The sequence below is a fragment of the Ruminococcus sp. CAG:57 genome, from assembly GCF_000435935.1.
GTDB classification, from domain to species: Bacteria; Bacillota; Clostridia; order Oscillospirales; family Ruminococcaceae; genus Hominimerdicola; species Hominimerdicola aceti.
The window spans coordinates 1-57671 of sequence record NZ_FR890683.1 but is presented as its reverse complement, the minus strand read 5'-3'; the positions used below and the strand labels follow the sequence as shown (position 1 = coordinate 57671).

Sequence of the window (57671 nt, the reverse complement as noted above, 5' to 3'; positions counted from 1 at the left end):
ATTGCCGTCAGAGGAGTAAAGTATTCCTCCGTCGCTGAGCTTGTCAGCTTCTATACCATAAAGCTTTTCGGTATTCTTTGTGAAGCTGTCCTCACCGTAAAAAGTCGAAGCGTCCATGTGGTCGCCCTCTATTGCCGAAAGGATATCCTTTGCAGTTTTACCGCTGTCTGCCGTAGATGTAACAGCACTTTCGGAGGCCTCAGACGAAATGGTGTTGTCTGCTCCGCATGATGTCATTGAAAGCGTGGTAAGAACTGTAAGTGCAGATGTTATCACGCAAAGTACTCTAAGAAACATATCTTTCCCCTTTCTCTGTCAGCCTTTCCTGACGACTTAAATTATAACACTTTTGCAAGCTGTTTTCAATGAATTTAAGAAATTCATAAGAAAAAATACCATAAAAATATCCGTCCTGTAAAAAGACGGATATTTTACTATGTTATTACCAAGGCTTAACAGTGCCAACTATCTCAGAGATGTTGTTAATGCCGTTGTCTTCGCAGAATTTCTGCATACCCTCGGCTATCTTCACAGGTACATAAGGGTCAGCAAATATTGCCGCACCTACCTGAACAGCACCTGCGCCTGCCATCATCATTTCAATGGCGTCTTCCCATGTGGCGATACCGCCCATGCCCATAACAGGTATTTTAACAGCGTTTGCCACCTGCCATACCATTCTTACGGCAACAGGGAATACCGCAGGACCAGAAAGTCCGCCCACGTTGTTTTTCAGTATCGGACGGCGTGTCTTTATGTCGATACGCATACCAAGAAGTGTGTTTATCAGCGAAACAGCGTCAGCGCCGTTTGCTTCAACAGACTTTGCAATGTCCACAATGCTTGTAACGTTCGGTGAAAGCTTTACCATAAGAGGCTTTTCCGTAACGTCCTTAACAGCCTTTGTGACCGCACCTGCAACGTTGCAGTCAGTGCCGAAAGCCGCTCCGCCCTGTTTTACGTTCGGGCAGGATATGTTAAGCTCTATCATGTCAACAGCGGTGCCGTTGAGCTTTTCTGCAAGCTCTGCACATTCTTCGATAGTTGAACCTGCTATGTTGGCTATTATCCTTGTGTCCTTTGTTACAAGGTTTGGAAGCTCGTAGTTTATGAACTTGTCAACGCCGCCGTTTTGAAGTCCAACAGAATTGAGCATACCGCTTGGAGTTTCCGCAACTCTCGGACTGGGGTTGCCCTCACGGCGGTGAAGCGTAGTGCCTTTTACGGATATTCCGCCCAGCTTTGAAAGGGGATAGAACTGCTCGTATTCTCTGCCGTAGCCGAATGTTCCGCTTGCAGGGATAACAGGGTTTTTGAACTCAACTCCGCAGAAATTCACATTTATCCTATTCATCAAACACTACCTCCTCGCTGTCGAATACAGGACCGTCCTTGCAAACGTGAGAATTGAACTCCTGCCCGTCCTTGACAGTGCGGCATACGCATACAAGACACGCACCCACGCCGCAAGCCATTCTCTGCTCAAGAGATACCTGACAGTAAATGCCGTTTTCCTCACATATCTTTGTGATATTTTTCAGCATTATCATTGGACCGCAGGCATAAACGATATCAGGCTTTTCGCTTTTAAGCACATCAAGAAGTGCGTCAGTAACAAAGCCCTTTCTTCCTGCAGAGCCGTCGTCAGTGCAAAGCTTGACGTCACAACCCATAGCCTTGAAGTCCTCCTGCAAAATGACCGCCGCAGCGTTTCTGAAACCGCTTATAACAGTGGCGTTCTCGCCGTATTGCTTTGCAATGCCTACCATTGGAGGCGTGCCTATGCCGCCGCCGATACAGACAGCTTTTTTGCCCTTTTCAAGCACCTTGAAGCCGTTACCCAGCGGTGCGATAATGTCAACAAGGTCGCCCTTGTTAAGCTCGCTTATCTTGTCAGTGCCGTGACCTCTTACCTCAAAAACAAGGCGGATAGTACCCTTGTCCTTGTTGATATCGCAAATAGAGATAGGTCTGCGGAGGAAAAAGCCCTCTGCCTGCACCTGTGCAAACTGTCCTGCCTTTGCCGCCTTTGCAATGTGCGGACAGTATATCTCAATGTCAAAAATTCCTTTTGCAAGGGTCTTTTTTGAAACTATTGGGTATTTACCCTGCTTGTACATTAAAAATCCTCCCTGTACTTAGTTCTTTACCTCATTCGGAGCGTTCACCGCATCAAAAACGAGAGTGACCGAGTTATCATTATCAGTATAAGTAAGCTTTAACGTGTAAGCGTCAGCAAAATAGCCTATCTCCTGCCTTTTGGACATATTCTCCCAACCGGCAGGCGGTGCAAAATCCACTCCGCTGTCATCAACAAAGATAAGATCAAGATCGTCGCTGTCCATTTCGATAGTGCCTTTTAAGCAGGGATTGCCTGCTTCTGCGTCATACATGAGATAATTGCCGTCTGAACGGATAATAAGGCTGAGATAGCCCGAATAAAGCTCGCTGTTGTCAAGGGGCGTTTCACGGCATTTCCACTCGCCTACGATACATCTTGGAAAATCGCTTTGCTCCTGCTGACTTTCCGTCAAAGAGCTTGTATCCTCGTTCTTTGCGCAGGAGCATAAAAGCAATGCTCCCACCGCCGCTGTAAACAATATAACGCCCTTTGCTGTCATACTCAGTCACTCCTTTAGTGTTTATTCAAGTGTGATCTTTGGCAGATATGAGATTATATCCTCTTTCATTCTGATAACTTCACGTCTTGCAGCCTTTGCAAAATCGTGCTCGTCACAGTTATCCTCTTTCTTGTAAGCACACATTACGCCACGGGATGAGTTTACGATAGCACCAAGTCCGTGATCGTCAAATGCCTTTGATACTCCTTCAGCACCGCCGCCCTGTGCACCGTAGCCCGGTACAAGGAAGAATGTGTGCGGCAGAGCCTTTCTCATCTCAGCAAGCTGCTCAGGATAAGTCGCACCCACAACTGCGCCAACACCGCTGTAGCCATACTTGCCCATAACGTCCTTGCCCCACAGCTCGCACATTGAGCCCATTGTGGCATAAACTGTCTTGTTGCCTATCATAAGATCCTGAAGCTCACCGCTTGACTTGTTTGAAGTCTTTACAAGAACGAAAATGCCCTTGTCATATTTTCTGCACTGGTCAAGAAGCGGGTTGATTCCGTCTGAGCCGAGATAGCCGTTTACAGTGAGAGCGTCTGCACCGAAAGCTTCCACAAGCTCACCGCCAACGTCAGTGAGACCAAGATGTGCGGTTGCGTAAGCTTCCATAGTTGCGCCGATATCGTTTCTCTTTCCGTCTGTCATGACGAACATACCTTTTTCCTTTGCATACTGTATAGTCTTGTAAAGGGTCTTTACACCCTCGTAGCCATACATTTCATAGTATGCAGCCTGTGGCTTGATAGCAGGGCAGATATCGTGTATCTCGTCGATTATAGTCTTGTTGAACTCCCATATAGCCTTAGCCGCACCCTTGAGCGTCTTGCCGTATTTCTTGAACTTCTTTTCCTTGATGTATTCAGGAACATAGTCAAGCTTTGGGTCAAGTCCCACTACTGACGGGTTCTGTGTCTTTACGATATTTTCAATAAGTCTGTCAAATGCCATTTTTATCTTCCTTTCGGATATTTTTATATTAAAGCTCAAAAACGAGCTTTCCTCTGCATATTGTGTACATTACCTTGCCTTTGAGCCTTGTGCCTTTGAACACGCTGTTTTTGCTCTTTGAATTAAGCTCCGCAGGGATAACTTCCCATTCATAGTCAGGGTCAAAGATACAAAGATCGCATCTTTCGCCCACTGCTATCTTGATAGGCTCAAGTCCCATTATCTTTCTCGGATTTACCGACATTATCTCTGCTATCTTGTCAAGACCGCACTTGCCGCTGTGGTAAAGTTTTGTGAGCGTTGCCGCAAGGGAAGTTTCAAGTCCAACGACGCCGTTTGGGGCTTTCTCAAAGTCAGCCTTTTCCTCTGCGGAGTGTGGAGCGTGGTCGGTGATGATGCAGTCGATAGTGCCGTCAAGAACAGCTTCCTCAACAGCCGCCCTGTCCTCCTCAGTTCTAAGCGGCGGCGACATTCTGAAATCTGCGTCACGGGCTAAAAGCTTTTCGTCTGTGAATGTGAAATAGTGCGGCGCAGTTTCACAGGTGACCTTAACGCCGTTCTTTTTCGCCGCTCTTATGATGTTCACAGAGCCTTTGGTGGAAACGTGGCATATGTGAACTCTCGCATTACAGCTCATTGCAAGGCATATCTCACGGGCTGTGATATAGTCCTCAGAGGCTCTGTCCATGCCCTTTACTCCAAGCTTTTCGGATATCTCGCCCTTGTTGATGATACCACCGTTTATTATCTTCAAGTCCTCGCAGTGAGAAGTCACGATAAGACCGTTCTCGTTAGTCTTTTCGATAGCCTGACGCATAAGCTCAGCGTTCTCAACAGGTCTGCCGTCATCTGAAATGGCGGTAACTCCTGCGGCTTTGAGTGCGTCATAGTCGCAAAGCTCCTGACCTTTCATGCCCTTTGTAACGCAGGCGATAGGGAAAACGTCGATACCTGTTTTCTTTGCCTTTTCAAAAACGTATTTCACGCCCTCAGGGGAGTCGATAGGCGGTTTTGTGTTCGGCATACAAGCGACGCCCGTGAAACCGCCAGCCTTTGCGGCGTTCGCACCTGTGATGATGTCCTCCTTGTAGGTAAGACCTGGGTCACGAAAGTGAACGTGCATATCGAAAAGCCCAGGCAATGCACAAAGTTTGCCCTTTGCGTCGATAACTCTCTGAGCATGCTCGTCAGTTTTTCCAAGGCTGACTATCTTTCCTCCGTCAATGCCTATGTCCGTTATACCGTCAAGCCCTGTCTGCGGGTCGCAGGCACGGATATTTTTGATCAGTAGCTCCATTTTTACTCCTTTTTTTTATCTTAATCAAGTCTTTACTGCACAAAAGCTGCGGCTAAACATATCGTTCAGCCGTAGCCCTTAAAAATTCGTTATTTGCCGTCATAGAACGAGCCTTCGGAGTCTTTTCTCTCGCATGAGTAAACTCCGTCAGAGTTCTGGAAAATGAACTTGCAGGTAGCGACCTTGTCGCTCTCGTCCTCAGACGGTACAGAAAGGTTTTTGTAGGAAATAGTCGAGAAGAACTTCATTCTCAGACCGATATCAACAGTTGTATCTCTGTCAGACGGATTTACAAGAAGCTGTATCTTTCCACTTCCCCCGTCCTCCTGAATTTTAAACCAGCCCTTTGCGATAACTGATTTGTTATTAGTGTGAGTGATAGTGAAATCGCCCTCGTCAGAGAACTCAAAAGTGATGTTTGCGTCCTTATCTGTCCATGTTCCAGAGATAAGCTCTCTTGAATCGCCTGATCTTGACGGCTGATTGAATACATATGTACAGATGAAAACACCTACTACTACAAGAACTACAAAGAGTATTCCAAGCAAGCCTGAAATGAATTTTTTCATATTATTCCGCCTTTCTCCCTTATTATTTTGTGTCGGATATTAGTCCTTTATCTGAAGTATAGCACCTCTGTTTGCAGAAGTTACAAGTGAAGCGTATCTTGCAAGATAGCCTGTTGTTACCTTTGGCTGTCTTGGTTTCCAGTTCTTTCTTCTTTCAGCAAGCTCCTCGTCAGATACTTTAAGTGTGATAGAGCAGTTGTCGATATCTATTGCTATCATATCTCCTTCTTCAACAAGTGCGATAGGACCGCCTACGGCTGCCTCAGGTGAAACGTGACCGATAGAAGCACCTCTTGAAGCACCGCTGAAACGTCCGTCAGTGATAAGTGCAACAGTTGAGCCAAGACCCATGCCTGCGATAGCAGATGTAGGATTGAGCATTTCTCTCATTCCAGGACCGCCCTTTGGACCCTCGTAACGGATAACGACAACGTCGCCCTCAACTATCTTGCCGCCTCTGATAGCAGCGATAGCGTCCTCCTCGCAGTCGAATACTCTTGCAGGACCTTCATGAGCCAGCATTTCAGGCGCAACGGCTGAACGCTTAACAACGCAGGTGTCAGGAGCAAGATTGCCTCTGAGAACTGCGATTCCGCCTGTCTGTGAGTATGGATTGTCTATTGGTCTGATAAGCTCAGGGTTCTTGTTTACAACGCCGCTGATGTTCTCGCCTACTGTCTTGCCTGTGCAAGTCATGCAGTCAGTGTTGATAAGGTTTTTCTTGTTAAGCTCACTGAGAACTGCATAAACTCCGCCTGCCTCGTTGAGGTCTTCCATGTATGTGTGACCGGCAGGAGCAAGGTGACAGAGGTTTGGCGTTCTCTTTGATATCTCGTTTACAAAGTCAAGGTCAAGCTCTACTCCGCACTCGTGAGCGATAGCAGGAAGGTGAAGCATTGAGTTTGTTGAACAGCCAAGCGCCATATCAGCTGTGATAGCGTTGATGAAAGCGTCCTTTGTCATGATATCTCTTGGTCTGATGTTCTTCTTGTAAAGCTCCATTACCTGCATACCTGCGTGCTTTGCAAGCTTGAGTCTTTCAGAATATACAGCAGGGATAGTGCCGTTTCCTCTAAGACCCATGCCAAGAACTTCTGTAAGGCAGTTCATAGAGTTTGCAGTGTACATACCTGAACAGCTTCCGCAAGTCGGACAGGCTTTGTTCTCAAATTCCTCAACGTCGTCAAGAGTGAACTTGCCTGCGTTGTAAGTACCAACAGCCTCGAACATGCTTGAAAGGGAAGTCTTTTTGCCCTTAACGTGACCAGCCAGCATTGGACCGCCTGATACGAAAATAGTAGGAACGTTTACTCTTGCGGCTGCCATGAGCAGACCAGGAACGTTCTTGTCGCAGTTTGGTATCATAACAAGAGCGTCAAAGTGATGAGCCAAAGCCATGCACTCTGTTGAGTCTGCGATAAGGTCACGGGTAACGAGAGAATATTTCATTCCCATGTGACCCATAGCGATACCGTCGCAAACAGCGATAGCAGGAAATACAACAGGTGTTCCGCCTGCCATTGCAACGCCCATTTTAACAGCTTCAACTATCTTGTCAATGTTCATGTGACCAGGAACTATCTCATTATATGAAGATACGATACCAACGAGAGGTCTGTCCATTTCTTCCTTTGTCATGCCAAGAGCATTGAAAAGTGATCTCTGTGGAGCTTTGTCTACTCCGTCACAAAAATAATTACACGCCATTTTTTATTACCTCTTTTGAAAAAATATATCAGTGAGAGCGGTATTATTCTCCGTCCTCATTTTCTTTTGTTTCAGCCTCGTCTGAGCTTTCCTCTGTCTTTGCAGGGTGCAGACGCTTTCTTACACCGTATGCAGAGCAGTATTCGCAAACGATATCCAGCACTGAGAATATGATAAGCATAAAATTCATTGAGAAGATACCTGTTACAAGCACGAACGCCGCAGGGATAATGAAAAGCGGGATCCCAGTGCCGTAAATATCTTCAAAATGATTGCCATTTTTATAATGCCTTATCCAAAGGACCCAATAAAGTGCGATAACGAGCAGTGCAACAACAGCCCATATTAGGAAAAGCAGCTTGCTTGAAAAGCCTACCTCGTAATCTCCGATAGCAAGGCACATATAGCCTATGCAGCCAAATCTGCCCACACACTTTGCAATGAAAACGATAATGTTCTCGTCCTCAAGCTCAGGCTTGTCGGCAGGGGTCTTGAAACAGGCTGCTATCACAGGTATCAGCAAAAGCAAAGTAGGTATAAATCCTATATTGAACTTCATTTTGTTTTGTCCTCCTTAGCGGAATGGTCTGTGCTCCACTTCTAATACTTCTCTCTTCATTGTGCGGACAGCCTCATCAACAGCCGCCATAAGCTTTTTCTCAAGTGGAGTGCCCACAACATTATGAGTGTAGCTTACGGTGAAACAGGTCTTGAAGTCAGGCATATAGTCGTAAAGCGGACAATAATAGAAATATTCAATCTTACCTCTGTTTTCGACTTTTGCCTTGAAGCGTGCTCTTGGACCCATGTCATTGACAGGCAGGAACATCATTGCATTTTCAGGTACGCCGCCCTTATCAAATTTCTCTGCCATGTTATAGATTATTTCGTCATCTACATCTAAAACTCCAAAAAGCGGAGTATTTGAGTCAGAGTAATCTGCATCATAATCATCATCAATGGTCGGAAGATATGACGCCAGATAGTGTACATCTCCGGCCGTTTCAAGAAAATCTCCGCTCAGGTTGAATGTTACCTTCACTCTTATCTCAGCGTTTTCACCGTCAAAAACCTCAAATTCTATTTTCCTTGACGGCTTTGCAGGAATGCTCGCTGTGTCAAGAACTTCCTGCGGTGTGGTATATGTCGGTCTTGTATAAGCACAATTGCTTCTCTTGCTTGAACTTGTGCTTGAAGTGGCAGTGCTTGGTTTGCTTGAAGTTGTGGTGCTTGAAGAGCCGTTTATAGCCTCGTTTTTCTTGTCCATAGCCTGATTGAACAGGTCTTTAAGCCCTGTCGGGCCGTTGCCGCTTTTTGCCGCAGCGTTGTCGATAGCGTCTACAGCACCTTTTAATATCTTGTCGAAAAGTCCCATTTTGAATTCCCCTTTATATCTTTATTACTTTTTGTGTGAAAGTCCAAGGAATGCCGCACCTATAATGCCTGCGTCATTTCCAAGCTTTGCAATAACTATCTCAGTGTTCTTTGCTGAATTCTTTGTGTAAATTTCCTTAGCCACAAGCTCTTTCAGCGGCAAAAGCAGAGGGTCGCCCTCGTTGCATACGCCGCCGCCGATACAGAGAATATCAGGCTGGAAGATGTTTATTGTGTTTGTGATTCCGCAGGCAAGATACTTTATGTATTTGTCAACAACTTCCTTGCCTGCCTTATCGCCTGCTCTCATGGCGTTGAACGCAGTTCTTGCAGATACCTTGCCGTCCTCTTCGTTCATTTTCCACATGATAGAGTCTTTGTCCTCGAACATAGCCTCTTTTGTCATTCTTACAAGACCTGTTGCAGAAGAGAATACCTCAAAGCAGCCGTGTCTGCCGCAAGTACACTGCGGACCATTAGGGTCGATAACAGTGTGACCTATCTCAGCACCGGCAAAGTTGAAGCCTGAATATATCTTTCCGTTAATGATTATTCCTCCGCCAACGCCTGTGCCGAGAGTGATGCAAACAGCGTCGTTCGCACCCTTTGCTGCACCTGCAACATACTCGCCGTATGCCGCAGCGTTAGCGTCATTTTCAACATAGCAAGGCTTGTCGATAAACTTCTTCATAAGGTCAACAACGTGGAAGTTAAGGAAACCAAGGTTGTTTGAATACTCAATAACGCCAGTGTCAGAATTTGCAGTGCCAGGTGTGCCGATACCTACAGACTCTATCTGCTCTATCTCCAGCCCTGCGTTCTTTACAGCTTCCAAAGCGACCTTAGCCATATCCTCGCAGATCTCCTCCGCAGGTCTTGGCAGATTGGTCTTGCAGGTAGCCTTTGCAATTATCTCAAATTCTTCATTTACAACACCTGCTTTGATGTTAGTGCCGCCAAGATCAATACCAATGTAATACTTCATAATAATTTCTCCCTTTTATTTTCTGAGCTTACTGAGCGTTATCGCCCTCAGTGTCATCGTCATATTCGTGAAAGTTTATCTCTTCCTTTTCCTCTTTTGGCTTTTGGGCTTCAGCCTTTTTTGCTATGGCGTCATATACCAGAAGATACACAAGCTCCAGCACTACAAAGCTGATAAGACCTATCCAAAATGAGCTTGCCACAAATCCGATAATAAAAGCAATCACAAGTGCGCCAAGCTCACCTATCTCCTTTTTCAGGTCAAGTTTAAGCATTTATCTCACCTTAGTCTATCTTTGTAAGCACGAATGTGCATTTGCCCTCAACAGTATACTTGCCTGTGCCTGCTGAAATGAATACGCTTTCGCCCTTCTTTGCAGAAACAGTTTCGCCACCGCTGATAACAGGCTCACCCTCGAGAACGAGAATACTGTTGAAGCTGTTTTCGTCAGCGTCAAGCTCAGCCTTTGTTTCAACGTTCACTCTGTATGTTGTGAAGTATTCGCATTTTGAAAGAAGCTTTATGTCATAGCCGTCCTTCTTCTCGACAGGTGTCTCAGGATACTGCTCAGCAGGAGCAAGCTTTGTTACGTCAAGAGCCTTGTTAACGTGAAGCTCTCTAGGCTTGCCGTCATTGCCAACTCTGCCATAGTCATAAATTCTGTATGTAGTGTTTGAGTTCTGCTGTATCTCAGCAATAAGGATACCCTTGCCGATAGCGTGAAGCGTGCCGGACTTGATGAAGAAAACGTCGCCCTTCTTAACAGGTACAGCGTTTGTTACTTCAAGAAGCGTGTTGTCAGCGATCCTTCTTGCAAATTCTTCCTTTGTTATCTCATGCTTGAAACCATAGAGAAGAGTTGCACCCTCGTCACAGTCAACAACATACCACATTTCTGTCTTGCCATATTCGCCTTCAACTCTCATTGCATAATCGTTGTCAGGGTGTACCTGTACAGAAAGATTGTCCTTAGCGTCAATGAGCTTAATAAGGATAGGGAAGTTCTCAAATCTTTCGCAGTTCTTGCCAAGAACGCCCTTGCCTGCCTTTTCGATATACTCATTGAGTGTCAGACCCTTGTATTCACCGTTAGCCACAACGCTTGGACCGTCCTTATGACAAGAAAGCTCCCAGCTCTCTGCGACCTTATCATAATCGCACTTTTTGCCGTACTCATCTCTAAGTCTGGTACCGCCCCAGATGTAGTCCTTAAATGCTGGATCAAGTTTAAATATTGACATTTTATATAGCCTCCAATTATTAAATATACCTCTTAATATAATACCATAACTCCGTCTATAAGTCAATATTTCTGGTATAAAAAAAGCAGGAGAACGAACTGCTCGTCCTCCTGCTGATAGCGTTATTTTTATTTCTTCTCGTCCTCACCATTCTTAGGCTCGTCAAAAAGGTTTTTCTTGTCTACAAACTTGCCGGTGCTTACGTCAAAGGCTTCGCTTGACTTCTTGTTCATGATTATCACAATTACCACAACCGCGATAGCAATTCCTGCGATGACCGCAATAACTATGATAATAGGGTTTGTTCCCTTTGAGTCTTTTTCTTCCTTTTCTGCATAAGTCTTTGTCTTGCAGTTCGTTACCGTTATGCCTGTTACTGTTATCTTCGCTCTGTCAGTCGCACCGATTATGATGTTGTATACCTGACTGAAATCGTCCGTGCCGTATGCAGTTGCGATAGATTCAAAATCATATGTAGCTGATGAATCGTCAAACTTCACAGGTGCTATCTTTGCCCATACCGCACCGTCCTGAGCAACTGATGTAGTGGTGTTGTCCCAGCTCTGGAAAATAAGCTCAGCATTGTATTTGTTTCCTGCCTTTTCGTTTATTTCCTCGCTCTTGAATGTGACGATTATCTCTGAATCCTTTGTAAGTCTTGTTGCGTTGAAAGTTGCCTGATCGACAGTGATAGACTGTTCCCAATTGCTGCAAGTCGCTGCGGAAGAGCAGTCGATAGTAACGTCTTCTGTTTCTGCGTTTTCGGCAAAAGCTGTCAGTGTGCATGAGAATATTGAAGCGCAGGCGATGATAGCAGACATTGCTACTGATAAAAATTTCTTCATTTTTCTTTTTCCTTTCCAATTCTTATATAATATAATTTTGCACAAAACTTAACCCTGACATTTGTGCATACCCTCTGATAATAAAGCATTATAACATAATTAAAAGTAAAAATCAATAACCATAATGCACAAATAATCACAGTATTTAAGGAACTATTTTACTTTTTTAAGCAAATGGTATGCAGAGAGCTCTTCTACATTGCGCTTTTTGCAGTTTAATTCCCAAAATCCTGCTTTAGGACTTGTTTTACAGACAGTGTTATGATATAATGATAAGAAAAGTCTTGATAAAGAGGTGCACAAAATGAAAATAATGGCAATAGATTATGGTGACGCAAGAACAGGCTTCGCAATAAGCGACCGCTCTGAGTTTCTTGCTTCTCCTATCGGCACTGTTCCTGAGAGAAACGCCGAAAGGCTTGCAGATAAGGCGGCTCAGACAGCGGCTGAATACGGTGCAGGTGAGATAATAGTAGGTCTGCCTATAAACATGAACGGCACAGAGGGACCAAGAGCAGAGAAGTGCAGGGCATTTGCCGAGCTTTTGAAAGAGCGTACCGACCTGCCGGTGAGAATGTGGGACGAGCGTTCCACTACCGTCACAGCACACAATATCCTCAACGAAACAAACGTCAGGGGAAAGGCAAGAAAGGCTGTTGTAGATACAGTTGCCGCAACGATAATTTTGGAGGGCTATCTTGAATACAGAAGAAAAAAAGCAAAGCAGGCTGACTAAAAAGCAGAAAAGAAATATCATCATAGTGATAATAGTGCTTGCGGTAATGGTATTAGCCGATTTTGTGTGGTCTAATACCTATATCGAGGTCAAAAAGCTGTCAGCGCATTTTGACAATCTGCCTGAGGGCTTCGAGGGCTGTAAGATAGTTCAGATATCTGACTTCCACAACGAGTGGGGCAAGGGCTACATAGATAGACTGACTGAAAAGGTCAAAGACTGTGAGCCTGACTATATCTTTGTTACAGGGGACAGTGTTGACCAGATCTTCCCCGATGTTGACCGTTCCCTTGAGTTTATGAAAAAGCTTCCTGACATATGTCCTGTCTATCTTGTTATGGGCAACCATGAATATAATCTTTCTCAGGAGGAAAGGGAACAGTTTGTTGCAGGCTGTGAAAGCTATGGTGTAAACGTCCTCTATAACGAGCATACCACACTTACACGAAATGGTGATACTATAAGCCTGTTGGGCTTTGACAATATGGAAAATGACAGCGAGGCTTTTTCTCATGTCACAGAAGATTTTGTCATACTGCTAAATCACTATCCTGAGGATTGCAACTATTTCAGCAAAACGGCTGTTCAGAGTGGTACGCATATAGACATAGACTTCACAGGTCACGCACATGGCGGACTTATAAGGCTACCACTTGTGAATGGTCTTTATGCACCTGGTCAGGGTCTGTTCCCGAAATACACCGACGGCACTTACAGCGTGAACGATACAACCCTTGTGGTGTCAAGGGGAGTAGGCAACAGCGGCTGGACACAGCGTTTTTCAGACCCTTTTGAACTTGTGCTTTTCACTCTTGAAAAATAACTCTTTCAGTCCCATTAGGATAAGGAAAATACCGAAAGCTTTTGAAAGCAGGCTTTGCTCTATCCTGTTTGCAAGCCATGCTGATATAATAACAGCGGCCGTTCCCCACAAAACTGCGGGAACGGCTTTTTTCCATTCCACAAGCTTGTTTTTCGTGTGAAGCACAAGGCTTATTATTGCAATAGGGATAAAAAACACAAGGTTTATCCCCTGCGCCGCTAGTTGCGAAAAGCCTGCAAAGACCGTCAGATAAACTATAAGCACCATTCCGCCCCCAAGACCCATGGAGGCAAAGATACCGGTGAGAAAAGCCACCGCACATATTGTATACCAAGCCGTAATATCACCCTATTTCATAAATATCCTCACGCCTGCAATTATCATAAGTGCGCTGAAAATGCGTTTTAGCAGACTGTTTGAAAGCTTTTTCATGAGCATTGCGCCCACTGCCGCACCTGCTAGACCAAGGGGTATGAATTTCACTGCCTGGGAAAAATCAAGACTTCCGCCCTTGAAATATACAAGTCCGCTTATAATAGACAATGGAAGCGTTATAGCAATGGACGTGGCATGAGCTTTTTTCGCCTCGCTGCCGCCTTTTTCAAGCATAGGCACTGCTATCATTCCACCGCCCGAGCCGAAAAAACCGTTGCATATACCCACGGCTATACCCGTCAGCGCATTGAAGCATTTTTTATTTATACGCAAAAAAATCACCCCATACTATTATCTGTACGGGGTGATGATTTATTCACTGAACTATCAGTCTATCTCTACCATTATTTTCTGATCTACACGGGAAGCACCGGCACGCATTACGACTCTTATAGCCTTTGCGATCCTGCCCTGCTTGCCGATAACTCTGCCCATATCGTCTGGAGCAACGTGAAGATGATAAACCACGATACCCTCTGCGTTAGGCTCGTCAACAACGACCTCAACAGCGTCCTTGTTTTCAACAAGCTCAGAAACTATAGTTTCGAGTAATTCTTTCATAAAAATATCTCCATTCTCCCACGAAAATGCGGCAGGGAAGCGTTTTCCCCGCCGAAAACGGCAAGCGAAGTGGTGGGATAGGTGGCTCGCCGTCTGAATTGTCTTGTCAGCTATTAGATAGTGCCGTTCTTCTTGAGAAGAGCCTTAACTGTATCAGTTGGCTGTGCACCGTTAGCGATCCAAGACTTTGCCTTTTCGTCGTCAACCTTGAGTACAGAAGGTTCCTTAGTTGGGTCATAGTAGCCCAGCTCTTCGATGAAACGTCCGTCTCTTGGATATCTTGAATCAGCAACTACGATTCTGTAGAAAGGAGCCTTCTTAGCACCCATTCTTCTGAGTCTGATCTTTACTGCCATTGTATTTTCACCTCCATAAAAAACTTCATATATCAAATCAATCACTTGATTGCTGATAGCTTATCAACTATTGTGGCATTCCGCCGCCAAGTCCTTTGAGAAGTGCCGCTCTGTTTCTTCTGGATTTCTTTCCGTGAAGATTTCCGCCGATACCGAACTGCTTCATCATTTTCTGCATCTGTTCAAACTGCTTAAGAAGCTGATTTACGTCAGATACCTGCGTACCGCTTCCGGCAGCGATACGTCTTTTTCTCTTAGGGTCAATGATCGCAGGCTTTTCTCTTTCAGCCCTTGTCATTGAATTTATCATAGCCTCAGTCTTTTTCAGCTGAACCTCGCCCTGCTCCACCTGCTCGTCTGTTACCTTGTTTGCGCCTGGAAGCATTCTGATAATGGATTTCATAGAGCCCATTTTCTGTATCTGCTTCATCTGCTCCAGCAAGTCGTTAAGGTCAAAGCCCTTTTCCTGCATTTTTTCTGCAAGCTTTTTGGCGTCCTTTTCGTCAACTGTCTGAGTAGCTTTCTCAATAAGTGTGAGCATATCGCCCATGCCAAGTATTCTTGAAGCCATTCTCTCAGGGTGGAAAGCCTCAAACTCGTCAAGCTTTTCGCCCATACCAACGAACTTGATAGGCTTACCTGTTACAGCAAGCACTGAAAGCGCCGCACCGCCTCTTGTGTCAGAGTCGAGCTTTGTAAGGATAACGCTGTCGATACCAAGAGCCTCGTCAAAGCTTGAAGCTACCTTTACAGCGTCCTGACCGATCATAGCGTCAACAACGAGCATTATCTCGTTCGGCTCAGCGATCTTCTTGATGTCTTTAAGCTCGTTCATAAGCTCCTCATCAATGTGAAGACGTCCTGCCGTATCTATGATAACAAGGTCATTGCCGTAATCCTTGGCGTGCTTGATACCCTCTTTTACTATCTTTCGTGGGTCTATCTGACCCATTTCAAATACTGCGACTTCGGCTCTCTCTCCCACAACCTTTAGCTGTTCAATAGCCGCAGGTCTGTAAACGTCGGCTGCTATAAGCAGAGGACGTTTGCCCTCTTTCTTGAACATCTTCGCAAGCTTTGCAGCGTGCGTTGTTTTACCTGAACCCTGAAGACCGCACATCATTATTATGCAAGGCGGCTTGTTAGGGAAGTTTATCTTCGAGTTAGCCTCGCCCATGAGCTTTATAAGCTCGTCATTAACTATCTTTATGACCTGCTGACCAGGAGTAAGGCTCTTTAGCACTTCCTCGCCAACGCTTCTCTCTGTTACCTTGGCAATAAAATCCTTTACTACCTTGTAGCTAACGTCAGCCTCAAGCAGAGCCATTTTAACTTCACGCATTGCCTCTTTTACATCGGCTTCGCTAAGTTTACCTCTTGATTTAAGACGCTTGAACACGCCGTTTAGTTTTTCTGAAAGTCCTTCAAACGCCATAAGCTGTCCTCCGTATAATTTTTTTATCTATATCTATTCTTCTTCGGTATATTCTGCGTTGTCAAATTCATCAAGCTTAGAATCGAGATTTTCAAGAAGCACTATCACCTTTTCAGCGATATCTCTCGCATAATTCTTTTTTTTACACTCGTTAAAAACGTCCATAGCCTGAGCCTTGAACTCTTTAAGCTCTGCCAGATAAGCCTCCTGCTGTTTTAGCAGACCTAGCTTTTCTTCATAATCAGCCATTGCAGTTTCACATTTTTTTATAGCGTCATGAACGCCCTGTCTTGAGATATCTAGCTGAGCGGCGATCTCTCCCAACGACAGATCGTCATTGTAATAAAGATCCATGATCTCGTTTTGTTTATCAGTGAGCAGGCAGCCATACAAGTCGAGCAAAACGCTGTTTTGCAAATTTTTACTCATACCGCTTACCTCCTAATGGATTTCTGTAAAGTCATAAACCTTTACAATTATATATCAAGTTTACCGACTTGTCAAGGGGTTTTTATGAAAAAATAAAATTTAACAAAATTCTGTGGAAAAAGTCCTTTTTATATGGTATAATAATATATTGCTAGACATAGTGATGATAAATAGTATAGGAAATTGTATGCCAAGGGGGAAGAGTGTATGATAAGCTATGTGTTGAAAAACGACAGATATGAAATGAAAGTCCCTGCCCTGACTTTTGGTGCGGCAGGTTTTGAGAGAAACGATTGTGACGATGTGTATTTTGAGTTTCTCGACAAATATGTAGAGCTTGGCGGCTGGTGTATCGATACCGCAAGAGTTTACTGCGACTGGCTGGAGAATGGTCACGATTCCAGCGAGGGCGTAATAGGCAGATGGCTCAAAGCCAGAAACAATCGTGATAAAATTTGTATTGCCACAAAGGGCGGTCACCCTGAAATGGGTCATATGGACGAAAGCCGTCTTAGCAGGGAAGAGCTTACCAAAGACCTTGAGGAAAGCCTGAAGGTCTTGGGCGTTGACTATGTGGATATTTATTTTCTTCATCGTGACGACCCGAAGATACCTGTGGAAGAGATAATGCCAGTTCTCAATGATTTTTATGAGAGCGGAAAGATACATTTTATAGGCGTTTCAAACTGGACAACTCAGAGGATAGAGGAAGCGAATAAGTTTGCAGAGGAAAACGGCATGGAGCCTATCAGGATCAGTCAGATAAACTACAGCCTTGCACATTCGAGCGTTGAAACTTTCGGTGACAATACTCTTGTTTGTATGGATACAAAGGAGTTCCGCTGGTACAAGAAGCATGATTTTCCTGTTATGGCGTTCTCACCGCAGGCAAAGGGCTTTTTTGCAAAGCTTGCAAAGGGCGACGCTGCAAACAATCTCCCTGAGGGACAGTATGCAGGCCCTGCTAATCTTGCAAGACTTGCAAAGGTAAAACAGCTCAGCGAGCAGACGGGGGACACTCCGGCAAAGATAACCCTCGGCTATCTGAACAGCCAGCCGTTTTTTGTATCGTCAGTTTTCGCAGTAACAAAGCTGTGGCAGCTTGACGAGGATATGGAAGCGCAGGATCTTACATACGATCCAAAGACAGTTGCTTTCCTTGAAAATATGATATAAAATAAAAGCACTCTGCATTGACCGCAGGGTGCTTTCTTGTTTTCTTGAATATTGTAGGGGACGGCGTCCTCGACGTCCCACCTCTTGCACAAAAAAACTTAACTATGTGATATCTGAATACACCACATAGTTAAGTATGTACGTTCATATTGATTATGCCATTGGTATTACGCCCTTCTGAAAATTCTAGTCGTAAACTCATGCTAAATTGTACTTTGGACTCACGCCTTTCAGTAAAATTCTGTCCGCATAATATAAGCTATTCCATTGGATCTATTTCCTTTCGGTAAAAATAATCTCTAAGTGCAAATTACCTTTCCATTGGATTTATTTCCTTTCAAAATATTAAGTTATGCCTCAGTGGATAAAACTTAACGTGCCATCGGACTTAACACCTTTCGTGAAAATTTATTGTCAATGAAACTTATCACATTTCCATTGGAATTATCGCCTTTCGCATAATTTCAAGATCTTATGCTCATCATATCAGATAAGCCTTGCTGAAGTAACTGGCGGATTCACCTCCAAATATCAGATGTTCAAAAGCCTTGAGTGCATTTTCATAACGCACCACTCCTTCAGTATTTTATATGATCTTTAGAAAAATCTTAGTCAGTAAATCAAATCAGTAAGAGCATTAAGCTCGTAAATTTCTTGGCGGACTCACTCCATTCTATTTCATGTTCAAGTTCCTTTTGTGCATTTTCATATGCACCACTCCTCGAAATTTATTTGATTTTTATAGCTCTGTGAGCTTTTTATGTTCAGAAGCTAAATTTTACATTGGAATCACTCTTTCAGTTTATTTCTTTACCTCTGAAAAGCTGAAATTGTGCATTGGAAACACTCCTGTCTAAATTTTATTTGCAAACCTTCTGTAACCGATCATGTCGATCACTCCTTATATAAAAGTTGCAAAATATTCAATTGTAAATTTGAGAGTATCCTTAAATTGCAGTAACTCTGTGCTGTGATTAATCCATGAGGCTCTGCAATTTCTTCCTGTGTAAATCATATATGTCTGGATTCCTGTCAGCTCATTCGTCTGCGTCTTGATCCTTTCTTACTTTAAGAAATTGCCGAGCCTATGGATACTCTCCTGGATCTCTGATGCGTCCATTGGACTCGCTCCTTTCATATCTTATTAGGTATCCGATGAGCCTGCCCGCCTGCTGAACTGTAGTGTACCTAGTGTCGGGTATATGCTGTGTCCATCGATCTGCCTGTGATATATAAGGAAAACCTCTTGCCTCACTTCGCTTTGCCGTGCCCTCTGAAATCGTTACTGTATCGTCAGACCGTTGACCGTTTCAGCGAACCCTGTTGTCTGCTTTTGTTTGGCTCTTTGTTTTTCCTTGACTATACTATACCACATCTTTTGTTACTTGTCAATAGTTTTTCTCAACTTTTTTGTGATTTTTATATTTAATATTACTTTTACAAAATGCGCTTGACTTTGATTTTGCAGTGTAGTATAATTAAAGTGTTGCGGTGGTCAGAAACAGTCTTTCTGTTCTGATTTTTTCGATATATCCCACTCAGAAAGTGCCGATATACCGCACAAGATCATGTTAGGAGGATAATTATGGATAACGAGTTTCTGCCGGACCTCTACGAGCTGGAGGACGAAAATGGTAATAAGCAGACTTTTGAGCTGTTGGACGCAATGGAATATGGTGACGAGAAGTATTATGCTCTCACTCCTTATTATGAGAACGGTGACGAAGCCCTTGAAGATTCAGGCGACGTTGTGATACTCAAGGCTGAGTATGACGAGAACAATGACGAGATACTTGCTTCTATCGAAGATGATGACGAGTATGAGAAGATTGGTCAGATGTTCATGGAGCGTATCGATGAAATGTTCGAGTTCGATGATGAGGACGAAGACGATGATTGCGGCTGTGGCTGCGGTTGTCACGATCACGACCACCTGTCATAAGAAAAATATCTCAGCATATAGGCTTGTCAATATGTAAAATGTACAATTTTATGTACTTTGATTTGCTGAAATTACCTATTGATATTATGGATATGTTGTGATATACTAAATAACAGAAAAAGATTCCTGCCTTGTGCGAACAAGCACAGTTATTATAAATCCAACACTTCTAAAAAGGGATTCAGACTCTGGAAAGGGATTGCAGACCTCCCGAACGAAACCGCATTTGCCGTTTCGGAAACGGACGAAGGGAGCGTGAAGCTTTCAGGCTGTTTTACCCACCCTGCTTTTATAGCGGGTTTATCGGCTGTGCGACGGCAAGGCGGCTTTTACTTAAACACTGAGCGTACCGATTTTTCGGTACGCTTTTTTGTGTCATAAAAACCATGTCGGCATAAAATGAGATAACGGAGCGTCTGCAGTGATCGTATGACAGTGGGTGACGCAGCCGAAGATCTGCGTCCGCAGGGCAGCCCGTTGTCATTTACTGCAGGACGTTTCGTTTATATAGAAAAAAGCCGCTGTGCCTGTGGGCATAACGGCTTTCTTCTTGTCAGATAAATAAATTACTTTCGCTAGTATGTTCAGCGGTTGCTGATAATGCCTTTTCCGCTGGATATTTGCTGTTTATGTATTCGGCGGCAACGAAAATAAATTCGCTGTTCGTGGGGTAGTGGTCAGGTCTTATGGCGAAATTACCGAATATCTCGGCTTTGTCTTTGTCATGAGCCTTTTCCCAACCGATCCTTATGGCGGTGCGCATGTTTCTTTCAACGCTTACTGTGGTTACTCCATGTGCCGCCGCTATCTCTGGATAAATGACCTTTGTGACACGTCTGTTGGCTTTGTCTGTCGTAAGAGCCATTTTTATTGCCTCTTTAATGTAGCCATAGCCGTTATAATTCGGAGTTATGCATAACCGCTTCATTACGGTGGATATAGCAGATTGTATGTCGCCATTGGTGTACCCCTCATCAGAGCTTCGTGTTATTGTGATGTTCAGATCTGCAGAATCGTCAGGACACTGAAGCGCTCTGAGTGCGTTTTTGATATCCGCACAGCTTAGAGGACTTTTTATTATCATGTCTGCGTATTTTGCAAGTCCATTGTTGGTTTTTCTGTCGGAAAGCATGATTATTTTCAGCTTAGGACAAGCCCCTTTGAGATTTTTGCACAGCTCGTAGGGAAACTCAGTTATTTCTGAAATTATCAGAAAATCAGGTTTGCTTTTAAGCACCTCAAGCTGTATCTCCAGTGGATTGTAGTCTGACTGCGCAACATTGTACCCCTGTTTTTTCAGATAGTCTGCCACCTTCATGCCGGCCTGATTGAGGCTTCCGACAAGGATTTTGATCACGTCTTTTTTACACATTTTAAATCTTCCTCCGGTTTTTTTATTTTTTTAACTTTATACTACACTTGCAGTATAACATTTTTACGATATAATTTCAAGTTTTTTACTTAATTTTCTTGCTTTTTGTACTATGTTTTAAGAAACACGCAACAATCTATACATAGTAAATAAACAAATGTCGGTTATGACCAAATTTTAAATGAGATAATTGTGCAAATATTGTAATTTACACAGAGAAAATAAGCTTTTGTGTCGTTTAAATCAATACATTATATGAATAAATTGACGATTCATTATATTTTACATCAACTTTACATTGTTATGAAAGCTCATTTTATGTAGAAAAAAGTCGAAAACGCCAGCAAAGATTGCTATATAATTAATTAAATATTAAAATAAATGCATGATATTATATTTGTTAATATAAATATAATCAATTAGAAATATGTATATGAATAGTATTTTTACATAGCTTTTACAAAGGATAATTTCTTGACAAAAGCTTTATTGCGTGGTAAAATATACGGGAGGATCGTTGCAAAAACATGGTCAGCAACTTTTTTGTGCCACCAGTTTGCAATGATGTCTTTGTAAAAAATTATAGATCATCTTGAGGGAGGCGACGTCGTTTTATGAAAAAAGACGTTATCAATTACATTTGGACAGATAAGAAAAGAACGATTTTTGGTCTGCCTATATCATTTACAAGATATTTTCTCACAGAAGATAAGTTTATAACACGCAAAGGTTTTCTCAGCATAGAGGAAGACGAGCTTGACCTTTATAGGGTCATCGACAAAAAGCTTGTCCTGCCGTTCGGACAAAGAATGTTCGGCTGTGGCACAATAGTAATGAATGTCAAAGACGTTGATACGCCTATTAAGGAAGTCAAGTCCATAAAAGCGCCAAGAGATGTGCTTGCACGGCTTGATAAGTATATCAATATAAATCGTGATAGATACCGTGTAAGGGGCAGAGATATGGTCGGCGGTGACGGCGGTCATTGCCATGATCATGATGATTTTGATATCGATGACGATATCATATAAAGTTCTATAAGAATAAGGGGCTTTCGCAGATCTTTCTGTGAGAGCCTTTTTTGGAGAGGAAAGTGTGAATGTTTTCAAAAGAATATTTTCAGTCCCTTGAAAGCTCGTGGGACAGGCTCAAGACCTGCGAAAAGCCGATATTCATATACGGCATGGGCGATGGAGCGGAAAAGCTTCTTGATGAATTTGATAGACTTGGCATAAAATGCACAGGTGTTTTTGCAAGCGACGATTTTGTCCGTGGACAAAGCTTCAGAGGGTTTAAGGTGCAGACTTTCTCACAGGTGCAAGCGCAGTTTGGGGATATCACAGTTGTGCTTGGCTTTGGCACGAGCCTGCCTGAGATAATGGAGCGTATCGACAATATTGAAAAAAGCTGCGAGGTCATAGTGCCGGAAATGTGCGTTGCAGGCGATGAAAATTTCAGCAAGGAAAAGCTTCTCTCAATGTATTCTCAGGCTGAAAAAGCTTACCGTCTTTTTGATGACGATATTTCAAAGCTTACCTTTGAAAAACTGACAGCGTTCAAGATAACAGGCAAGCTTTCTTATATCCGTGAGATATTTACGGATAAGGACAAGATAACCGAGATACTTCCCCTTGGAGAAAACGAGATATACTGCGACTTGGGAGCATACACAGGCGACACTGCCGCAGAGCTTATCTCACGCACAGGGGGAAAGTATGAGAGAATATATGCCCTCGAACCTGAGAGAAAAAACTTTCAGAAATGCCTGAAAAATCTAAAAGCCAATGACAATATAAGCTTTTATAACGCCGCCGCATGGAGCGTAGATACCGAACTTAGCTTTGCAGGTGGCGCAGGCAGACAGGGCAGAGTAGATGCCGCAGGAAAAAAGGTTCGTGCAAGAAGTCTGGACAGCGTTCTTGCAGGCAAAAAATGCACCTATATAAAATATGACGTTGAGGGAGCAGACCTAGAAGCTATCAAGGGCAGTGAATATACCATTTCACGCTATGCCCCCAAAATATGCTGTGCCTTGTATCACAGACCATATGATTACATCACCCTGCCTCTGTATATAAACAGCCTTTGCAAAGGATACAAATTCTATATTCGTCAGGAAAGATACTACCCCGCATGGGAAACAAACCTTTTCTGCGTCCATGATAAATAAGGAGAAAAATAATGAGTATAACAGTAAGCCTTAACGATAACTGGAAAATGAAAAAAGCAGGCTCGCAGGAGAGCTTTGATTGCAAAGTTCCATGCTCTGTATATAAGACCCTGCTTGACTATAAAAAGATACCCGACCCATATTATCGTGAGAACGAGTATATCTCAACACAGATATGTGATGATGATTACGATTTTGAAACCACATTCACCGCAGACAAGGCCGCAGTGGAGTGCGAGAATACTGTCCTGCACTTTGACGGCATTGATACCATAGCAAACGTCTATCTCAACGGCATTCACCTCGGCAGAGTGAACAATATGCACAGAGTGTGGGAGTTTCCTGTCCATGGTATTATCAAAGAGGGGGACAACACTCTCACAGTGAAAATAACCTCGCCAAACAGATACATAAAAGAAATGGACGAAAAACGTCACCTTTGGGGCGTTGACTCCACCATGACAGGCTATACACATATAAGAAAAGCCCATTGTATGTTCGGCTGGGATTGGGGTCCAATGCTCCCTGACATGGGAATATGGCGCAGTGTATCCCTTATCGTCCCAGATGCAGGACGTATACTTGACGTCTACTACAGCCAGAAACATACCGAGAACAAAGTGACTTTGAAAGCCCTTTTGCATATAGAAAACCACGGCTGTAAAAAAGCTATGGTGGAAATATCCGACCCGCAGGGCAATATCACCGCAAAAGCCGACATAAGCCTGGAGGAAAGTGCAGAATATTATGAAACAGAGCTTGTGATAAACGACCCTCAGCTTTGGTGGGTGAACGGCTATGGCGAACAGCCACTTTATAGCTGTGCCGTGACTTTGTATGATGAAAATGACGCTTGCACAGATAAAAATACACAGCGCATAGGTCTTAGAACTTTAACTGTCAGCCGTGAAAAAGATCAGTGGGACGAGGAGTTCTGCTTTATAAACAACGGTGTGAAGATATTTGCCATGGGCGCAAACTATATCCCCGAAGACCAGATAGTCACACGCTGTAACGAGGAGAAAACAAGAAAGCTCCTTGCAGACTGCAAGGCCGCAAACTATAACTTTATAAGAGTGTGGGGAGGCGGTTATTATCCTGACGAGTATTTCTATGACTACTGCGACGAGAATGGTATCATAGTATGGCAGGACTTTATGTTCGCCTGCTCTGCATATCTGCTCACAGAGGAGTTTGAAGAAACTGTCCGTGGGGAAGTTCGTGACAACGTTATCCGCCTGAGAAACCACCCCTCTCTTGGTCTGTGGTGTGGCAACAACGAGATAGAATCCGCATGGGAATATTGGGGTCTTCCCGAGGACGAGGAAGCAAAGCGTGACTATCTTATTATTTTTGAGGATATTATCCCACAGGTGCTTAAAGCCTATGACCCCTGCGAAAACACCTTCTATTGGCCGTCATCACCTTCATCAGGGGGAGGCTTCAAGGACGCTTCCTCAAACCATGCAGGTGATATGCACTATTGGGACGTTTGGCACAACTTCAAGCCTATCGAAGCGTTCAGAGAGTTCTATTACCGTTTCTGTTCGGAGTACGGCTTTGAAAGCCTGCCTGATATAAAGACCTGCCGTGCCTTTGCTGATGAAACAAAGGGCGACTTTGACCTTTGCTCACCAGTTATGGCGGCACATCAGAAGTGCGTTCAGGGCAACGAGAAGATAATGTACTATCTCGCTCAAATGGTAAGATATCCGTACGATTTCAAACAGCTCATCTATTCCTCACAGCTCGTTCAGGCGGATTGCATACGCTCAAATGTTGAGCATATGAGAAGAGCGAGAGGCAGATGTATGGGCTCTGCCTATTGGCAGGTGAACGATTCAAACCCTGTTATCTCGTGGTCAAGTATCGACTATTTCGGCAGGTGGAAAGGTCTGCATTATTATGCAAAGCGTTTTTACGCTCCATGCCTTATCTCCTGCGACGATACCGATAGAAAAAAGCCTGTCCTTAATATATCTAACGAACGCATGACAGCCTTTGAGGGCGTGGTAAAATGGACGCTGAGAAACAATAAAGCTGAAATTTTGCAAAGCGGAGAAAAATCCGTGAACATTCCGGCTCTTACCGCACAAAACGTCCTTGACATAGACCTTTCGCAGGAGCTTGTCAGCCGTACCGACCCTCGTGAAAAATATCTCGAATATTCCATTATGGAAAACGGCAAGGTGTTGAGTTTTGGCACAACGCTCTTTGTGCGCCCGAAAGAATTTACATTCTTAGAGCCTGCCATAACTTACGGCATTTCCGAAAGCGAGGATAAATTCGCCCTGACATTCTGTGCCGAGAATTACGCCAAAAGCGTCTGCCTCAGCCTGAAGACCGCAGATTGCGTTTTCTCTGACAACTGGTTCGATATCCACGGAAAAGAGCCTGTTACCATAATGATAGACAAAGCCTCCCTCAGCAGAAAAATGACAGCGCAGGAGCTGTCCAGGGAGCTTGAGATAATGCACAATTAGGGCTGTGATTTCAAAGGCTCTGCCTTGTCACCAGCAGTGAAAAGTCGATGCGATCATTAGCAAAACAAAAGCAATGCGGGCGAACGCTGTTCGCCACTACATAAAAAAGTTATATCACACATTTTGTAGGGGCTGGCGTCCTTAACAGCCCACTGCTCTGCATTTGCTATCTTCCGTCAATGTTCCCCTGCGTATAAGTAGCCTGAAATAAAATTTTAGGAGGAACTGCTTTGAAAGTAAAACTAAGCAAATACTTGAAGCCCTATGCACTGTTTGCGGTGCTGACACCTCTATCCATGGTGGGAGAAGTGCTGGGCGACCTGCTTCAGCCAAAGCTTATGTCAAAAATAGTTGACGACGGCGTGCTGGGTCAGGATATGGATCTTATCATAAGAACGGGACTTCTCATGCTCCTTGTTCTTATAGGCGGCGGAGCTTGCGGAATTGCGGCTTCTGCATTCGGTGGGATAGCTTCCCAAAGCTTTTCACGAGATCTGCGTGTGGACGTTTTTAGGCGTGTCATGGGTCTTTCATTTGAACAGACCGACAAGTTCACCACAGGCTCATTGGTAACACGTCTTACAGCGGATATAACCGCTATCCAGCAAATGGTAGACTTCATGCTGAGAATGTTGGTGCGTGACAGCCTGCTGTTCTTTGGTGGAATAATCATGATGCTCACTCTGAACGTTCGCTTTGGAATAATAATCCTATGTGCCTTGCCTGTCGAGATAATCATGATGATAATAATTCTCAAAAAGGCAAACCCATACTATTCTATCGTTGCAAAACGTCTTGACAGCGTAAACTCTGTGGTTCAGGAGAACGTCACAGGCGCAAGAGTAGTAAAAGCCTATGTCAGAGAGGATACAGAAGAAAAGCGTTTTGACGATGCAAATATAAGCCTTATGGAATCAAACCTCCGTGTTCAGACCCTTATGGCTATCCTTCAGCCGCTTCTTATGATAATACTCAATCTGTCTGTTATTGCCGTTATAGTTATAGGCGGCTGGCAGGTGCAGGCGCAAGATATGAAGGTCGGCGAGGTCATGGCGGCTATCACATATCTTACTCAGGTCTTGCATGGCGTAATGATGATGTCTATGATGTTCCAGACCCTCGCAAAGGCTTCCGCATCTGCAAACAGACTGAGAGAAGTCCTCGAAACTGACCCTGTTATAAAAAGCGGCAGCGTTTCCCTTTCAGATAAAACAGGCGGCACAGTGAGCTTTAAAAACGTTTCATTCTCCTATCCAGAAACCAAGGGCAGACCTGTTATCTCAGACCTTACCCTTGATATAAAGTCAGGCGAGAGCGTCGCCATACTAGGTGCAACTGGTTCGGGAAAATCTTCACTTGTAAATCTTATTCCAAGATTTTATGATTGCACAGCAGGGGAAGTCCTTGTTGACGGCGTAAACGTCAAGGATTGCAAGCTTGACGAGCTTAGAAAGAAAGTTGGCATAGTCCTGCAAAAGAGCGAGCTTTTCTCAGGCACAGTTGAGGACAACATAAAGTGGGGCGACAAAAACGCTACCCATGAGGAGGTCATCTCCGCCGCACAGGCAGCTCAGGCTGACGAATTCATTCAGAAGATACCTGCAGGCTATGAGGGTATTATAGCCGAAAAGGGTGCTTCACTGTCAGGCGGTCAGAAGCAAAGGCTTTCTATCTCAAGAGCGGTACTTAAAAAACCTGAGATCCTCATTCTTGATGATTCCACCTCCGCCCTCGACCTTGGCACAGAAGCAAAGCTTCGTGCGGAGATAGACCGCAAAATGAATGGCACTACCCTTATCATAATCGCACAGCGTATCCAGAGCGTAAAATCATGCGACAGGATAGCCGTCCTTGACCACGGCAAGCTTTGTGCCTGCGATACTCATGAAAATCTATTAAAGACCTGCGAGGTATATCAGGATATCTACGCTTCACAGGTAAAAACGTCAGGAGGTGAAGTGTAATGCCTCCAATGCCTCCAATGGGACCCGGCGGAAGAAAACCGGGCGGACCTCACGGTGCAAGGCTCACAATGGAAAAGCCTAAGGACGCAAAGAACACCCTTAAAAAGCTTATCGGCTACATAGGAAGAAACAGATATCTGTTTTTCGCTCTTATCGGTGTAATGCTCATTATAACTCTGCTCAACCTTGCCGCACCGTCAATACAGCAAATAGCCATAGACTGCATTACTCTCACCAAAAAGAAAACAAGCGTTGACTTCGGTGCGCTTGGCAAAACGCTCATAGGTCTTGGGACAGTTTATCTCCTGTCCTCTGTTTTCACCTATATGCAGGGAATATTCTCCGCAAAGCTTTCACAGTACACAGTAAAGACCATGCGTAAAGACTTGTTCTCAAGCCTTGTAAGACTTCCTATAAAATATCTTGATACCCATAGCCATGGCGATATAATGAGCCGTATGACAAACGACGTCGAGAATATCTCCACAACTATCTCTCAGTCTATAGGCTCGCTCATCTCAGGCGTGCTGACCATAGTGGGAACAGTTGTCATAATGCTTCTGTATTCACCGCTTCTTACCCTTATCTCGCTGTCTACAGTGTTCCTTACCATATTCGTTTCAGGCGTACTCACAAAGTATATGAAGAAATACTTCATCAAACAGCAGGTGCTTCTTGGCGAGATAAACGGTGAAGTGGAAGAAATGGTCGTTGGTTATAGAACGGTCGTTTCCTATGGCAAAGAGCAGGACGCTGTTGACAAGTTCGAGAAAATGAGCAACAATCTGAAAAAATGTGGCATAAAAGCTCAGATATTCGGTGGTGTAATGGGTCCTTGCATGAACTTAATATCCAATTTCGGCTTTATCCTTATCGCAGCCTTTGGTGGCTGGTTCGCAATAAAAGGCTTTATAACAGTGGGAACTATTCAGGCTTTTATACTCTATTCAAAACAGTTCTCACGTCCTATCAATGAGATTGCAAACCAGTTTGCGAATATCCAGACCGCAATAGCAGGCGCAGAGCGTATCTTTGAGGTCATGGACGCCGATAAGGAAACTGACGAGGGCAAGGCTGACTTTGAGGTGGAAAACGTCAAAGGCGATATCGACTTCAAGCATATCGACTTCTCGTACGTTCCTGAAAAACAGGTGCTGAAAGACCTCGATCTTGAAGTAAAAGCAGGTCAGAAAATAGCCATAGTCGGTGCAACAGGCTCTGGCAAGACCACCATAGTAAATCTTCTCACAAGATTTTATCCCGTTGACAGCGGTGAGATAACCATAGACGGTCAGAGCATTTACGATATCCCGAAAGACAAGCTCAGACGTTCCATAGCCATAGTTTTGCAGGATACAGTGCTTTTTAAGGACACCATAGAGGAGAATATCCGCTACGGCAGAGAAAACGCCACCCTTGATGAAATAAAGGCGGCGGCAAAGTTTGCGAACGCAGACGAGTTCATAGAAAGACTTCCCGAGGGTTACGACACAGTGCTTGCCGAGGGCGGCTCAAACCTTTCACAAGGTCAGCGTCAGCTTCTCTCCATAGCAAGAGCAGTGCTTGCCGACCCGAAGATACTTATTCTTGACGAAGCCACTTCCTCAGTTGATACCAGAACTGAGATGCACATTCAGTCCGCAATGGTGGCTCTTATGAAAAACAGAACGTCCCTTATCATCGCTCACCGACTTTCCACTATCCGTGACGCCGATAAGATAGTCGTTATCGACGGTGGACGTGTTGCAGAGCAGGGTAGCCATGAGGAGCTTATCGCCGCCAAGGGCTGTTACTACAGACTTTATCAGACGCAGTTCTCAGGCGTTAAGACCTGATACAATGTGTTTGGAAAACGTATATAGCCGATATCGTACATTCAAACAAATCAAGGCACAGGAAGACCTCTCCTGTGCCTTTTTTATGTGCAAAAAAAGACGGCTCTCATAAGAAAGCCGTCCTTAATGTTATCTGAAATATTACTTTGTAACAAGTGCCAGAGTATCTCTTGCAATGAGAAGCTCCTCATTTGTAGGGATAACGTAAACCTTTGTCTTAGAATCGTCTGTGGAGATCTCCTTGAGTATTCCACGGCAGAGATTTTTCTCAGCGTCAATGTGGATACCGAGGATATCGAGATTTGAGCAAGCAGCCGCTCTTACCTCAGGTGCGTTCTCACCGATACCGCCTGTGAAGATAACAGCGTCAAGACCGTTCATTGCAGCAGCGTATGAACCTATGAACTTCTTGATCTGATAAGCAAATATCTCGCTTACGATAAGCGCTCTCTCGTTGCCCTCGCTTGCAGCAGCCTGAATATCTCTGTTGTCAGAGCCGATACCAGAAAGACCAAGGAAGCCTGACTTCTTGTTCATGTATTCTGTCATCTGGTCAGGTGTAAAGCCCATTTTCTTCTCAACATAGTCAACAGCAGAAGGGTCAACAGAACCGCAGCGTGTGCCCATTACAAGACCGTCAAGAGGAGTGAAGCCCATTGATGTGTCAACAGACTTGCCGCCGTTGATAGCTGTGATAGATGAGCCGTTGCCAAGGTGGCATGAAACTATCTTAAGCTCCTCGATAGGCTTGCCCATTACTCTTGCAAGCTCGCCTGAAACAAATCTGTGTGATGTTCCGTGGAAGCCGTATTTTCTTACATGAAGATCAGTGTAGCACTCGTATGGCAGACCGTAGAGATAAGCCTTTCTTGGCATTGTTGAGTGGAAAGCAGTGTCGAATACAACTACCTGTGGTGTGCCTGCTGGGATAACTGCCTTGCAGGCTCTCAGTGCAAGAGCGTGTGGGTGGTTATGTACAGGTGCAAGCTCAGCCAGTGCGTCGATCTGGTCGATAACTTCGTCTGTTACAAGGCAGGTCACCTTGAATACCTCAGCACCCTGAACTATTCTGTGACCAACGGCTGATATCTCAGACATAGAGTCGATGACCTTTGTTTCGCCTGATGTGAGTACCTCAACGAGCTTTTCAAAAGCCTCAGTGTGAGTAGGGAAACTGCAATCCTCCTCGATGTGTCTGCCGTCGCCTGTCTTTGCGCTCACATGGCCGTCGATACCGATACGGTCGCAGTTGCCCTTTGCGATAACAGACTCGTCCTTCATATCCAGAAGCTGATATTTAAGTGATGATGAACCTGCGTTTACAACTAAGATTTTCATTGGAAAAAATCTCCTCCCGATTATAATATGTCAGATAACGGGCTTGACTTTAAGCCCATAATATCATATACTTATAGTATATCAATATTAATGATAAATTTCAAGAGCTTTTTTCATAAATATACATATTGCACAATTTTTTTTACTAGGGCTTAACATATTAGTATCATAATTCGCAGTAAGCTTTTGAAAGACGGAATAAAATATGCATAGGGTAGAAAGAGGAGTAAAAAATGAAAATTGCGGGAATAGTTGCGGAATATAATCCGTTCCATAACGGACACAAATATCAGATACAAGCCACAAGACAGGCTGGCGCAGAGGGTATCGTCGCAGTAATGAGCGGCGATTGCGTGCAGCGTGGCTCAGCGGCTGTTTTCTCAAAATATGACAGAGCGCAGGCTGCTATAAGAAACGGTGCAGACCTTGTTATAGAACTGCCATGCCCGTTCTCATGTTCAAACAGTGAGGTCTTTGCAAGAAGTGCAGTAAGGCTTCTTGCAGGTCTTGGGGAGGACGTGGTAACGACCTTGTCTTTCGGCTGTGAAAGCGGTGATAGGAACGCCCTTGAACAGGCAGCTGAAATATCCGCAATGCTTGAAAATTCACAGCAGGTAAGAGAACTTTTATCTCAGGGAAAGTCCTACCCGCAGGCTATGTATGAAGCCTCCATAGGTCTTTATGGCAGAACCGCCGAAGAGATATTCTCCACACCAAATAACGTTCTTGCAGTGGAGTATATAAAGGCGGCAAAGCGTATAGCCCCATGGCTAGTGCCTTATGCCGTAAAGCGTGAAGCTGTTGCACATGATTCTCAGGCAGAGTCTGGTGATTTTGCTTCGGCTTCTCATATAAGAGAGCTTATAAAAGAGGGCGGTGAGTGGCAGAAATTTGTTCCATATGATTTTGAGGGCTGTAAGCCGTCCTTTACCCGGCAGGCAGGCAGAGAAATGCTTTTCAAGCTCTGCACAGCTTCAAGAGAAGATTTTCTAGCCCTACCTGACTGCGACGAACACCTTGCCAACAGATTTATGTCTGTCGTAAGCTCCTGCCCTGAAACTATGGATATCTTTGAACAGCGTATAAAGTCAAAGAATATCACCATGGCAAGAGTAAGAAGAATGGTCCTGCACCTTGTTCTCGGCATCAGAAAGGACGATATCAGACAAGTGCCATACGGCAGGATACTTGCCTTTAACCGCACAGGCACACGCATACTTGCGCAGGCTGAGAACAGAACTCTTGAGTATGATACCTCGCTGAAAAAGCTTGAGGATATCTCCGACTATGCAAAGCGTGTTGCTTTCCTTGAAAAGAACGCAGTAAGACTTAGAGAAACAGCGGCATACGGAAGATGTATTTCAAACGAGTATACAAGAAAGATAACCATAACCTGAGATAAACAGGAGGGCGGAACATGAGAAGAATGAAAGGTGCGGCAGGGCTTTTGACAGCTTTGCTCTTGGCTTTTCAGCTTTCGGCGCAGACTTTTGCACTTGCCAACGAGGATAACGGCATAAAAGTCGTTCCCGTAAACTTTACCCATAACGGCTATAGCTATGAGATAGAGGGCGTGGCCAAAAGCACAGACGGCGACTATCAGATAAAGTCCCCTGCAAGACTAGCCGCCCGAAAGCTCCCATCCACCTATGACCCAAGAAGCTCAGGAGAGATCACAACAGTAAAAGATCAGGCTTCAACAGGTGCTTGCTGGGCATTCTCAGCCCTTGCCTGCGCAGAACAGGATCTTATCAAAAAGGGGCTTGAAAACCCCTCCGCAGAATTTTCCGTGCCAGCCTTGGTGCTGTCCTCAAATTCAGGCACAGCCACAGGTAAAGACGATTTCTCATCAGGAGGAAACTGGCTCTTTGCGGCATCCGCCCTTGCAAATGGTCAGGGACTATGCTATGAGGATTACGAGCCGTTTTTAGAATCCGGCACAGAGAATATGATAGTTTCCGAAAATAAGAAAAGCGTCAGCGAATACAGGCTGAATTATGTCATGGAGCTTTCAAGCACCACGCAGGTGAAGCGTAAAATAATGGAGCTTGGAGCAGTTTCCGCAAGTTATTTTGCAGGAAATGGCTATATGAATCATAACAATACTGCCTACTATGATCCCGATGCCTCAAAAAACACTATCATAAATCATTCCGTCACAGTGGTGGGCTGGGACGATAACTACAGTAAGGATAATTTCAGATACAAGCCTGCCAATAACGGCGCATGGCTTGTGAAAGGCTCGTGGGGCGCAGATCAGGACAATGACGGCTTCTATTGGGTGTCCTATGACGAAGCAGAGTTCGGACAGTTTTGCTGCTATGACTTTGAAGAAAGCTGTGATAATACATATCACTACAGCAAAATGACAGGCTATGTTGTGAACGCCAGCAATGACGGCTCTGTTTACGGTGCAAATGTTTTCACCGCTAAAGCCGATGAAAAGCTTGATAAAGCAGGCTTTATGTATGTGGGCAAAACGGGCAGTGCGGATTACACCCTAAGCGTCTATACCGACGTTTCAGACAGCGACCCTATAGGCGTCCTTGAAACGCAGATAAGCGGCTCAGTGTCCGCAAACGGCTTTTATACAGTTGACTTTCCCGAGGATATCCTCCTTGAAGAGGGCGAGAAATATTCCATTTCAGTAAAATTCAGCGGCGACAGCGGCAGGGGATATCTCCTTGCAGAAAGCGACCGAACATCAAAGGCGCAGTCAGGGCAAAGCTATATTTCTCTTAACGGCAAATATTGGTCTGACGTTGGAGCAGATAAGACCGACTCCATAGGAAGTCTTTTTATCTATGCTTATACTGACGATACTGCAAAGCCCGATAAAAGTTCACTTGAAACCACCCTTGTGAAGTACGGCACCCTTGCAGGCTGTGAAAGGGAAGCAAACAATGCCCGAACGGTGCTTGCAGATGAAACTGCTTCCAAGAACGATATCTCAAACGCACAAAAGCTCCTTATCTCCGCCGCAGAAGAACAGGACGAAGCCCTTGTTATAACCACAGAAGCCCAGTGGGAAAGCTTTGCAAAGCGTGTCAGCAGTGGCGAAAGCTTCGAGGGCAAGCTAGTCACCCTTGAAGGCGACCTTGACTTTGACGGAAAAACTATCTCACCCGTAGGCGATTCTGAAAACCCATTCATGGGCTATTTTGACGGCAACGGACATCTTATAAAAAACGCAGTTATCTCCTCAGGGGAGTATTCAGGGCTTTTCGCATACATAAAAAATGGTGCAGAGATAAATAACATTTCCCTGAAAAACTGTATAGTGAAAGGCGATTACGCAGGTGGAATAGTGGGTTTTTATCAAGGAACAGCCATAAAAGCCTGCACCTTTGACGGCACAGTGTCAGGAGAAGTCTATTCAGGTGGCGTCATAGGAAGACAATCCTGCGGTATCATAACAGAGTGTTCTTCAAACCTGAGGGAAAACAGCTCCGCCATTACAAATGCCTTTATAGGAGGCAGGGATATTGCCGTTTCCGTTGTGAACGCATACGGCTGTTACAGCAATGACAGCGACAGCCTGGTTTCAAGCCTCTCTGCAAAAAATGCACTTTCTCAAGGTGCATATGCAATGAACACCTACGGTGAAAAGTTCAAAGACAGCGCAAAGTGGACAATGGACGGCACTCTTGTGCGCCAGACATCATATAGCGAGCAGGCTTCCCATAAGATAACATTCTCCGCTGTGGCACAGACCATAGAAGTATGCACAGACTATGCAGGCAAAGCCGTGTTCCCAAAAGTGAACGTTCAGCAGGGCTTCACCCTCGGCTGGTATCATAAAGGCGAACCTGTGAACAGCGACACAGTTTTCACAGAAAACACCACAGTTTCCGCAAAAGTCACCCCAAGTGACAAAGCAAAGATAGATTATATCCTTAACGGTGGCGAAAACAGCTCCCTCAACCCTGATGAGCTTGGCGAGGGCGAAACTGCACAGCTTTCCGCACCCACAAAAGAGGGCGCACAGTTCACAGGCTGGTATGCCGACCCACAGCTTAATGGCAATCCTATAACGTCTGTGAGCTTTTCAGACGGCTCAAAGACGCTTTATGCAGGCTGGAAAGCCAATACCTGCAAGGTCGATTTCACCGATATAAACGGCACAGTTTTGTCATCTCAGACCGTAGAATACGGCAAAAGTGTCGATCCGCCCAAAGCACCGACCATAATAGGCAAACGCTTTACAGGCTGGGATAAAGACTTTTCAAAAGTCACAGCCCATATGACAGTGCAGGCGGTCTATACCGACAGAAAGCTTATAAAAGACTGCGAGATATCAGGCTTTAAAACACATATGACATTCACAGGCTATGAGCTTGCTCAAAGTGGTATAACGCTTTCCTATGGCGATACCACTTTGACAAATAATAAAGACTATACCATTGACTATGCCGATAATATAGCCGCAGGCAAGGGCAAAATGATAATAACAGGCATTGGCGGATACAGCGGCACTATAGCCAAAGCATTCGACATTCTTCCAAAGTCCGCCCAATTGACAAGCGTCTATTATGTTGATGCGCTCTCCTACACAGGCAAGCCTATAAGACCTGACGTTATGGTAACGGACGGAGGAAAATTTCTTCTTCCTGAACATGATTATACTGTTTCCTATAGCTCAAATACAAAAATAGGCGTTGGAAAAATAATCATAAGCTTCATGGGCAACTATCAGGGTACTATAACAAAAACATTTACCATTTGTCCTGCAAAACAGGAGATACAATCTCTGCAAACAAGATATAAAGGCTTTTTTATCGACTTTGCTCAGAAAGGTTCAGCCACAGGATATGAATTGCAGTACAGTACACGCTCTGACTTCGCAGGTGCAAAAACCTTGATCATATCCTCAAACAAAACGGATAAAAAGACCGTTTCAAACCTGACGGCAGGGAAGAAATATTATGTAAGAGTGCGTTCGTATACAATAGTCAGCGGCAAGCGTTATAACGGCGCATGGTCTGATACAAAGAGCGTGACCACCGCAAAATATGATATTGCCAAAGCTAAGGTCGCAGGCATAAAAAACAAGTCTTTCACAGGCAGGAACATCACCCAAAGCATAACAGTCACATATTCGGGCAAGACCCTTAAAAACGGCACAGACTATATAGTGAAATATTCCTGCAATAAGAATATAGGCACAGCTAAGGTAGCAGTAACAGGAAAAGGCTCGTATGGCGGAGTGATAACGAAGTCTTTTGTCATCACCCCCGCAAGGCAGACCATACAAAAGCTCATGCCAGTGAAAAAAGGCTTTTATATAGACTATGCACAGAAAGGCTCTGCTACAGGCTATGAGATATCCTACGCTGAAAATATATCTTTCAGCGGTGCAAAGACAGTTAAGGTGACCTCAAAAAAGACCGACAAAAAGACCGTAACAGATCTTAAAAGCCAAAAGACATATTTTGTCCGTGTGAGAAGCTATACAGCCACAGGGAACAAGACCTATTTCGGACAGTGGTCTGATATAGCCAAAGTTTATACCAAATAATTATCCATGTTATCGGGAGGGATAGCAATGATCACAAAAACAAAGCTTGTAAAAAGAATATTCTCATCGCTCTTGACAGCCGCACTTGCAGTTCCAATGACGGCTCTCACTGCCCATGCTACAGGGGAGGCTTTCTTCTATCCGCCTAAAAACCCCGTCATGACCGATCAGCAGTTTGAAGTGTCCGTGACATTTTCCGCAGATTCAGAGATAGGAAGCGTTCAGGCAAATATCGCCTATGACGATTCCGTTATAGAATTTGTGTCAAGCGACAACGCCTCAGGTGGCGGAGGAGTTCTTACAGTAAACGGATTTCCTGATACCCCCTCTTCAGAAGTGGATTTCAGCTTTACGTTCAAAGGTCTGTCAGCAGGAAATGCAAATATAAGCCTGCAAAGCTGTCAGATATATTCCCCTGATTCAGAGCTTATCGGCTCGCCTACCGCCTATTGTGTCATAACAGTTGGAGGCGATAAGGTGGAAACCGAGACCAAAACAGAAACCACGACCACCACCGAAAAGACCACTACCACCACCACTACCACTAAGACCGCACCTTCAAACGGCATACCCGATAAAGGCGTTCTTACAGACCTGACAGTGGATAACGGCGAGCTTTCTCCTGCTTTTGCCTATAATGTCTATAACTATACAGTGAACGTTGACAATTCCGTTACCAATGTTGAGATAGAGGGAACAACAGCAAGCCCCTCTGATTATGTATGGTATACAGGCACAAGCGAGTGTCAGGTGGGCGAAAATGTACGAACCATAACCGTCACAGACGTTGACGGCAATGCCGCCACCTATACTGTCACCATAATAAGAGCCGCAGGCGGAGATGAACAGCAGACCCAGACCGTCCAAAAGAAAGACGGCTCCGATACTTCATCTGCCGTGTCCAAAAACGCAAATGTTATGGACCAGTATAAAAAGATGCTCAATACCGCCCTTGCTATCGTCCTTATTGTCCTTGTTATCGCACTTGTCGTAATAATTATCTGGATAAGAGGAAAGATCAAAGGCGGCAAAAAGGATAAATAAGTTCTGTGTAAAGAGATGATAAACAGCCAAAAGTGGCGTATCAACGTGCTTTTGGCTGCTTGTGACAGCATTTTTCACTCTGCTTACACGAATACACATTTTTTTTACAAAAATCACACAAAAACAAGTATAATTTCGACACCTGCCAGAGTATAATGTGAATATGCTGATGGTGATTCAGTTTAGAGAGTGGCTCCAATAGGGGCTGCTTTTTTTATGCTCCAAAAACTTTTTTCATGAATTCTTCTGTGGAGATGATCCCGCTGCGATTGTATCTGTAAAGACCAAAAAGGCAGCGCTCATCTTCTTTTTTTATTATATTGATTTTTTCCTCTACTCCAAGACTAGCCTCAAACCCCATGTTCTTTACGAGCCGACTTGCACTTTCGCAGGTTATGCCGAAAGGATAGGTGTAAACGTTTGGCTGAAAACCACAGTGTTCATCGCAAAGCGTTTGAAGCTTCGTGGTGTCGTTAAGAAATATCTTTCGGTAATCCTCGTAGCTTTCCCCCTCTAGCTGACCGACTCCACGCCTGCCCTCAAGATTGTGCATATCGTAAGAGTGATTGCATATCTCCACATGACCGCTGTCACGAAGCACCGAAACGTCCTGCCAGTCAAGATAAGAGTAAGCAGGATCAGGCTCAGCCTCCTCGCAGGCAGCGTCAGTGTAAGCCCCCACAATAGATACAGTGGCTTTCATATCGTATTTTTCAAGAAGCGGCAGAAGATATTCTCTGTAGTTGTAAGTGCCGTCATCAAAGGACAGTATAATAGGCTTCTCAGGCAGCTCGCCCCCACGCTTCACATATCTTATAACGTCATTTACAAAAACAGTAGTGTAGCCGTTCTGCTTCAGATAAAGCAGATCCTTTTCAAGCTCGATAGGCGTTATGACATACTCACCGCTGCAATCTTCGTTTTTTACGATGCTGTGATACATTATGATCGGAAGCTTTATCCCATCTGTTTTTTCTTCTTTTGCAAAGGTCGGCATAACAGCCACCGCCGCCAGCATAGAAAGCACAGCTATAACGCAAAGCATCACCCTTTTTCTTATCCTTAGACTTATGTACATATTTTATTTACCCCCTTTTTACCTATTTTTATTCACCTCTATATCATTAATTGCATCATAAGTTCACAAAAAATATGCTTGTGGTACTTGAAATAATTGTGCAATTATGATATAATAAACACGTAATATCGCAGTGTTGTGTGCTGCGTTAAAAACAAGTTCATAAGGGGGAACTGTATATGAAAACGTTGCGTTCAAAGCTGCTTTTGGCAATGCTTTCAATCGCACTTATCATCACGGTGCTGCTCAGCTTGGTTTCCGTGTATTTTATAAACGTTTCTGCAAAGGATACGCTCAAAAGCACCGCTGAACCACTGGCTGTTCAGGCGGCTAAGAATTTTGACTCGACGATCAGCTCTTATACGAATAATATAGTTTCGACCGTAAAGTCTGATTCTTTTTTAGGGGCAAAAACTGACGCTGACAGACTGAAGGCGGTAAAAAGTGGCTTTGCAGACAACACAGGCTTCTATCTGAATTTTACGGTTTTTGACAGCAATGGCATTGTGCTTGCAACAGATAATGAAATGGTATCGTCATCAGTTGAAAAGGAACACATCGTAAGCGCTTGCGAAAGAAGCTCGGCTTATATAACCAATATATATTCCTTTGGCGGTAAGAATTATTTTTCTATACTTGCTTCAACAAAGTCTGGCAACTCAGAACAAAAAGTCGCTTGTATTACCATTCAGAGCGATATGCTTGTCAATGCTCTTAATGAATATACCTTCGGAAAATCCGGCTATGTTTATCTTGTTGGTAAAGACGGAGAGATCCTTCTTCATAAGGATACCGATCAGATAGGTAAAAATGCCCTTGAGATCGGTAAGAAAGATGAAGAATATACGGAAGTGACAAATGCAGTTGAGAAAATACTTGCAAATAATAGCGGTACAACAGAGTATAAATTTAAGGATAACAATTATATCGTGGGCTATTATGGTTCGTCATATTTTGACGGTACTGTTGTCATGGTTACAAATGTTGCCGACTTCACCACTGCAAGCTCCAGCGCACTTACTAATATCATTGTAATGGGCGTTGTGCTTATGTGCCTGACGGTGCTGTTCTCTCTGCTTTTTGCAAAGAGGATAACAAAGCCTATCATTTCTACCACAAACAGACTTCGTTCTCTCGCACAGGGCAACCTTACCGACCCTGTTGACGTGTGGTATTCCAAGGACGAGCTTGGCGTCCTTTCAAACTCTCTGGAAGAAACTATCGTCTGCCTCAGACAGTATATCAACCTTATTACAGTGGCTCTTACCCAGATATCCGAGGGTAACCTTTGCCATAGAATGGAAGGCACTTTCAAGGGCGACTTCTATAAGATAAAGAGTACGTTTAACGAGATACTCGACTCACTGTCTGATACCTTTGCTTCTATCAATATGTCAGCCGAGCAGGTGAACTCAGGAGCGGTTCAGGTGTCAAATATCGCACAGTCTGTATCACAGGGTTCTACACAGCAGGCTTCTGCGATCGAGGAGCTTTCCGCTACCCTCAGTGATGTTTCAAAGCAGATAACTCAGAACTCTGAGGACTCTAAGAACGCTTATAATATCGTACTTAAGAATACCGAAGCCGTTGACAACTGCAACAGCGATATGGGCAACATGGTAAATGCCATGAATGCTATCCATACTGCTTCTGATGAGATCTCAAAGATAATCAAGGTCATTGACGAGATCGCATTCCAAACAAATATCCTTGCCCTTAACGCCGCCGTAGAGGCCGCAAGAGAGGGTTCAAAGGGCTTTGGCGTGGTAGCAGACGAGGTAAGACGTCTGGCGTCAAGATCAGCCGAAGCCGCAAAGCAGACCGCTTCACTTATCGAAAACCAGTCTGCCGCTGTTTCAAAGGGCTCTAAGATAGCCGAAGAAACTGCTGATTCGCTGAACAATATCGTAAGCAATTCAAATACTATAAAGGATCTCGTAAAAAATATCTCAGATGCTTCTGAGGCGCAGGCAGAAGCTATCGTTCAGGTAAATACGGGAGTAGACCAGATATCAGCCGTTGTATCAGCCAATACCTCGACTGCAGTCGGTTCAGCTTCCGCAAGTGAAGAGCTTTCAAGCCAGTCGCTCATACTAAAGAATATGATAGCACGTTTCAAACTTAGCGAGAACAGTGAAAAGGATAAGAAAGAGCATCAGACTTCAAGGTTCACATATATTGACGATGAGCCGGAAAGCGAGGCCACCCCTGAGGAAACTCAGCAGGATATCACTCCTTCCGACGAAGCCGATATAGAAGATTTCAGCACAAGCGATAAGTATTGATATCGTTGATAATGATAGAATTTCATTGAAAGGACTTGGTAAAATGAAGAAAAGAATAGGCATACTCACAAGCGGAGGAGATTGTCCGGGACTTAACGCAACTATCAGAGGCGTTGCAAAGGCTTGCTATGAAAAGTTTGGCGAAGACGTCCAGATAATCGGCATAGAGGACGGCTATTATGGGCTTATCAATAATATGTGCAAGGAAATGAAGCAGTCTGACTTTTCAGGTATCCTTACCACAGGCGGAACTATTTTCGGCACAAAGAGAACGCCTTTCAAGAAAATGCAGGTCATCGAAGAAGATAACGTGGATAAAGTAAAGGCTATGAAAGAAACCTATAAAAAGCAGAAGCTCGATTGCCTGCTCACCTTGGGCGGCAACGGCACTCATAAGACCGCTAACCTCCTTTCAACCGAGGGACTTAACGTTATCGGCCTGCCTAAAACTATCGACAACGATATCTGGGGCACAAGCGTAACGTTCGGCTTCCATACCGCTGTTGACACAGCCACAGACGTTATCGACAGACTTCATTCCACAGCTAATTCCCACGGAAGAATACTCGTTGCAGAAATAATGGGCAATAAAGCCGGCTGGCTCACCCTCTATTCAGGTATCGCAGGCGGTGCAGATATGATAGTCATTCCTGAAATACCATATGATATCGAAAAGCTTGCCGCTGCCTGCGAAAAGAGAGAATCAAAGGGATTTTCTATCCTCGCCGTAGCTGAGGGTGCTTTTGATAAAGAAGAGGCAAAGCTTAAAAAGAAGGAAAGAGCAAGACTCCGTGCAGAACAGGGTCTTACAACTGCTACCCCTAGAATTGCAAAGCAAATAGAAGAGCTTACAGGCAGAGAAACAAGAGTTTGCGTTCCTGGTCATATGCTCAGAGGCGGCAGCCCGTCAGCCTATGACAGAGTTCTCGCCACAAAGTTCGGCGTCCATGCCGCAGAGCTTATCGCAGCCGATAAATACGGCTATGCAGTGGCAATGATAAATGAAGTTGTGTCAGAAAACCCACTTTCAGAAGTCGCAGGCAAAACAAAATTCGTCCCTGCCGACCACCAGCTCGTCAAGACCGCAAAGGCTCTGGGCGTCGCTTTCGGTGACTGATAAATGCAAAACAAAAGCGGTGCAGCCTAAACTGTACCGCTTTTTATGTTTGTTTCCGTAGCGGTGATCTGAGGTCTCCCACCTGATCTCCGATAAATCATATGCTTGCCACAAAACCTATAACATAAGAAAAGCTCCGCAGGAAGGCGGAGCTTTTCTTGTATCTATCTTAGCCGATAAGCCAGTCATACATTTCCTGATACTTGTTAGCAGAAGCCTGCCATGAGAAATCCTGTGCCATTGCAGATTTGATAAGTCCGTTCCATTCGTCACGTCTGTCATCAAATATGTACTTTGCGAACATAACAGTGTTGTACATCTCGTGTGCATTGTAGTTTGCAAAGCTGAAACCAGTGCCGGTCCTCTCAAACTGATTGAACGGCTGAACAGTATCTCTCAAACCGCCAGTTTCACGAACGATAGGCAACGTACCGTAACGCAGTGACATAAGCTGTGAAAGTCCACATGGCTCGAAAAGTGACGGCATAAGGAATGCGTCAGCAGATGCGTAAATGCGGTGGCTCATTTCCTCACTGTAGTAAATGTTAGCGGAAACCCTGTCAGGATACTTGCCTGCAAACCAGCGGAACATATCCTCATATTTCTGCTCGCCCGTGCCAAGCACAACGAACTGTATGCCCTGTTCGCACATTCTTTCCATCATGTATGCAATAAGGTCAAAGCCCTTCTGATCTGTCAAACGGCTAACAATGCCTATCATAAAGCGATTGTCGTCCTGCGCAAGACCAAGCTCAGCCTGAATTGCCCTCTTGTTGTGTATCTTCTTCTCAAGCACGTTGTCATAATTGTATCTTACAACAATGTTCTTGTCCGTGTCAGGGTTGTAATCAACGTAGTCGATACCATTTACGATACCACGGAGATCGTTAGCCCTTGCCCTCATAAGTCCGTCAAGACCCTCGCCGTAGAACTGCGTCTTTATCTCCTCTGCGTATGTGTTGCTGACAGTTGTGATAGCGTCAGCATAAACAAGACCGCCCTTGAGCATATTTCCGTCAACGCCCGTTCTCAGCTTGTCGATAGTGAAGTAGTAGTCAGACAGACCGGATATCCTCTTGAACTGCTCAACTCCGTCATTTCCCTGGAATTTCAGATTGTGTATAGTCATAACAGTCTTTATGCCGCGGAAAAAATCTCCCCCTGCAAAGCTGTCATGAAGATATACAGGTATAAGACCCGTCTGCCAGTCGTGACAGTGTATAACGTCAGGACGGAAATCAAGAAGCGGCAGAGCAGAAAGCACAGCTCTGTCAAAGTACATGAACTTTTCTATATCCCAGTGATGCTCAGTGTAAGGCTTGTCACCGGTGAAATAATGTTCGTTGTCGATAAAATAGAACGTAACGCCATCATAAACGCATTCAAGCACGCCCACATATTGGCTCTGACCTGCAAAGTCCATGTAGAAATGCGTTTTGTACTGCATCATGTCTTTCCACTGCTGTTTCATGCAGGAATATTTAGGAAGAATTACTCTGACATCATAATACCTCTTGTCAAAGCACTTAGGCAGAGAGCCAACAACGTCAGCAAGACCGCCTGTCTTGATAAACGGAACACACTCCGAAGAAGCGAACAAAACTTTTTTCATATTCAAGTTATCCTTTCCAACTTAATTTCTTGAATTTTCAGGGCAATAATTATCGCTATTGCCAATGTGAACATAACAATTATAACACTTTTTGTTGAAAACGTCAAGAGCAAAACCTCGTTTGCACCATAAAAGCGCAGTGATGAAAAATTAATAATTAAAAGTAGACATAAGCCGCTTTGTGTGGTATAATAAAGTGTCAAAGTATAATTATCAGATATAGGAGAGTTAAAATGATAACAGTATCAAACGTAAGCCTTTCATTCGGTGGTCAGCTTCTTTTCAAGGACGTTGACCTTAAATTTACAAACGGCAACTGCTATGGCATAATCGGTGCAAACGGTGCAGGAAAGTCAACATTTCTGAAGATCCTCTGCGGTGAGATAGAGCCTACCACAGGCGAGGTAGTGATCTCAAAAGAGGACAGACTTTCAGTGCTTCGTCAGGATCACTTTGCATTTGACGAGTATACAGTTCTCGAAACTGTAATAATGGGCAATAAGCGTCTTTATGAGATAATGAAAGAAAAGGACGAGCTTTACGCCAAGGAGGACTTCACCGAGGAGGACGGCGACAGAGCAGGTCAGCTTGAAAGCGAGTTCGCAGAATTAAACGGCTGGGAAGCTGAGTCTGACGCTTCAAAGCTCATTCAGGGTCTTGGTCTTTCCGAGGATATCCTCTATTCACAGATGTCCACCCTCTCAGGTAACGAAAAAGTCAAGGTGCTCCTTGCACAGGCACTTTTCGGCAACCCTGATATCATCATGCTTGACGAGCCTACAAACCACCTTGATATCGACGCTATAAGCTGGCTTGAGGACTTCCTTGCCGACTATTTCGGAACTGTCCTCGTCGTATCCCATGACAGACACTTCCTTAATAATGTTTGTACCCATATCGTGGATATCGACTATACAAAGATAAAAATGTATGTTGGTAACTACGAGTTCTGGTATGAGTCCTCACAGCTTATGCAGAGAATGATAAAGAACCAGAACAAGAAAGCCGAGGAGAAGATCAAGGAACTCCAGGAGTTCATCAACCGCTTCTCAGCAAACAAATCAAAGTCCAAGCAGGCTACCGCAAGAAGAAAGCTTCTTGATAAGCTCACAGTCGAGGAAATGCCTGCCTCATCAAGAAAATATCCTTTCATAGGCTTTAATATGGATAGAGAGCTTGGAAAAGACGTACTCAAAGTCAACGGCATCTCAAAAACAGTTGACGGAGTAAAGCTTCTCAATAATGTTTCCTTTACCCTCAGCCGTACCGATAAGGTCGCTTTCATAGGCGAGTCCGAGCAGGCTATCACAATGCTTTTCAAGATACTTGCAGAGGAAGAAGAGCCAGACGAGGGCAGCATTAAGTGGGGCGTTTCCACATCACGTTCCTATTTCCCAATAGATAACTCAGCCTACTTCAACGATAATGACGAAAGCATAGTTGACTGGATAAGAAAATATTCCACTTCCGAGGTAACAGACACCTACCTCAGAGGTTTCCTTGGCAAAATGCTCTTCTCAGGGGACGAGATATATAAGCCTGTAAAAGTTCTCTCAGGCGGTGAAAAGGTAAGATGTATGTTCAGCCGTATGATGCTCTTCGGCTCAAACGTTATAATGCTTGACAGACCTACCAACCACCTCGACCTTGAGTCTATCACAGCCGTGAATAACGGACTTAGAGATTTCAAAGGCGTTGTGATTTTCGCATCTCATGACCACGAAATAGTTCAGACAGTTGCAAACAGAATAATCGAGATAACCCACGACGGCTGTATCGACAGACAGGGCACATATGAGGAGTTCCTTGATTGGCGACGTGAGCGTGGCATGAAGTCATTTATAGAGTAATTTTATTATGGAGAAGTATCCAAAATGGCAAAAATGAAAAACGTGACCGTAAGAGGTTACAATATTGATGACGTTCCTGCAATGGCAGAGATATGGAACGAAGTTGTAAAAGAGGGCAATGCCTTCCCACAGAAAGAAACTCTCGACTATGAGGGTGCGAAAAAGTTTTTTGCTTCACAAACATTCTGCGGTGTTGCAGAGTATGAGGGCGAAACTGTAGGAATGTATATCCTCCACCCTAATAACGTTGGCAGATGCGGACATATCGCAAACGCAAGCTATGCCGTAAAAAGCACCTGCCGTGGAAAAGGAGCAGGCAAGGTCATAGTCGAACATTGTCTTTTCATAGCAAAGCAGAAAGGCTTTAAGGTGCTCCAGTTCAATGCCGTTGTTGCGTCAAATGTCAAGGCGGTAAAGCTTTACGAAAACCTCGGCTTTGTTAAGCTCGGCACTGTACCGAAGGGCTTTGAAAACAAAGAGGGCGTCTTTGAGGATATCATTCTTTTCTACCACACACTGTAAGTGAGGAGTTAGGAGTGAGGAATTAAGGTATCGCCTGAGGCGATGATATCTTTTTGAATATTGAATTTTTATAGGTATTGAAAGGTGAAAGAAGTATGTTAAAAGTAGCAAATATTTTTTCAAACGATATGGTGCTCCAGCGTGACAAGAACATAACAGTCTGGGGACTTGGGGACGAGGAAAGAACTGTCACCGTAACGCTCAACGGCGTGTCAGTCCAGACGCAGGTCTGCGACGGCAGGTGGACAGCCGTTCTCCCTCCAATGAGTGCTGGCGGAGAGTATGAAATGACAGTTTCAGACGGCTGTACAGAGAAAAAATTCTGCCGTATCATGATAGGCGAAGTGTGGTTCTGCGGCGGTCAGTCAAATATGGAGCTTGAACTTCAAAACGCAAAGGGCGGCAAAGAAGTCCTCGAAAACCTCACCCCTGATTGCAACGTAAGATTTTATTACACTCAAAAGCGTGGCACCCTTGACGAAATGTTCTATGAGGACGAAAACAATACCGCATGGTCACAGGCTTCAAAAGATAATTCAAGGGCATGGAGTGCAGTCGGCTTTTTCTTTGGAAGAAAGCTTGCCAAAGACCTTGGCGTAACAGTAGGACTTATCGGCTGTAACTGGGGCGGCACATCAGCCTCCGCATGGGTAGACAGACCGACCCTTGAAAACAACGCTGAAATAAGAAGCTACATAGACGAGTATGAAAAACGTATTGAGGGCAAAACTGTAGAGGAGCAGATAAAAGAATACAGAGATTATCAGAAATTTGAGCGTGTGTGGGATAAAAAATACGGGGAGCTTCTGCAAAAAGACCCAACAATGAGCTGGGAGAAAGCCAACGAGATCCTTGGCGATAAGAATTGGCCGGGTCCAATAAACTGCGTAAACCCATTCCGCCCAACAGGACTTTTCGAGACTATGGTGTCAAGAGTTTGTCCTTATACAATAAAAGGCTTCCTCTATTATCAGGGCGAGTCTGACGACCATAAGCCTGACAGCTATTACACCCTCCTCACATCTCTTATCAGGCTTTGGAGAGAGAAGTGGGGCGACGATGAGCTTCCGTTCATAATCGTCCAGCTGCCTATGTTCAAATATGCCGCAGACCCTGATTATAAGCATTGGTGTAAAATAAGAGAAGCACAGATGAGAGCATATAAAACAGTGAAAAATACAGGAATAGCTGTTATCTCAGATTGCGGTGAGTTCAACGAGATTCACCCAAAGAATAAAGTACCCGTTGGCGAAAGACTTTGTTTGCAGGCAGAAAAGCTTTTCTACGGCATGGACGTAAAAGCATTTGGACCTATCTATAAGTCGCTGGAGTATAAAAACGGTGGTATAGAGCTTAGCTTTGACCATGCCGAAAACGGCTTTGTAGTAAAGGGCGAAGCACAGGGCTTTGAGATAGCAGGCAAGGACGAAGAGTTCGTAAAAGCCGATATCACCATAAACGGCAGTAAAATTTTCATCAAGTCAGACGCTGTTGAAAAACCTCTATATGCAAGATATAACTGGTTCAACTATTGCGAGGTAACTATCTTCAACGAAACAGGCATACCACTCGCACCATTCAGAACAGAAAAATAATACAAGAACGTCCCCTAAATGGGGGCGTTTTTTGTAGGGGAGCGGCGAAATTTCTGCTCGCAAGCTCACAGAAATTGACGTCCCGCTCATCAAACTTTTTTTGTTTTGCAGAAATCTGACACCCCGCTTTTTTTTGCACTTCAACGTTTTTGATTTTTTTTACGAATTTTTTTGTAATTCGTACAAATATGGGTAGGGGCGAACAATGTTCGCCCGTTTCGTTCACCGCAAACCACCTGCCTTGACCGTCGCCCCATAAAACGCATTTCCAACGTTAATAAAATATTTATAATTAAAACTCTTGGCAAAATCTCCGCTGTGTGGTATAATAGAAGATATATAAATGAATTTGGAAAGGCTGGTCTTATTAATGAGAGCTGTTGTTACGGTTATAGGTAAGGACGCTGTAGGTATCCTTGCAAAGGTAAGCACAAAGTGTGCAGAATATAATGCGAATGTTATCGAGGTCACTCAGTCAGTTTTGCAGGACCTCTTTGCTATGATAATGCTTGTTGACATCACAAAGCTCAACTCCGATTTTGCTACCATGGCAGACGGACTTACAGAGCTTGGTCAGACAATGGGTGTTAAGATACACACAATGCACGAGGATATTTTTAACTGTATGCACCATATCTAAAGAGGAGATTTCTGTAAAATGATTAATACATATGACGTGTTGGAAACGATACGAATGATACAGGACGATTGTCTTGATATTCGTACTATCACAATGGGCATTTCTCTGCTTGATTGTATCGACAGCGATATAAACGTTGCCTGCGAAAATGTCTATAAGAAGATAACCGCAAAAGCTGCAAGGCTTGTTGAGGTGGGCGAACAGATAGAAAAGGAGCTTGGAATCCCGATCATAAATAAGAGAATTTCCGTTACCCCTATCGCTATCGTGTCTGCTGCCTGCAAGTGTTCACCTGTTCCATTTGCACACGCTATGGACAGAGCCGCAAAGGACGTTGGCGTAAACCTTATCGGTGGATATACAGCCCTCGTTCCAAAGGGCTTCTCCGCAGGCGATATCGAGCTTATCAAGTCTATCCCAGAGGCACTTGCTACTACTGAGAGAGTATGTTCCTCTGTAAATATCGGTTCAACAAAAACAGGTATCAATCTGGATGCCTGCAAAATGATGGGTGGCGTTGTAAGAGAGTGTGCAGAAAGAACAGTTGACTCTGCCTGCTTTGGCGCAGCAAAACTCGTTGTTTTCTGTAACGCAGTTGAGGATAACCCGTTCATGGCAGGTGCTTTCCACGGAGTTGGCGAGCCTGATTGCATGATAAACGTGGGCGTATCAGGTCCTGGTGTTGTAAGAGCCGCTTTGAGAAAATATCCTGACGCTGATATCACAAAGATATCCGACGTTATCAAGGAGATCTCATATAAGATAACAAGAGTGGGTCAGCTCGTTGGAACTATCGCTTCCAAGCGTCTTGGCGTTCCATTCGGTATCGTTGACCTTTCACTTGCACCAACTCCGGCCGTAGGCGACTCTGTTGCCCATATCCTCGAGGAAATAGGTCTTGAAAAGTGCGGTACACATGGCACAACAGCAGCTCTCGCCCTGCTCAATGACGCAGTTAAAAAGGGCGGCGTAATGGCTTGCTCAAGAATAGGCGGACTTTCAGGTGCATTTATCCCTGTTTCTGAGGACGCGGGCATGATCGATGCCGCAAAGAGCGGTGCGCTCTGCATTGAAAAACTTGAAGCTATGACTGCTGTATGTTCAGTTGGTCTTGATATGATATGTATTCCGGGTGATACCCCAGCCGATACTATTTCCGCTATCATCGCAGACGAAGCTGCTATCGGTATGGTAAACAACAAGACCACCGCCGTAAGAGTTATCCCTGCTATTGGCAAGGGCGTTGGCGAAGAACTTGATTGGGGCGGACTTTTTGGCTGCGGACCTGTTATGCCGCTCAAAAAAGAGTCGCCTTCCAAGTTCATCAATCGTGGCGGACAGATCCCTGCACCACTCCATTCTCTCAAAAACTAAATTTTCACGGCGGCAGAGCAATTCTGCCGCTGTTTTTGGTAAGGAGGAAAACAGATTGAAACGCTGTATGTTTGCAGACTTCACCTTCAAAATACCCTTTGAGGAGCGCATAAGACTTATAAAAGAGAACGGCTTTGACGGTGTAATGCTTGGTTTTTCTGACGGACTAAAATACACGCAGTATGATATTGTACGAAATTTTGGACTGGAAATAGAAAATGTCCATTCACAGTTTGACCGCATGAACGCCCTTTGGACAATATGCCCAGAGAGCGAATATATCCTCCAACGAACACTTGAATGTGTAAGAGTGTGCGGTGAAAACGGCATAAAAACCATGATATGTCACCCCACTGACGGGCTTGTTCCGCCCGAGGTATCTCGTTTTGGTGTAGAGAATTTCGCCAAGATAATACAGTGCGGAGAAGAAAACGGCGTCGATATCGCCTTTGAGAATATCCAGCTCCCGCAGTTTCTTGACGTGCTGTTTGACAAGTTCGGCAGCCTCGATAACGTGAAATTTTGCTATGACACAGGTCATGAGAATTGCTTCTCAAAGCATACCGATTGCCTGACAAAGTTCGGCAGCAAGCTTGCCTGCCTGCATATCCACGATAACGACGGCAACACCGACGGACACATGATACCGTTTGACGGCAACCTGAACTTTGAGAAATTTCTCAGAAAGCTCAAAAACCTCGACCACCAGCCACCATTGTCATTAGAGCTTTATATGTCAAAGTCCACCATGTACCGAAATACTGCACCTGACAGCTTTGTAAGACGTGCGGCAGAAGCGGCAAAACAGCTTGAAAAGCTTTACAATTCTATATAAGTACAAACTTTTGTACAGATAGGAGAACCTATGAAAACTCTTATAGATATGCACACCCACACAGGCTTTTCCCCCGATGGTGAGGGAACTGTAGAACAGTCTTTAGCAAAAGCCAAAGAACTTGGCTTGGCGGCATTTGCCATAACTGACCATTGCGATTGCAATTTCCGCTATAAAGCCGACCATTACGGTGATCCTGAAGCCCTGAAAGACGGCATGATGTACGGCTCGGGGGAGTATGCCCCCGCAAGCATAGTCGCCCAGTATGAAGCTTCACAGCATCTGGAGGGTTTAAATTTTCTCTGCGGAATAGAGCTTGGCCAGCCTTTGCAGGATATAGAATTTGCCGAAGAGATAGCCTCCGACAAACGACTTGATTTTATCATCGGCTCACATCATCAGAATAAAGGCAAGGACGATTTCTATTGGATAGAGTACAAAAATATGGACTTGTCGCAAATCTATGCTCTCCTTGACGACTATTTCAAAGAAATGCTTGAAATGTGCAAATGGGGCAAGTTAGACGTTTTAGGACACCTAACCTATCCTCTGCGATATATCCAAGGAGATTGCGGTATTCAAATAGACCTCGCCCCTTATGATGAGATAATAAGAGAAATTTTTTGTACACTTATTCAAAAAGGCAAGGGCATAGAGATAAATGTGTCGGGATTAAGGCAAAAATACGGCAAGCCCCTCCCGGACCTTGGCTATGTGAAGCTCTACAAAGCCCTCGGTGGCGAGATATTGACCATAGGCTCAGACGCCCACTGCACCGCAGATATCGGCAGGGATATTTCCGCAGGCGTAGAAATGGCGCAGGCGGCAGGCTTTAAGTATCTGACCTATTTCAAAAAGCACGAGCCGAAGTTTATCAAGATAGAAATATGATATCATATCAAAGCGCCGCAATTCTTGCTTTGCAGGGATAGGGCGTTTTGTTTTGCCGGTAACATTTAGCCCACCGATACATATAATTATATATAACTCTATCAGGCATAGTCCCATAGGAGGTATCCATATGAAAAAAACAGTTTTCCTCTGCGTCGGCGGTGACGCAAGACAAACATATACAGCTCAGACTCTCACTAAAATCGGCAGGGTCTATACTTACGGCATGGACGATAAAGGCGAGGACACTATCCCCCTCGCTCATCTCGATCAGCTCACCGAAAAGGCGGACGTTCTCGTGCTCCCTCTAATGAAAGCTGACGGGCTGGATATCTCTTCTAGCCGTAATGTAAAGGTATCATGCAGTGACGTTTCAACGCATTTAAAGAAAAATGCACTCGTGGCAGGCGGTCTGCTCCGCCGTGATCAAATAGAATATTTCTCCTCTCTTGGCTTCGATGTTAAGGATTACTATAAGCGAGAGGAGCTTGTTATAAGAAATTGTATCCCCACGGCGGAGGGCGCTTTGCAAATAGCCATGCAGGAGCTTGCTGTCACCGTGAACGGTTCCACCGTCCTAGTTATTGGCTATGGTAGAGTAGCGAAAGCCTGCGCTAAGCTTTTTCGGGCTGTCGGCGCAGATGTGACTATATCCGCAAGAAAGCTTTCTGCGCTTGCAGAAGCCGAGGGTGCAGGATATAAGGCAGAGCTTATCACAGCTCTTGCGGACAATATTTCGGGGTACACTATAATAATAAACACCGTCCCTGCCATGATACTTGATGAAAAGCTTTTGGGCGTAATGGATAAAAAATCTCTTATCATAGACCTTGCCTCCCGACCTGGCGGAGTAGATCATGAAACTGCCGCAAAGCTGAACAGGCGTGTGGTATGGGCATTGGGACTTCCAGCCAAAGCCGCACCTATGACTGCAGGAGAGATAATCGCCCGAACAGTCACGGACATTTTGAATGAAAGGGGAACAAAGAATGTCACTTGACGGCATACGAATAGGCTTTTGCATGACCGGCTCCTTCTGCACCTTTGAAAAGGCATTTGCCGCCGCAGAACGGCTTGTGCAGCAGGGCGCAAAGCTTGTGCCAATAATGTCTTTCAACGCCGCATCTATATCTACACGTTTTGGCACAGCGGAAGAAAACATCAAACGTCTTGAAACCATAGCAGGCCGCAAGGTCATACGCACCATAGAAGAAGCCGAGCCGATCGGCCCGAAAAAGATGTGTGATATCATGGTAGTAGCACCCTGCACCTCAAACACGGCAGCAAAGCTTGCTCTTGGCTTGACGGACACTCCAGCCACCATGGCGGTAAAAAGTCATCTGAGAAATGCTCGTCCCGTGGTCATCGCCATATCGACAAATGACGCACTGGCAGGGTGTGCTAAAAACATAGGTTATCTGCAAAATCTGAGAAACTACTATTTCGTACCATATGCGCAGGACAACTGTGAAAAGAAGCCAAACTCCATAGTGGCTGAGTTTGAACTCATACCCGAAACTATTCAGTCGGCTCTTGAAGGGATACAGCTTCAGCCTATCATAAGGGTAAAATAACGCAAAGCTCTCCGAAACGCTCGGGGAGCTTTTTTTGCATTCACACATCTCTGATAACCGCACCCCTACAGATATTCGGGCAAGTCCTGCCGCCGCAAAATCGCTTCGCTCGGCGCTTGAGGGCAGCTTTGCTCATTCCTAATTTCTAATTCCTAATTCCTCATTCCTCACTCCTCACTTCTTTCGCCCTTGTGCAATCTGCTTTATAACAAGTCTAAACTTTGTTCACATTCACGAAAGAAATTTTTCTTTCCGCTCTTGCTATTTATGTGAAAATAGTATATAATTATCTTATGCGGTTGATATATTTTGTGTAAATGATACATATAATTATACTGCATATCACATTAAGCCGTCCAACGGCATAGATTGGAGCGATCAACTTGAAAAAATACGACAGCACAAAAATAAAAAATATTGCTATTGCAGGTCAGGCAGGTTCTGGAAAGACCTCTCTGACTGAGGCACTGCTATATAAAAGCGGAGCTACTGACAGGCTCGGCAAGATAACTGACGGAAACACTGTTTCTGATTATACCCCTGATGAGATAAAGAGAAAATGTTCTGTTTACACATCTCTTTCTTCTTTGGAAACTGGCGAGTTCAAGGTAAATCTTCTTGATACTCCCGGTATGTTCGATTACGAGGGCGAAGCTGTTGAGGGCATTGCCGCAAGCGGTTGCGTACTCATTACTGTATCAGGTAAATCAGGCGTTCGTGTAGGTACTCACAAGGCTTATGACCTTGCAAAGGAAATGGGCAAGCCTACAATGTTCGTTGTAACAAAGCTTGATGACGATAACGCAAACTTCAATAACGTTCTTACTCAGCTCAAAGCAGAGTTCGGACCTACAGTTTGCCCTGTTGTTGTGCCTGTTATCGCAGACAGAAAGATAGTTTCTTATGTAAATCTCATTGAGATGAAAGCATATAAGTATGAAGACGGCAAGGCAGTTGAAACTGATATGCCTACAGCTGATGTATCAGAGAAAATGGGTTATCGTATCGACGGACTTATCGAAGCCGTGTCCGAAGCCGTTGCAGAAACTGACGAGGCGCTTTTTGAAAAGTTCTTCTCAGGCGAAGCATTCACACAGAAAGAGCTTACCGACGGAATACATAGCGGCATGAACTCAGGCATTATAACTCCTGTTACCTGCGTTTCTTCCACAGACCTCTCAGGCGTTGATATGCTCCTTAAGGAGATAGACCTGCTGCTCCCTCCTCCGTCAGAAAAGGACGCTATGATAGGCGAAACAGCAGACGGCGAAGCTGTTGAGGTCGCTTGCGTTGAAAGCGACCCTATGAGTGCATTTGTATTCAAGACAGTTGCTGACCCATTTGTTGGCAAGATGTCATACATAAAGGTATTTTCAGGAAAGCTTACACCTAACAAGGAGGTTGTGAACGCTACCACAGGAAGCACCGAAAAGGTCGGAAAGCTTGTTACGCTTCAGGGCAAAAAGCAGATAGACGTTGCCGAAGCAGGCTGTGGAGATATCGTTGTTGCAATGAAGATGAACGTGAACACCAACGATACTATCTGTGACTCCGCAAGAGTTGTTAAGTTTGCACCTATGACCTTCCCTAAGCCATGCTACAAAATGGCAGTAAGAGCTAAAAAGCAGGGCGATGAAAGCAAGATATCCGCCGCAATGACAAGACTTATGGAAGAAGATCTTACTATAGATTACAAGCTCGACCCGTCAACAAACGAAATGATACTCAGCACCTTGGGCGGACTTCACCTTGATTCAGTTGTGGGCAGACTTGCAGGAACATTCGGCGTTGAAGTAGAAACTTCTGTGCCTAAGATCTCCTATCGTGAAACTATCAGAAAGAAAGTCAAGGTGCAGGGCAGACATAAGAAGCAGTCAGGCGGTCACGGTCAGTATGGTGACGTTTGGATAGAATTTGAGCCATGCGTATCTGACGACCTTGTATTTGAAGAAAAGGTGTTTGGCGGAGCAGTTCCAAAGAACTTCTTCCCAGCCGTAGAAAAGGGCTTGCAGGAAAGCGTAAAGAAAGGCGTTCTCGCAGGTTTCCCTGTAGTAGGTCTGAAAGCTATCCTTGTGGACGGCTCATATCACCCTGTTGACAGCTCAGAAATGGCATTCAAAATGGCAGCTTCTATCGCATACAAAGAGGGTATGCGTCAGGCAGAGCCTGTTCTCCTCGAACCGATCGGCTCCTTGAGCGTTTTCGTACCTGACGATAACACTGGCGACATGATGGGTGAGCTTAATAAGAGAAGAGGCAGAGTTCTGGGCATGAATCCTGCGGAAAAGAAGGGCATGACAGAAATAGTTGCGGAAGTTCCAATGGCTGAAATGGCAGACTTCACGTTGCTTCTGAGACAAATGACACAGGGTCAGGGCGTGTTCACATTTGAAAAAGCACGTTACGAGCCGCTTCCTGCAAATCTTGTTGCAGACGTTATCGCAAAGAACGCAGTGGCAGATTGATTTTTTTGGAATAGAATTTTTAAGGGATAATTATAGAATTGTGATAAGGACAGTACGGGAATGTTTCGGGCGTTCCCGTACTTTTTTGCACAAAAAAACAGACGGAATAAAAACCGTCTGCAATTATCATATGTATTGAATACGCCATAGTAGGGGCGAACAGTTCGCCCGTTTCCTGTCAGCTTTTATGTGACGCACATATCACCCATTCCAGTATTTTCTGTCAAGGCTTCGATACTGAACAGCCATTGCGATATGCTTTTTGTCTATGACCTCTGCACCGTCCATATCCGCAACAGTTCGTGCGACTTTAAGTATGCGGTCATAGGCTCTTGCTGAAAGACCCAGCCTGTCAAAAACGTTCTCCAAAAGCTTCGAAGCCTCATCTGTCACAGGGCAGACCTCGTGAAGAATATCAGAAGTTATTCGTGCGTTGCAGGTTATGCTAGTGCCTTTGAAACGCTCGTTTTGTATGTCACGGGCTTTTTGAACACGCTCTCTTATGGACGCTGATGACTCCTCTTTGGCAGTGGAAGAAAGATCTGCAAACTCAACAGGTGCGACCTCCAAATGAATGTCGAAACGGTCGAGAAGTGGTCCGCTGACTTTGGAAAGATAGCTTGAAACTTGTTTCGGAGAGCATATGCACTTTCTTGTGGGGTGACCAAAATATCCGCATGGACATGGATTCATTGCAGCAATAAGCATGAACGAACATGGGTATGTTATCGACCCTGACACTCTGGATATGGTCACCTGCCTGTCCTCCAAAGGCTGACGTAAGATCTCAAGGGCAGGGCGTGAAAACTCTGCAAGCTCGTCAAGAAAAAGCAAGCCGTTATGTGCAAGGGATATCTCGCCGGGCTTTGGCACAGAGCCTCCGCCTGAAAGTCCTGCTGGTGAAACTGTATGATGCGGTGAACGGAAAGGTCTGGCGGTGATAAGAGGACTGTTGCTGTCCAAAAGTCCTGCCACAGAATGGATATTTGTGGTTTCTATGGACTCCTCAAAGGTCATGGCAGGAAGTATCGACGGCATACGTTTTGCAAGCATTGATTTTTCTGAGCCAGGCGAACCTATCATAAGAACGTTGTGACCGCCTGCCGCTGCGACCTCTAATGCTTTTTTTGCCGCTGATTGTCCTTTTACGTCGGCAAAATCAAGACTTCCGAAATAGCTTTCAGCGGTGGGCTTATAATGTGCCGCAGGAACTATTGCCGCCTTTTTCTCAAAGTGAAAAACAAGCTCACGTAAAGACCTTACGCCATAGGCTTTTATACCCTCCACAACGGAAGCTTCACGAACATTGTCGGTAGGAACATATATCTCAGAAAGTCCCATTTTCTGCGCCATTATGGTCATAGGCAAAACGCCCTGAACAGGTCTTACTTCTCCGCTGAGAGAAAGCTCACCGATAAAAGCGGAGGTGGAAAGCATACTGTCATCAACAAGGTCAGCCATTCGCAAGAGTGCAACTGCCACGGCTAAGTCATAGACCGAGCCTGTTTTTCTCACATCGGCAGGTGCAAGATTTATGATTATTTTTCTCAGAGGCAATGTTATCTCGCTTGAACGCAGTGCAGAACGCACACGTTCACGGCTTTCTTTTACAGATGCGTCTGCAAGCCCCACGATATCGAAAGAGGGCAGACCCTTTGAAGCTTCTATCTCCACCTTGACCGCAAAGGCATTAAGCCCCAGCAGACCTACACTGTTTATTACAGCAAACACGTTGACTTCTCTCCCTTACAGCTTAATCTGAACACATTTCAGAGCTTATGATATCGAGCAGAAAATCTGCAATATCATTATACACTTCGCGGCGGTTGGTTTCGTTCACAAGCTCGTGACGTGCATTTTCGTATATCTTCATCTCAACGTCACAGCCGTTGAGGGACAGCCTGTTGAACACGTTTAGTACGCCTTTTCCGTAGTTTCCCACAGGGTCGGCACTGCCTGCTATAAGATAGGTAGGCAAAGTTTTCGGATAGGTGGAGAACCACTTTTCGTTTGAAACATACCACAAAAGCTTTGCAAGATTTTCAAAGCCGTTTAGGGTGAAAATAAAGTTGCATTTAGGGTCTTTTTCGTAGGTGGAAACTATTTCAGGGTCACGGGATATCCAATCATATTCGCTGACCTTATCGGTAATTTTTCTTGTATAAGCACCGAAAGCAAGCTTATTTACAGCGTTGCTCCTATATTTATCACCATGGAGTATTTTCAGGCTGTCAACAAGGGTGAGCAAAGCAGGAATACCCTCCATGCCGCCGCTTGTTCCACAGAAGATAGCCGCTGTGAGGTTTCTGCCATGCTTGGTGACAAAAGCTCTTGCAAGGAAGCTTCCCATGCTGTGGCCGAGAAGAAAATACGGCTTGTCAGGGTAGTTGTGTTTCATCATTTTTGTGAGAGTATACATATCCTCGACAGCGTTTTCCCAGCCATGTTCAGGGGAGAAGTAGCCAAGCTCGGAGCTGTCGTTCACACTGTCGCCATGACCGAGGTGGTCGTTTCCGCAGACAGCGAAGCCTAAGCCTGTGAGGAACTCAGCGAGGTCGTCATAACGTCTGAAATATTCGCACATACCGTGGGATATCTGAACGACACCTCTTACTGTGCC

At 44.6% G+C, this 57671-nt stretch carries 51 protein-coding genes (1 of these 51 running past the window's edge); 25 read left to right on the top strand and 26 right to left on the bottom strand.

The genetic code is table 11. The features are described 5' to 3' along the window. The 14 genes from QVO88_RS00855 to QVO88_RS00790 all read right to left on the bottom strand — a co-directional run. Positions 1–297 carry the 5' portion of a DUF4358 domain-containing protein gene (locus QVO88_RS00855; protein WP_022286642.1) on the bottom strand. Its footprint begins 225 nt before the window's first position, so only the first 297 of its 522 coding nucleotides appear in the window; it begins with the start codon at positions 295–297; the stop codon falls past the left edge of the window. A gap of 145 nt (positions 298–442) precedes the next feature. Beyond that, the gene (locus QVO88_RS00850; protein ID WP_022286641.1) at positions 443–1354 is read right to left on the bottom strand and encodes a dihydroorotate dehydrogenase; all 912 of its coding nucleotides are present in this window, start codon (positions 1352–1354) and stop codon (positions 443–445) included. Next, positions 1347–2120 carry a dihydroorotate dehydrogenase electron transfer subunit gene (locus QVO88_RS00845; protein WP_022286640.1) on the bottom strand — a complete coding sequence of 258 codons (774 nt, stop codon included), beginning with the start codon at positions 2118–2120 and terminating at the stop codon, positions 1347–1349. The genes QVO88_RS00850 and QVO88_RS00845 overlap by 8 nt, the downstream gene beginning before the upstream one ends. A gap of 18 nt (positions 2121–2138) precedes the next feature. Continuing rightward, entirely contained in the window at positions 2139–2621 is a 483-nt protein-coding gene (locus QVO88_RS00840; RefSeq protein WP_022286639.1) for a hypothetical protein, read from the bottom strand. A gap of 21 nt (positions 2622–2642) precedes the next feature. Further along, positions 2643–3578 (bottom strand): orotidine-5'-phosphate decarboxylase, encoded by a 936-nt coding sequence (gene pyrF / locus QVO88_RS00835; protein ID WP_022286638.1) that lies wholly within the window; start codon positions 3576–3578, stop codon positions 2643–2645. Positions 3579–3606: 28 nt separating this feature from the next. Then, on the bottom strand, positions 3607–4875 hold the full coding sequence (locus tag QVO88_RS00830; RefSeq protein WP_022286637.1) for a dihydroorotase: 1269 nt from the start codon (positions 4873–4875) through the stop codon (positions 3607–3609). Positions 4876–4964: 89 nt separating this feature from the next. Next, a complete protein-coding gene (locus QVO88_RS00825; RefSeq protein WP_022286636.1) occupies positions 4965–5444 on the bottom strand; it encodes a hypothetical protein in 480 nt (159 codons plus the stop codon). A 39-nt stretch (positions 5445–5483) separates the two neighbouring features. Beyond that, the gene (gene ilvD, locus QVO88_RS00820) at positions 5484–7151 is read right to left on the bottom strand and encodes a dihydroxy-acid dehydratase (RefSeq protein ID WP_022286635.1); all 1668 of its coding nucleotides are present in this window, start codon (positions 7149–7151) and stop codon (positions 5484–5486) included. A 43-nt stretch (positions 7152–7194) separates the two neighbouring features. Continuing rightward, entirely contained in the window at positions 7195–7710 is a 516-nt protein-coding gene (locus QVO88_RS00815; RefSeq protein WP_022286634.1) for a hypothetical protein, read from the bottom strand. Between the two features lie 15 nt (positions 7711–7725). Further along, a complete protein-coding gene (locus QVO88_RS00810; protein WP_022286633.1) occupies positions 7726–8526 on the bottom strand; it encodes a hypothetical protein in 801 nt (266 codons plus the stop codon). Positions 8527–8550: 24 nt separating this feature from the next. Then, complete coding sequence (locus QVO88_RS00805; protein ID WP_022286632.1) at positions 8551–9510, bottom strand: ROK family protein; 960 nt, start codon at positions 9508–9510, stop codon at positions 8551–8553. A gap of 28 nt (positions 9511–9538) precedes the next feature. Then, the gene (locus tag QVO88_RS00800) at positions 9539–9784 is read right to left on the bottom strand and encodes a hypothetical protein (protein WP_022286631.1); all 246 of its coding nucleotides are present in this window, start codon (positions 9782–9784) and stop codon (positions 9539–9541) included. Positions 9785–9794: 10 nt separating this feature from the next. Continuing rightward, a complete protein-coding gene (locus QVO88_RS00795; RefSeq protein WP_022286630.1) occupies positions 9795–10751 on the bottom strand; it encodes a type I phosphomannose isomerase catalytic subunit in 957 nt (318 codons plus the stop codon). A gap of 128 nt (positions 10752–10879) precedes the next feature. Further along, positions 10880–11596: a hypothetical protein gene (locus QVO88_RS00790; RefSeq protein ID WP_022286629.1), complete on the bottom strand. Its 717-nt coding sequence runs from the start codon at positions 11594–11596 to the stop codon at positions 10880–10882. 304 nt (positions 11597–11900) lie between these two features. Between QVO88_RS00790 and ruvX the strand changes: the two genes are divergently transcribed. Continuing rightward, complete coding sequence (gene ruvX, locus QVO88_RS00785; protein WP_022286628.1) at positions 11901–12332, top strand: Holliday junction resolvase RuvX; 432 nt, start codon at positions 11901–11903, stop codon at positions 12330–12332. Next, the gene (locus QVO88_RS00780) at positions 12295–13155 is read left to right on the top strand and encodes a metallophosphoesterase (RefSeq protein WP_022286627.1); all 861 of its coding nucleotides are present in this window, start codon (positions 12295–12297) and stop codon (positions 13153–13155) included. The genes ruvX and QVO88_RS00780 overlap by 38 nt, the downstream gene beginning before the upstream one ends. On the opposite strand, the gene QVO88_RS00775 is transcribed toward QVO88_RS00780, so the two are convergent. From QVO88_RS00775 to ylxM, 6 genes are all read right to left on the bottom strand, one after another. Next, the gene (locus QVO88_RS00775) at positions 13114–13470 is read right to left on the bottom strand and encodes a sulfite exporter TauE/SafE family protein (RefSeq protein ID WP_147339929.1); all 357 of its coding nucleotides are present in this window, start codon (positions 13468–13470) and stop codon (positions 13114–13116) included. The two genes, QVO88_RS00780 and QVO88_RS00775, sit on opposite strands and share 42 nt — an antisense overlap. A gap of 33 nt (positions 13471–13503) precedes the next feature. Beyond that, a complete protein-coding gene (locus QVO88_RS00770; protein WP_022286625.1) occupies positions 13504–13863 on the bottom strand; it encodes a sulfite exporter TauE/SafE family protein in 360 nt (119 codons plus the stop codon). Positions 13864–13917: 54 nt separating this feature from the next. Continuing rightward, positions 13918–14151: a KH domain-containing protein gene (locus QVO88_RS00765; RefSeq protein WP_022286624.1), complete on the bottom strand. Its 234-nt coding sequence runs from the start codon at positions 14149–14151 to the stop codon at positions 13918–13920. 113 nt (positions 14152–14264) lie between these two features. Next, a complete protein-coding gene (rpsP, locus tag QVO88_RS00760) occupies positions 14265–14507 on the bottom strand; it encodes a 30S ribosomal protein S16 (protein WP_022286623.1) in 243 nt (80 codons plus the stop codon). Between the two features lie 67 nt (positions 14508–14574). Next, positions 14575–15942, bottom strand: coding sequence for a signal recognition particle protein (gene ffh, locus QVO88_RS00755; protein ID WP_022286622.1), 1368 nt, complete (start codon positions 15940–15942; stop codon positions 14575–14577). A gap of 33 nt (positions 15943–15975) precedes the next feature. Next, entirely contained in the window at positions 15976–16371 is a 396-nt protein-coding gene (ylxM, locus tag QVO88_RS00750) for a YlxM family DNA-binding protein (RefSeq protein ID WP_022286621.1), read from the bottom strand. A 207-nt stretch (positions 16372–16578) separates the two neighbouring features. Between ylxM and QVO88_RS00745 the strand changes: the two genes are divergently transcribed. The 3 genes from QVO88_RS00745 (at position 16579) to QVO88_RS00735 (ending at position 20050) form a co-directional block, all read left to right on the top strand. After that, complete coding sequence (locus QVO88_RS00745; RefSeq protein ID WP_022286620.1) at positions 16579–17547, top strand: aldo/keto reductase; 969 nt, start codon at positions 16579–16581, stop codon at positions 17545–17547. 1585 nt (positions 17548–19132) lie between these two features. Then, positions 19133–19489 (top strand): DUF1292 domain-containing protein, encoded by a 357-nt coding sequence (locus QVO88_RS00740; protein WP_022286619.1) that lies wholly within the window; start codon positions 19133–19135, stop codon positions 19487–19489. Between the two features lie 429 nt (positions 19490–19918). Further along, complete coding sequence (locus QVO88_RS00735; protein WP_256321068.1) at positions 19919–20050, top strand: hypothetical protein; 132 nt, start codon at positions 19919–19921, stop codon at positions 20048–20050. Here QVO88_RS00735 and QVO88_RS00730 read toward each other — a convergent pair. Then, complete coding sequence (locus QVO88_RS00730; RefSeq protein WP_022286618.1) at positions 20043–20861, bottom strand: sporulation initiation factor Spo0A C-terminal domain-containing protein; 819 nt, start codon at positions 20859–20861, stop codon at positions 20043–20045. The genes QVO88_RS00735 and QVO88_RS00730 overlap by 8 nt on opposite strands. A 614-nt stretch (positions 20862–21475) precedes the next feature. Here QVO88_RS00730 and QVO88_RS00725 point away from each other — a divergent pair. The 5 genes from QVO88_RS00725 to QVO88_RS00705 all read left to right on the top strand — a co-directional run bounded on the left by QVO88_RS00725 (position 21476) and on the right by QVO88_RS00705 (position 29313). Beyond that, positions 21476–21892, top strand: coding sequence for a PH domain-containing protein (locus tag QVO88_RS00725; protein WP_022286617.1), 417 nt, complete (start codon positions 21476–21478; stop codon positions 21890–21892). Between the two features lie 68 nt (positions 21893–21960). Beyond that, positions 21961–23031 (top strand): FkbM family methyltransferase, encoded by a 1071-nt coding sequence (locus QVO88_RS00720; RefSeq protein ID WP_022286616.1) that lies wholly within the window; start codon positions 21961–21963, stop codon positions 23029–23031. Positions 23032–23042: 11 nt separating this feature from the next. Then, positions 23043–25514: a glycoside hydrolase family 2 protein gene (locus QVO88_RS00715; RefSeq protein ID WP_022286615.1), complete on the top strand. Its 2472-nt coding sequence runs from the start codon at positions 23043–23045 to the stop codon at positions 25512–25514. A gap of 230 nt (positions 25515–25744) precedes the next feature. Then, complete coding sequence (locus QVO88_RS00710) at positions 25745–27478, top strand: ABC transporter ATP-binding protein (protein ID WP_022286614.1); 1734 nt, start codon at positions 25745–25747, stop codon at positions 27476–27478. Beyond that, on the top strand, positions 27478–29313 hold the full coding sequence (locus QVO88_RS00705; protein ID WP_022286613.1) for an ABC transporter ATP-binding protein: 1836 nt from the start codon (positions 27478–27480) through the stop codon (positions 29311–29313). Before QVO88_RS00710 ends, QVO88_RS00705 begins: the two co-directional genes overlap by 1 nt. A gap of 141 nt (positions 29314–29454) precedes the next feature. On the opposite strand, the gene QVO88_RS00700 is transcribed toward QVO88_RS00705, so the two are convergent. Further along, positions 29455–30651, bottom strand: coding sequence for an acetate/propionate family kinase (locus tag QVO88_RS00700; RefSeq protein ID WP_022286612.1), 1197 nt, complete (start codon positions 30649–30651; stop codon positions 29455–29457). 233 nt (positions 30652–30884) lie between these two features. Between QVO88_RS00700 and QVO88_RS00695 the strand changes: the two genes are divergently transcribed. Genes QVO88_RS00695 through QVO88_RS00685 form a run of 3 tightly spaced genes read left to right on the top strand, consistent with a single transcriptional unit; the run spans position 30885 to position 37213 of the window. Then, positions 30885–32048: a nucleotidyltransferase family protein gene (locus QVO88_RS00695; RefSeq protein ID WP_022286611.1), complete on the top strand. Its 1164-nt coding sequence runs from the start codon at positions 30885–30887 to the stop codon at positions 32046–32048. 20 nt (positions 32049–32068) lie between these two features. Continuing rightward, complete coding sequence (locus QVO88_RS00690; RefSeq protein ID WP_022286610.1) at positions 32069–36169, top strand: lectin like domain-containing protein; 4101 nt, start codon at positions 32069–32071, stop codon at positions 36167–36169. A 27-nt stretch (positions 36170–36196) separates the two neighbouring features. Beyond that, the gene (locus QVO88_RS00685; RefSeq protein ID WP_022286609.1) at positions 36197–37213 is read left to right on the top strand and encodes a cadherin-like beta sandwich domain-containing protein; all 1017 of its coding nucleotides are present in this window, start codon (positions 36197–36199) and stop codon (positions 37211–37213) included. Positions 37214–37427: 214 nt separating this feature from the next. Here QVO88_RS00685 and QVO88_RS00680 read toward each other — a convergent pair whose 3' ends face one another. Beyond that, positions 37428–38291: a polysaccharide deacetylase family protein gene (locus tag QVO88_RS00680; protein WP_022286608.1), complete on the bottom strand. Its 864-nt coding sequence runs from the start codon at positions 38289–38291 to the stop codon at positions 37428–37430. A gap of 179 nt (positions 38292–38470) precedes the next feature. On the opposite strand from QVO88_RS00680, the gene QVO88_RS00675 reads away from it, so the two are divergent. Then, complete coding sequence (locus tag QVO88_RS00675) at positions 38471–40576, top strand: methyl-accepting chemotaxis protein (protein WP_022286607.1); 2106 nt, start codon at positions 38471–38473, stop codon at positions 40574–40576. A gap of 43 nt (positions 40577–40619) precedes the next feature. After that, positions 40620–41693 carry a 6-phosphofructokinase gene (locus QVO88_RS00670; protein ID WP_022286606.1) on the top strand — a complete coding sequence of 358 codons (1074 nt, stop codon included), beginning with the start codon at positions 40620–40622 and terminating at the stop codon, positions 41691–41693. Positions 41694–41862: 169 nt separating this feature from the next. Here the strand turns inward: QVO88_RS00670 and glgA are convergent, their stop codons facing one another. Continuing rightward, positions 41863–43305, bottom strand: coding sequence for a glycogen synthase GlgA (glgA, locus tag QVO88_RS00665; RefSeq protein WP_022286605.1), 1443 nt, complete (start codon positions 43303–43305; stop codon positions 41863–41865). Positions 43306–43538: 233 nt separating this feature from the next. On the opposite strand from glgA, the gene QVO88_RS00660 reads away from it, so the two are divergent. From QVO88_RS00660 to QVO88_RS00615, 10 genes are all read left to right on the top strand, one after another. After that, entirely contained in the window at positions 43539–45155 is a 1617-nt protein-coding gene (locus QVO88_RS00660; protein ID WP_022286604.1) for an ABC-F family ATP-binding cassette domain-containing protein, read from the top strand. Between the two features lie 33 nt (positions 45156–45188). Beyond that, positions 45189–45677, top strand: a complete 489-nt coding sequence (locus tag QVO88_RS00655) for a GNAT family N-acetyltransferase (RefSeq protein WP_046441384.1) — start codon at positions 45189–45191, stop codon at positions 45675–45677. A gap of 95 nt (positions 45678–45772) precedes the next feature. Next, positions 45773–47272 (top strand): sialate O-acetylesterase, encoded by a 1500-nt coding sequence (locus QVO88_RS00650; RefSeq protein WP_022286602.1) that lies wholly within the window; start codon positions 45773–45775, stop codon positions 47270–47272. Positions 47273–47642: 370 nt separating this feature from the next. After that, the gene (locus tag QVO88_RS00645) at positions 47643–47912 is read left to right on the top strand and encodes an ACT domain-containing protein (protein ID WP_022286601.1); all 270 of its coding nucleotides are present in this window, start codon (positions 47643–47645) and stop codon (positions 47910–47912) included. 18 nt (positions 47913–47930) lie between these two features. Further along, positions 47931–49286, top strand: a complete 1356-nt coding sequence (locus QVO88_RS00640; protein ID WP_022286600.1) for a PFL family protein — start codon at positions 47931–47933, stop codon at positions 49284–49286. A gap of 55 nt (positions 49287–49341) precedes the next feature. Further along, the gene (locus QVO88_RS00635; protein ID WP_022286599.1) at positions 49342–50121 is read left to right on the top strand and encodes a sugar phosphate isomerase/epimerase; all 780 of its coding nucleotides are present in this window, start codon (positions 49342–49344) and stop codon (positions 50119–50121) included. A gap of 30 nt (positions 50122–50151) precedes the next feature. Next, positions 50152–51012: a histidinol-phosphatase HisJ family protein gene (locus QVO88_RS00630; RefSeq protein ID WP_022286598.1), complete on the top strand. Its 861-nt coding sequence runs from the start codon at positions 50152–50154 to the stop codon at positions 51010–51012. A gap of 130 nt (positions 51013–51142) precedes the next feature. Continuing rightward, positions 51143–52012 (top strand): dipicolinate synthase subunit DpsA, encoded by an 870-nt coding sequence (locus QVO88_RS00625; protein WP_022286597.1) that lies wholly within the window; start codon positions 51143–51145, stop codon positions 52010–52012. Then, positions 51984–52586 (top strand): dipicolinate synthase subunit B, encoded by a 603-nt coding sequence (locus QVO88_RS00620; RefSeq protein WP_148303556.1) that lies wholly within the window; start codon positions 51984–51986, stop codon positions 52584–52586. The genes QVO88_RS00625 and QVO88_RS00620 overlap by 29 nt, the downstream gene beginning before the upstream one ends. Before the next feature lie 383 nt (positions 52587–52969). Then, positions 52970–55051, top strand: coding sequence for a translation factor GTPase family protein (locus QVO88_RS00615; protein WP_022286595.1), 2082 nt, complete (start codon positions 52970–52972; stop codon positions 55049–55051). Positions 55052–55252: 201 nt separating this feature from the next. On the opposite strand, the gene QVO88_RS00610 is transcribed toward QVO88_RS00615, so the two are convergent. Together QVO88_RS00610 and QVO88_RS00605 are read right to left on the bottom strand one after the other, a co-directional pair. After that, positions 55253–56782, bottom strand: a complete 1530-nt coding sequence (locus QVO88_RS00610; protein WP_022286594.1) for a YifB family Mg chelatase-like AAA ATPase — start codon at positions 56780–56782, stop codon at positions 55253–55255. Positions 56783–56804: 22 nt separating this feature from the next. Next, the coding region (locus tag QVO88_RS00605) for an alpha/beta fold hydrolase (protein WP_288177667.1) at positions 56805–57671 on the bottom strand (867 nt) is incomplete at its 5' end.

What these genes read in the sequence shown, in the direction of transcription:
- QVO88_RS00850 (WP_022286641.1), bottom strand. Translation starts at nt 1,354, where the DNA reads ATGAATAGGATAAATGTGAATTTCTGCGGAGTTGAGTTCAAAAACCCT.
- QVO88_RS00845 (WP_022286640.1), bottom strand. Translation starts at nt 2,120, where the DNA reads ATGTACAAGCAGGGTAAATACCCAATAGTTTCAAAAAAGACCCTTGCA.
- QVO88_RS00840 (WP_022286639.1), bottom strand. Translation starts at nt 2,621, where the DNA reads ATGACAGCAAAGGGCGTTATATTGTTTACAGCGGCGGTGGGAGCATTG.
- pyrF (WP_022286638.1), bottom strand. Translation starts at nt 3,578, where the DNA reads ATGGCATTTGACAGACTTATTGAAAATATCGTAAAGACACAGAACCCG.
- QVO88_RS00830 (WP_022286637.1), bottom strand. Translation starts at nt 4,875, where the DNA reads ATGGAGCTACTGATCAAAAATATCCGTGCCTGCGACCCGCAGACAGGG.
- QVO88_RS00825 (WP_022286636.1), bottom strand. Translation starts at nt 5,444, where the DNA reads ATGAAAAAATTCATTTCAGGCTTGCTTGGAATACTCTTTGTAGTTCTT.
- ilvD (WP_022286635.1), bottom strand. Translation starts at nt 7,151, where the DNA reads ATGGCGTGTAATTATTTTTGTGACGGAGTAGACAAAGCTCCACAGAGA.
- QVO88_RS00815 (WP_022286634.1), bottom strand. Translation starts at nt 7,710, where the DNA reads ATGAAGTTCAATATAGGATTTATACCTACTTTGCTTTTGCTGATACCT.
- QVO88_RS00810 (WP_022286633.1), bottom strand. Translation starts at nt 8,526, where the DNA reads ATGGGACTTTTCGACAAGATATTAAAAGGTGCTGTAGACGCTATCGAC.
- QVO88_RS00805 (WP_022286632.1), bottom strand. Translation starts at nt 9,510, where the DNA reads ATGAAGTATTACATTGGTATTGATCTTGGCGGCACTAACATCAAAGCA.
- QVO88_RS00800 (WP_022286631.1), bottom strand. Translation starts at nt 9,784, where the DNA reads ATGCTTAAACTTGACCTGAAAAAGGAGATAGGTGAGCTTGGCGCACTT.
- QVO88_RS00795 (WP_022286630.1), bottom strand. Translation starts at nt 10,751, where the DNA reads ATGTCAATATTTAAACTTGATCCAGCATTTAAGGACTACATCTGGGGC.
- QVO88_RS00790 (WP_022286629.1), bottom strand. Translation starts at nt 11,596, where the DNA reads ATGAAGAAATTTTTATCAGTAGCAATGTCTGCTATCATCGCCTGCGCT.
- ruvX (WP_022286628.1), top strand. Translation starts at nt 11,901, where the DNA reads ATGAAAATAATGGCAATAGATTATGGTGACGCAAGAACAGGCTTCGCA.
- QVO88_RS00765 (WP_022286624.1), bottom strand. Translation starts at nt 14,151, where the DNA reads ATGAAAGAATTACTCGAAACTATAGTTTCTGAGCTTGTTGAAAACAAG.
- rpsP (WP_022286623.1), bottom strand. Translation starts at nt 14,507, where the DNA reads ATGGCAGTAAAGATCAGACTCAGAAGAATGGGTGCTAAGAAGGCTCCT.
- ffh (WP_022286622.1), bottom strand. Translation starts at nt 15,942, where the DNA reads ATGGCGTTTGAAGGACTTTCAGAAAAACTAAACGGCGTGTTCAAGCGT.
- ylxM (WP_022286621.1), bottom strand. Translation starts at nt 16,371, where the DNA reads ATGAGTAAAAATTTGCAAAACAGCGTTTTGCTCGACTTGTATGGCTGC.
- QVO88_RS00745 (WP_022286620.1), top strand. Translation starts at nt 16,579, where the DNA reads ATGATAAGCTATGTGTTGAAAAACGACAGATATGAAATGAAAGTCCCT.
- QVO88_RS00740 (WP_022286619.1), top strand. Translation starts at nt 19,133, where the DNA reads ATGGATAACGAGTTTCTGCCGGACCTCTACGAGCTGGAGGACGAAAAT.
- QVO88_RS00735 (WP_256321068.1), top strand. Translation starts at nt 19,919, where the DNA reads ATGACAGTGGGTGACGCAGCCGAAGATCTGCGTCCGCAGGGCAGCCCG.
- QVO88_RS00730 (WP_022286618.1), bottom strand. Translation starts at nt 20,861, where the DNA reads ATGTGTAAAAAAGACGTGATCAAAATCCTTGTCGGAAGCCTCAATCAG.
- QVO88_RS00725 (WP_022286617.1), top strand. Translation starts at nt 21,476, where the DNA reads ATGAAAAAAGACGTTATCAATTACATTTGGACAGATAAGAAAAGAACG.
- QVO88_RS00720 (WP_022286616.1), top strand. Translation starts at nt 21,961, where the DNA reads ATGTTTTCAAAAGAATATTTTCAGTCCCTTGAAAGCTCGTGGGACAGG.
- QVO88_RS00715 (WP_022286615.1), top strand. Translation starts at nt 23,043, where the DNA reads ATGAGTATAACAGTAAGCCTTAACGATAACTGGAAAATGAAAAAAGCA.
- QVO88_RS00705 (WP_022286613.1), top strand. Translation starts at nt 27,478, where the DNA reads ATGCCTCCAATGCCTCCAATGGGACCCGGCGGAAGAAAACCGGGCGGA.
- QVO88_RS00700 (WP_022286612.1), bottom strand. Translation starts at nt 30,651, where the DNA reads ATGAAAATCTTAGTTGTAAACGCAGGTTCATCATCACTTAAATATCAG.
- QVO88_RS00695 (WP_022286611.1), top strand. Translation starts at nt 30,885, where the DNA reads ATGAAAATTGCGGGAATAGTTGCGGAATATAATCCGTTCCATAACGGA.
- QVO88_RS00690 (WP_022286610.1), top strand. Translation starts at nt 32,069, where the DNA reads ATGAGAAGAATGAAAGGTGCGGCAGGGCTTTTGACAGCTTTGCTCTTG.
- QVO88_RS00685 (WP_022286609.1), top strand. Translation starts at nt 36,197, where the DNA reads ATGATCACAAAAACAAAGCTTGTAAAAAGAATATTCTCATCGCTCTTG.
- QVO88_RS00680 (WP_022286608.1), bottom strand. Translation starts at nt 38,291, where the DNA reads ATGTACATAAGTCTAAGGATAAGAAAAAGGGTGATGCTTTGCGTTATA.
- QVO88_RS00675 (WP_022286607.1), top strand. Translation starts at nt 38,471, where the DNA reads ATGAAAACGTTGCGTTCAAAGCTGCTTTTGGCAATGCTTTCAATCGCA.
- QVO88_RS00670 (WP_022286606.1), top strand. Translation starts at nt 40,620, where the DNA reads ATGAAGAAAAGAATAGGCATACTCACAAGCGGAGGAGATTGTCCGGGA.
- glgA (WP_022286605.1), bottom strand. Translation starts at nt 43,305, where the DNA reads ATGAAAAAAGTTTTGTTCGCTTCTTCGGAGTGTGTTCCGTTTATCAAG.
- QVO88_RS00660 (WP_022286604.1), top strand. Translation starts at nt 43,539, where the DNA reads ATGATAACAGTATCAAACGTAAGCCTTTCATTCGGTGGTCAGCTTCTT.
- QVO88_RS00655 (WP_046441384.1), top strand. Translation starts at nt 45,189, where the DNA reads ATGAAAAACGTGACCGTAAGAGGTTACAATATTGATGACGTTCCTGCA.
- QVO88_RS00650 (WP_022286602.1), top strand. Translation starts at nt 45,773, where the DNA reads ATGTTAAAAGTAGCAAATATTTTTTCAAACGATATGGTGCTCCAGCGT.
- QVO88_RS00645 (WP_022286601.1), top strand. Translation starts at nt 47,643, where the DNA reads ATGAGAGCTGTTGTTACGGTTATAGGTAAGGACGCTGTAGGTATCCTT.
- QVO88_RS00640 (WP_022286600.1), top strand. Translation starts at nt 47,931, where the DNA reads ATGATTAATACATATGACGTGTTGGAAACGATACGAATGATACAGGAC.
- QVO88_RS00630 (WP_022286598.1), top strand. Translation starts at nt 50,152, where the DNA reads ATGAAAACTCTTATAGATATGCACACCCACACAGGCTTTTCCCCCGAT.
- QVO88_RS00625 (WP_022286597.1), top strand. Translation starts at nt 51,143, where the DNA reads ATGAAAAAAACAGTTTTCCTCTGCGTCGGCGGTGACGCAAGACAAACA.
- QVO88_RS00620 (WP_148303556.1), top strand. Translation starts at nt 51,984, where the DNA reads ATGAAAGGGGAACAAAGAATGTCACTTGACGGCATACGAATAGGCTTT.